The organism is Streptomyces sp. NPDC055254 (assembly GCF_053606025.1).
Genome location: NZ_JBSGQV010000020.1, coordinates 55,808 through 111,380, shown reverse-complemented (window position 1 = coordinate 111,380; position 55,573 = coordinate 55,808). Strand labels below are relative to the sequence as shown.

Annotated in this window: 48 protein-coding genes (2 of these 48 cut by a window edge); 22 read left to right on the top strand and 26 right to left on the bottom strand. The window is 74.1% G+C overall.

What is annotated here, in order from left to right; genetic code table 11:
• Together ACWFQ8_RS20395 and ACWFQ8_RS20390 are read right to left on the bottom strand one after the other, a co-directional pair.
• A protein-coding gene (locus tag ACWFQ8_RS20395) for an MFS transporter (protein ID WP_453787651.1) crosses the window boundary here: on the bottom strand, positions 1-368 show its 5' end (the start). Its footprint begins 1,156 nt before the window's first position; the window shows 368 of its 1,524 coding nt (coding positions 1-368); the start codon lies at positions 366-368; its stop codon lies beyond the left edge, outside the window.
• A gap of 36 nt (positions 369-404) precedes the next feature.
• Positions 405-974, bottom strand: a complete 570-nt coding sequence (locus ACWFQ8_RS20390) for a TetR/AcrR family transcriptional regulator (protein WP_453787650.1) — start codon at positions 972-974, stop codon at positions 405-407.
• A 196-nt stretch (positions 975-1,170) separates the two neighbouring features.
• Here ACWFQ8_RS20390 and ACWFQ8_RS20385 point away from each other — a divergent pair, with 196 nt between their 5' ends.
• Complete coding sequence (locus tag ACWFQ8_RS20385) at positions 1,171-1,692, top strand: DUF6328 family protein (RefSeq protein WP_453787649.1); 522 nt, start codon at positions 1,171-1,173, stop codon at positions 1,690-1,692.
• A gap of 19 nt (positions 1,693-1,711) precedes the next feature.
• On the opposite strand, the gene ACWFQ8_RS20380 is transcribed toward ACWFQ8_RS20385, so the two are convergent.
• Both ACWFQ8_RS20380 and ACWFQ8_RS20375 read right to left on the bottom strand, forming a co-directional pair.
• Positions 1,712-1,972 (bottom strand): DUF6158 family protein, encoded by a 261-nt coding sequence (locus ACWFQ8_RS20380; protein ID WP_453787648.1) that lies wholly within the window; start codon positions 1,970-1,972, stop codon positions 1,712-1,714.
• Between the two features lie 125 nt (positions 1,973-2,097).
• A complete protein-coding gene (locus ACWFQ8_RS20375; protein WP_453787647.1) occupies positions 2,098-2,529 on the bottom strand; it encodes a nuclear transport factor 2 family protein in 432 nt (143 codons plus the stop codon).
• An 86-nt stretch (positions 2,530-2,615) separates the two neighbouring features.
• On the opposite strand from ACWFQ8_RS20375, the gene ACWFQ8_RS20370 reads away from it, so the two are divergent.
• On the top strand, positions 2,616-3,185 hold the full coding sequence (locus ACWFQ8_RS20370) for a PadR family transcriptional regulator (protein ID WP_453787646.1): 570 nt from the start codon (positions 2,616-2,618) through the stop codon (positions 3,183-3,185).
• On the top strand, positions 3,172-3,966 hold the full coding sequence (locus tag ACWFQ8_RS20365; protein ID WP_453787645.1) for an SGNH/GDSL hydrolase family protein: 795 nt from the start codon (positions 3,172-3,174) through the stop codon (positions 3,964-3,966). Before ACWFQ8_RS20370 ends, ACWFQ8_RS20365 begins: the two co-directional genes overlap by 14 nt.
• Before the next feature lie 31 nt (positions 3,967-3,997).
• Here ACWFQ8_RS20365 and ACWFQ8_RS20360 read toward each other — a convergent pair whose 3' ends face one another.
• Positions 3,998-4,906, bottom strand: a complete 909-nt coding sequence (locus ACWFQ8_RS20360) for a LysR family transcriptional regulator (protein WP_453787644.1) — start codon at positions 4,904-4,906, stop codon at positions 3,998-4,000.
• Positions 4,907-5,230: 324 nt separating this feature from the next.
• On the opposite strand from ACWFQ8_RS20360, the gene ligA reads away from it, so the two are divergent.
• Positions 5,231-7,339 carry an NAD-dependent DNA ligase LigA gene (gene ligA, locus ACWFQ8_RS20355; RefSeq protein ID WP_453787643.1) on the top strand — a complete coding sequence of 703 codons (2,109 nt, stop codon included), beginning with the start codon at positions 5,231-5,233 and terminating at the stop codon, positions 7,337-7,339.
• A gap of 35 nt (positions 7,340-7,374) precedes the next feature.
• Here the strand turns inward: ligA and ACWFQ8_RS20350 are convergent, their stop codons facing one another.
• The 3 genes from ACWFQ8_RS20350 to ACWFQ8_RS20340 form a co-directional block, all read right to left on the bottom strand.
• Complete coding sequence (locus ACWFQ8_RS20350) at positions 7,375-7,608, bottom strand: hypothetical protein (protein WP_453787642.1); 234 nt, start codon at positions 7,606-7,608, stop codon at positions 7,375-7,377.
• Between the two features lie 126 nt (positions 7,609-7,734).
• Positions 7,735-7,923 (bottom strand): hypothetical protein, encoded by a 189-nt coding sequence (locus ACWFQ8_RS20345; protein ID WP_453787641.1) that lies wholly within the window; start codon positions 7,921-7,923, stop codon positions 7,735-7,737.
• Between the two features lie 124 nt (positions 7,924-8,047).
• The gene (locus tag ACWFQ8_RS20340; RefSeq protein ID WP_453787640.1) at positions 8,048-9,046 is read right to left on the bottom strand and encodes an RNA polymerase sigma factor SigF; all 999 of its coding nucleotides are present in this window, start codon (positions 9,044-9,046) and stop codon (positions 8,048-8,050) included.
• 142 nt (positions 9,047-9,188) lie between these two features.
• On the opposite strand from ACWFQ8_RS20340, the gene ACWFQ8_RS20335 reads away from it, so the two are divergent.
• Positions 9,189-9,653 (top strand): MarR family transcriptional regulator, encoded by a 465-nt coding sequence (locus ACWFQ8_RS20335; RefSeq protein ID WP_453787639.1) that lies wholly within the window; start codon positions 9,189-9,191, stop codon positions 9,651-9,653.
• A 70-nt stretch (positions 9,654-9,723) separates the two neighbouring features.
• On the opposite strand, the gene ACWFQ8_RS20330 is transcribed toward ACWFQ8_RS20335, so the two are convergent.
• A complete protein-coding gene (locus ACWFQ8_RS20330; protein ID WP_453787638.1) occupies positions 9,724-11,199 on the bottom strand; it encodes a cellulose binding domain-containing protein in 1,476 nt (491 codons plus the stop codon).
• Between the two features lie 25 nt (positions 11,200-11,224).
• Positions 11,225-12,784: a beta-N-acetylhexosaminidase gene (locus tag ACWFQ8_RS20325; protein ID WP_453787637.1), complete on the bottom strand. Its 1,560-nt coding sequence runs from the start codon at positions 12,782-12,784 to the stop codon at positions 11,225-11,227.
• Positions 12,785-13,034: 250 nt separating this feature from the next.
• Between ACWFQ8_RS20325 and ACWFQ8_RS20320 the strand changes: the two genes are divergently transcribed.
• Entirely contained in the window at positions 13,035-13,844 is an 810-nt protein-coding gene (locus tag ACWFQ8_RS20320; RefSeq protein WP_453787658.1) for a GntR family transcriptional regulator, read from the top strand.
• 54 nt (positions 13,845-13,898) lie between these two features.
• Here ACWFQ8_RS20320 and ACWFQ8_RS20315 read toward each other — a convergent pair whose 3' ends face one another.
• Together ACWFQ8_RS20315 and ACWFQ8_RS20310 are read right to left on the bottom strand one after the other, a co-directional pair.
• Positions 13,899-14,744, bottom strand: a complete 846-nt coding sequence (locus ACWFQ8_RS20315) for a GntR family transcriptional regulator (RefSeq protein ID WP_453787636.1) — start codon at positions 14,742-14,744, stop codon at positions 13,899-13,901.
• Between the two features lie 170 nt (positions 14,745-14,914).
• Positions 14,915-16,438 carry an IucA/IucC family protein gene (locus ACWFQ8_RS20310; RefSeq protein WP_453787635.1) on the bottom strand — a complete coding sequence of 508 codons (1,524 nt, stop codon included), beginning with the start codon at positions 16,436-16,438 and terminating at the stop codon, positions 14,915-14,917.
• Positions 16,439-16,574: 136 nt separating this feature from the next.
• Between ACWFQ8_RS20310 and ACWFQ8_RS20305 the strand changes: the two genes are divergently transcribed.
• Both ACWFQ8_RS20305 and ACWFQ8_RS20300 read left to right on the top strand, forming a co-directional pair.
• A complete protein-coding gene (locus ACWFQ8_RS20305; RefSeq protein WP_453787634.1) occupies positions 16,575-18,140 on the top strand; it encodes an IucA/IucC family protein in 1,566 nt (521 codons plus the stop codon).
• Between the two features lie 56 nt (positions 18,141-18,196).
• The gene (locus ACWFQ8_RS20300) at positions 18,197-18,841 is read left to right on the top strand and encodes a class I SAM-dependent DNA methyltransferase (protein ID WP_453787633.1); all 645 of its coding nucleotides are present in this window, start codon (positions 18,197-18,199) and stop codon (positions 18,839-18,841) included.
• Between the two features lie 226 nt (positions 18,842-19,067).
• On the opposite strand, the gene ACWFQ8_RS20295 is transcribed toward ACWFQ8_RS20300, so the two are convergent.
• Positions 19,068-20,255 carry a cytochrome P450 family protein gene (locus tag ACWFQ8_RS20295; RefSeq protein ID WP_453787632.1) on the bottom strand — a complete coding sequence of 396 codons (1,188 nt, stop codon included), beginning with the start codon at positions 20,253-20,255 and terminating at the stop codon, positions 19,068-19,070.
• Positions 20,256-20,636: 381 nt separating this feature from the next.
• On the opposite strand from ACWFQ8_RS20295, the gene ACWFQ8_RS20290 reads away from it, so the two are divergent.
• On the top strand, positions 20,637-21,737 hold the full coding sequence (locus ACWFQ8_RS20290) for a trypsin-like peptidase domain-containing protein (RefSeq protein ID WP_453787631.1): 1,101 nt from the start codon (positions 20,637-20,639) through the stop codon (positions 21,735-21,737).
• Here ACWFQ8_RS20290 and ACWFQ8_RS20285 read toward each other — a convergent pair.
• Entirely contained in the window at positions 21,691-22,137 is a 447-nt protein-coding gene (locus tag ACWFQ8_RS20285) for a hypothetical protein (RefSeq protein ID WP_453787630.1), read from the bottom strand. The two genes, ACWFQ8_RS20290 and ACWFQ8_RS20285, sit on opposite strands and share 47 nt — an antisense overlap.
• Positions 22,138-22,254: 117 nt before the next feature.
• On the opposite strand from ACWFQ8_RS20285, the gene ACWFQ8_RS20280 reads away from it, so the two are divergent.
• The 4 genes from ACWFQ8_RS20280 (at position 22,255) to ACWFQ8_RS20265 (ending at position 26,841) form a co-directional block, all read left to right on the top strand.
• Positions 22,255-23,610, top strand: coding sequence for a sensor histidine kinase (locus tag ACWFQ8_RS20280; RefSeq protein ID WP_453787629.1), 1,356 nt, complete (start codon positions 22,255-22,257; stop codon positions 23,608-23,610).
• Complete coding sequence (locus ACWFQ8_RS20275; protein WP_453787628.1) at positions 23,607-24,287, top strand: response regulator; 681 nt, start codon at positions 23,607-23,609, stop codon at positions 24,285-24,287. Before ACWFQ8_RS20280 ends, ACWFQ8_RS20275 begins: the two co-directional genes overlap by 4 nt.
• A gap of 299 nt (positions 24,288-24,586) precedes the next feature.
• A complete protein-coding gene (locus ACWFQ8_RS20270; protein WP_453787627.1) occupies positions 24,587-25,630 on the top strand; it encodes an alpha/beta hydrolase in 1,044 nt (347 codons plus the stop codon).
• On the top strand, positions 25,627-26,841 hold the full coding sequence (locus ACWFQ8_RS20265) for an acyltransferase family protein (protein WP_453787626.1): 1,215 nt from the start codon (positions 25,627-25,629) through the stop codon (positions 26,839-26,841). Before ACWFQ8_RS20270 ends, ACWFQ8_RS20265 begins: the two co-directional genes overlap by 4 nt.
• Before the next feature lie 134 nt (positions 26,842-26,975).
• Here the strand turns inward: ACWFQ8_RS20265 and ACWFQ8_RS20260 are convergent, their stop codons facing one another.
• Positions 26,976-27,398, bottom strand: coding sequence for a DUF350 domain-containing protein (locus ACWFQ8_RS20260; protein WP_453787625.1), 423 nt, complete (start codon positions 27,396-27,398; stop codon positions 26,976-26,978).
• Positions 27,399-27,495: 97 nt separating this feature from the next.
• Between ACWFQ8_RS20260 and ACWFQ8_RS20255 the strand changes: the two genes are divergently transcribed.
• Complete coding sequence (locus ACWFQ8_RS20255) at positions 27,496-29,364, top strand: GNAT family N-acetyltransferase (protein WP_453787624.1); 1,869 nt, start codon at positions 27,496-27,498, stop codon at positions 29,362-29,364.
• Here ACWFQ8_RS20255 and ACWFQ8_RS20250 read toward each other — a convergent pair.
• Positions 29,316-31,358: an AMP-binding protein gene (locus ACWFQ8_RS20250; RefSeq protein WP_453787623.1), complete on the bottom strand. Its 2,043-nt coding sequence runs from the start codon at positions 31,356-31,358 to the stop codon at positions 29,316-29,318. The genes ACWFQ8_RS20255 and ACWFQ8_RS20250 overlap by 49 nt on opposite strands.
• 170 nt (positions 31,359-31,528) lie before the next feature.
• On the opposite strand from ACWFQ8_RS20250, the gene ACWFQ8_RS20245 reads away from it, so the two are divergent.
• The 4 genes from ACWFQ8_RS20245 to ACWFQ8_RS20230 all read left to right on the top strand — a co-directional run bounded on the left by ACWFQ8_RS20245 (position 31,529) and on the right by ACWFQ8_RS20230 (position 35,513).
• A complete protein-coding gene (locus ACWFQ8_RS20245) occupies positions 31,529-33,496 on the top strand; it encodes an ABC transporter ATP-binding protein (RefSeq protein ID WP_453787622.1) in 1,968 nt (655 codons plus the stop codon).
• A 48-nt stretch (positions 33,497-33,544) separates the two neighbouring features.
• Complete coding sequence (locus ACWFQ8_RS20240) at positions 33,545-33,940, top strand: VOC family protein (RefSeq protein ID WP_453787621.1); 396 nt, start codon at positions 33,545-33,547, stop codon at positions 33,938-33,940.
• 313 nt (positions 33,941-34,253) lie between these two features.
• Positions 34,254-34,403: a hypothetical protein gene (locus ACWFQ8_RS20235; protein WP_453787620.1), complete on the top strand. Its 150-nt coding sequence runs from the start codon at positions 34,254-34,256 to the stop codon at positions 34,401-34,403.
• A gap of 345 nt (positions 34,404-34,748) precedes the next feature.
• Positions 34,749-35,513 carry a class E sortase gene (locus tag ACWFQ8_RS20230; protein ID WP_453787619.1) on the top strand — a complete coding sequence of 255 codons (765 nt, stop codon included), beginning with the start codon at positions 34,749-34,751 and terminating at the stop codon, positions 35,511-35,513.
• A gap of 101 nt (positions 35,514-35,614) precedes the next feature.
• Here ACWFQ8_RS20230 and ACWFQ8_RS20225 read toward each other — a convergent pair whose 3' ends face one another.
• Both ACWFQ8_RS20225 and ACWFQ8_RS20220 read right to left on the bottom strand, forming a co-directional pair.
• A complete protein-coding gene (locus ACWFQ8_RS20225) occupies positions 35,615-38,383 on the bottom strand; it encodes a glycosyl hydrolase (protein WP_453787618.1) in 2,769 nt (922 codons plus the stop codon).
• A 270-nt stretch (positions 38,384-38,653) separates the two neighbouring features.
• A complete protein-coding gene (locus ACWFQ8_RS20220; RefSeq protein ID WP_453787617.1) occupies positions 38,654-39,004 on the bottom strand; it encodes a hypothetical protein in 351 nt (116 codons plus the stop codon).
• Positions 39,005-39,254: 250 nt separating this feature from the next.
• Here ACWFQ8_RS20220 and ACWFQ8_RS20215 point away from each other — a divergent pair, with 250 nt between their 5' ends.
• A complete protein-coding gene (locus tag ACWFQ8_RS20215) occupies positions 39,255-39,767 on the top strand; it encodes a gluconokinase (RefSeq protein WP_453787657.1) in 513 nt (170 codons plus the stop codon).
• A 79-nt stretch (positions 39,768-39,846) separates the two neighbouring features.
• Here ACWFQ8_RS20215 and ACWFQ8_RS20210 read toward each other — a convergent pair whose 3' ends face one another.
• From ACWFQ8_RS20210 to ACWFQ8_RS20200, 3 genes are all read right to left on the bottom strand, one after another.
• Entirely contained in the window at positions 39,847-40,821 is a 975-nt protein-coding gene (locus tag ACWFQ8_RS20210) for a hypothetical protein (protein WP_453787616.1), read from the bottom strand.
• Positions 40,822-41,587: 766 nt separating this feature from the next.
• Entirely contained in the window at positions 41,588-42,361 is a 774-nt protein-coding gene (locus ACWFQ8_RS20205; protein ID WP_453787615.1) for a hypothetical protein, read from the bottom strand.
• Between the two features lie 124 nt (positions 42,362-42,485).
• Positions 42,486-46,043, bottom strand: coding sequence for a S8 family serine peptidase (locus tag ACWFQ8_RS20200; protein ID WP_453787614.1), 3,558 nt, complete (start codon positions 46,041-46,043; stop codon positions 42,486-42,488).
• A gap of 191 nt (positions 46,044-46,234) precedes the next feature.
• On the opposite strand from ACWFQ8_RS20200, the gene ACWFQ8_RS20195 reads away from it, so the two are divergent.
• Both ACWFQ8_RS20195 and ACWFQ8_RS20190 read left to right on the top strand, forming a co-directional pair.
• Positions 46,235-47,815 carry an MFS transporter gene (locus tag ACWFQ8_RS20195; RefSeq protein ID WP_453787613.1) on the top strand — a complete coding sequence of 527 codons (1,581 nt, stop codon included), beginning with the start codon at positions 46,235-46,237 and terminating at the stop codon, positions 47,813-47,815.
• A 173-nt stretch (positions 47,816-47,988) separates the two neighbouring features.
• Positions 47,989-49,635 carry a GMC oxidoreductase gene (locus tag ACWFQ8_RS20190; protein WP_453787612.1) on the top strand — a complete coding sequence of 549 codons (1,647 nt, stop codon included), beginning with the start codon at positions 47,989-47,991 and terminating at the stop codon, positions 49,633-49,635.
• Positions 49,636-49,696: 61 nt separating this feature from the next.
• On the opposite strand, the gene ACWFQ8_RS20185 is transcribed toward ACWFQ8_RS20190, so the two are convergent.
• From ACWFQ8_RS20185 to ACWFQ8_RS20165, 5 genes are all read right to left on the bottom strand, one after another.
• On the bottom strand, positions 49,697-50,176 hold the full coding sequence (locus ACWFQ8_RS20185; protein WP_453787611.1) for a carboxymuconolactone decarboxylase family protein: 480 nt from the start codon (positions 50,174-50,176) through the stop codon (positions 49,697-49,699).
• On the bottom strand, positions 50,173-51,255 hold the full coding sequence (locus ACWFQ8_RS20180; RefSeq protein ID WP_453787610.1) for an NAD(P)H-dependent amine dehydrogenase family protein: 1,083 nt from the start codon (positions 51,253-51,255) through the stop codon (positions 50,173-50,175). Before ACWFQ8_RS20180 ends, ACWFQ8_RS20185 begins: the two co-directional genes overlap by 4 nt.
• Before the next feature lie 78 nt (positions 51,256-51,333).
• Positions 51,334-51,564, bottom strand: coding sequence for a DUF6126 family protein (locus ACWFQ8_RS20175; protein ID WP_453787609.1), 231 nt, complete (start codon positions 51,562-51,564; stop codon positions 51,334-51,336).
• Positions 51,565-51,580: 16 nt separating this feature from the next.
• Complete coding sequence (locus ACWFQ8_RS20170; RefSeq protein ID WP_453787608.1) at positions 51,581-52,228, bottom strand: helix-turn-helix domain-containing protein; 648 nt, start codon at positions 52,226-52,228, stop codon at positions 51,581-51,583.
• Between the two features lie 57 nt (positions 52,229-52,285).
• A complete protein-coding gene (locus ACWFQ8_RS20165) occupies positions 52,286-53,845 on the bottom strand; it encodes an ATP-dependent DNA ligase (RefSeq protein WP_453787607.1) in 1,560 nt (519 codons plus the stop codon).
• A gap of 255 nt (positions 53,846-54,100) precedes the next feature.
• Between ACWFQ8_RS20165 and ACWFQ8_RS20160 the strand changes: the two genes are divergently transcribed.
• Positions 54,101-55,573 carry the 5' portion of an alpha/beta fold hydrolase gene (locus ACWFQ8_RS20160; protein WP_453787606.1) on the top strand. 1,293 nt of this gene lie beyond the right edge of the window, so only the first 1,473 of its 2,766 coding nucleotides appear in the window; it begins with the start codon at positions 54,101-54,103; the stop codon falls past the right edge of the window.

The following is a 55,573-nucleotide window of genomic DNA, read 5'->3' as shown; positions in this document are numbered from 1 at the left end:
GACAGGGTGGACGGCATGATCGCCGCGCCGCCGATGCCGAGCAGGGCGCGGGCCGCGATCACGTGCCAGGCCTCGGTGGAGAACACGGCGATGAGCGAGGCCAGCGAGAAGATGCCGAAGCCCGCCATGAGGAGGCGCTTGCGGCCCCAGCGGTCACCGAGCGCGCCTGCGGTGACCAGGAGGCCGGACAGGGCGAGCGCGTAGATGTCGATGATCCACAGCTGCTGGACCGCCCCGGGCCGGAGGTCGCCCACCAGGGAGGGGAAGGCCACGTTGAGGATGGTGGTGTCCATGGAGATGAGCAGGAGGCTGCCGGAGAGGATCGCCAGGACGATCCATCGACGGGAGTCCTGCGCGGGGGTGTGCATGAAGTTCCGTTCAGAGGTGTGCACGGGGTGGAGCGGTCAGGGTGCGGGCGGCGGGGCGAGGGGCCGGGTGCCGCCGAGGAAGGACGTCAGGACGAGGTGGCCGATCTGGCGGGGGGCGAGATGGCCGTCCCGTACGCCTTCGGCCGCGGCGTCGAGCAGGCCCCAGAGCGAGTACCAGATCCAGTAGGGCGGCAGGTCGGCGCGCAGCCGGCCCAGCCGCTGCCCGCGCGCCAGGAAGGCCAGGGCCCGCTGGTCCTGGCGGTCCACACCGGCCCGGAACTCCGGGTCGGCGAGCACGGTGGCGTCGCGCGAGGTGAATCCGTAGAGGTGCGCGGCGGGCATGAGGGCGACGACCAGCTCTTCCAGTGCGGCGTCGAACTCCGCTCCGTCGGCGGTCTCCGCCAGGTCCAGGGGGGCCAGGCAGCCGTCGACCACTTGGATGGCCCGGACGGCAACGGCCTTGAGCAGGGCCTCGCGGGTGGCGTAGCGCCGGCTCAGCGTGGCGCGGCTGGTGCCGATGCCGGTGGCGATCTGCACCATCGAGGCGCTGTGGTCCCCGGCCAGGACACGGGCCGCGCCGTCCAGCAATACGTTTTCATGCACCATGGTGAGCCTCCTTCGCCTCGAACGATACAAAATTGTCTCACTCGAAGCAAAACCGCTTCACCACTGACACACCGGCCCGCCACCGGAAGGACGGGCGGTCGACCGCCGCGATCGCCCGGGGGGCACCCGCTCCGGGCATGGGCGGGCGGAGTCCGGGTAGACGCCCAGGCGCGAACACACCGGCTCAGGAGGCGACATGCGGGATGACGACAACAACTACGACCGGAACGGAGAGGCCGGCCCGAAGGACGGACGGAACGAGACGCAGGTGGAGCGCGCGGACCGGCAGTGGCAGGAGCTGGTGCAGGAGATCCGCGTCGCGCAGACCGGTGTGCAGATCCTTTTCGGCTTCCTCCTGACCGTCGTCTTCACCCCGCACTTCCACGGGCTCCCGCAGACGGAAAAGACGCTCTACATCGTGACCGTCATCCTCGGGTCCCTGGCCACCGGCGCCCTCATAGGCCCGGTCGCCTTCCACCGCATCGTGTCCGGCCGCCGGATCAAACCGCAGGCGGTGGCCTGGGCCTCGCGGCTGACGTTCGCCGGGATCGTCCTGCTGCTGGCCACGCTCACGTCGGCCCTGTCCCTGATCCTGCGGGTGGCCACGCACAACGCCCTGGTCCCGTGGCTGGTGGGCGGGGTGCTGGCCTGGTACCTGGTCTGCTGGTTCATCCTCCCGCTGTGGGCGCGGATGCGGTACACCACCGAGGAGGAGTAGCGCGGACCCCCCGGGCCCGCTATGCGGTCACGTCGTCGTCCCCGCTCCGGGCGCGTGCGCCCGAGCGGGTGCGTCCTGGGGTCTTGGCGCGCTGGGGGTGACGGGTCACGTACTCGTGCTCCAGCTCGTTCATCCGCTTCGTGTGGGTGATGAGGGCGTCGTCCGAGCCGTGCAGCAGGGTCTCGTGCCGGGTGCGGTGGATGGCCTCCAGCTCCTTGAGCAGCCGGCCCTCCTCCAGCTTGCGGGCCGACGGGCCGCCGTCGTCGTGCTCCTCCGTCATGGCGGGCACACCTCCTCCGCGTTCTCGTCCTCGTCCTCATCATCCTCCGCTCGGCCCGCTTCGGCCCGGGCGGACATCCGCCCGGGCCGTCGGCGGCCGCTCGCAGCGCCCGCTCGGGCCCCCGCTCAGGCCCCCGCGGTACCGGGGACGAGGCCGTCGGCGACCAGGCCGGCGAGCACCGCCTGCCCCAGGGCCTGGACGGCGGACTGCGGGCGGACCATCACGGTGAACTCCTTGACCCGGCCCGCCTCGTCGAACTGCAGCAGGTCGATGCCGTGTATCCGCTTGCCGTCGACGGTGGCACGGAACGGCAGGATCGCCCCCGGGAGCTGCGCCCCGTCGGCACTCGTCTCGGCCGCTCCCTCGAAGTAGCCCACGTAGCGCAGGTCCTCGAAGACGCGCAGCAGGACACCGAAGAGCCCCAGGACGGCCGGCTTGCCCTCGAAGGGGGTGAACTTGACCGGGCTGTAGAGGCGGATGTCCTCGGTGAACAGCTCGTCCAGCGCGGTGAGATCGCGCTTCTCCACGGCGGCGCGGAAGCGTTCGGCAGTCTCCATGACCCCTCCTGATACTCATGAATATGACTAATCAGTTTCTTGAGTATCATGCGGCTACGGACGAGCGAAGGGAAGGGGCTGCCGCGATGGCTTTGCGCCATGCCGTACTGACCGCACTGCTGGACGACGAGTACAGCGGATACCAACTGGCGAAGGCGTTCCACATCGGCGTCGCCAATTTCTGGCCCGCCCGGCCCCAGCAGCTGTACGCGGAGCTGACGAAGCTGGAGAAGGAGGGGCTGGTCGCGGGGCGCGAGGTGGTCCAGGAGGGGCGGCCCAACAAGCGCCTCTTCCGGGTCACCGACGCCGGCCGGGCCGAGCTGGAGGCCTTCGCAGCCGCCGCGGCGAAGCCCTCCGTCATCCGGGACGACCTGCTCGTGAAGGTCCAGGCCGGCGACCGCGTCGGCACCGCTTCCGTGATCGTGCAGCTGGAGGAACGGGCGCGGGCGGCCGAGGCCAAGCTCGAACTCCTGCGGAAACTCCTGCGCGGCATGCGCGGCGACGCGGACGAGGAGGAGTTCCTGCGCCGGGGCGAGCGGATCGGCGGCTATCTGACGTGTCTGCGCGGCGTGGCCTTCGAGGAGGGCCACCGGGACTGGTGCCTGCGGGCCGCGGCCGTACTCAAGGAGAGAGGTGCACCCCGTGACGAACACTGAGTACCTGCGCTACGTCGCCCTCGGCGACAGCCAGACCGAAGGCATGGGCGACGGGGACGACACCGTCGGCCTGCGCGGTTTCGCCGACCGGCTCGCGGAACACCTCGCGGCCTCGAACCCCGGACTCCTGTACGCCAATCTGGCCGTACGGGGGCGCGTCGCCGGGCAGGTGCGCGCCGAGCAGCTGGAGCCGGCCCTGGCCCTGCGGCCCGACCTGGCCACGGTCGTCGCGGGGGTCAACGACCTGCTGCGGCCCCGCTTCGACGCGGCGGCGGTGGCCGGTCAGCTGGAGGAGATGTTCGCCGCGCTGACGGCGGCCGGGGCTCACGTGGTGACGGTGACCTTCCCCGACATCGCGAAGATCGCGCCCGTCGCCCGGCCCGTCAGCTCCCGCGTGTCCGACCTCAACGACCGGGTCAGGGCCGCGGCCGCCCGCCACGGCGTCACGGTCGCCGACGTGGGCGGCCGGGAGATATCCGCCGACCCGCGCCTGTGGAGCGCCGACCGGCTCCACGCCAGCCCGCTCGGCCACGAGCGGATCGCGGCGGCGCTCGCCCACACCCTGCGGTTGCCCGGGAGCGACGACTCCTGGGACCTGCCCCTCGCGCCCCTTGCGAGGTCCGGCGGCTTGCGGGCCGCCGGGGCCGAACTGCGCTGGGCGGCCGGGTTCCTGGGCCCCTGGATCGGCCGCCGGCTGCGCGGCCGCTCGTCGGGGGACGGCCGCAGCGCCAAGCGCCCCGGGCTCCTGCCGCTGACCGCGGCGACCGCCGACCCCGCGTAGGGACGGGACGCCGGCCGGACCGGCGCCCGCGTCACTGCCCGCCGGCGGCGCGCGCGGTGCAGCTGCGGGCGACCTCGTCGGCGAAGACGCGGGCCGGCGGGGCCAGGGCGCTCCAGCGCCGGACCGCCCAGCCCACGGTCAGCGGCGGTAGGGCCGGAACGGGGACCAGGCGGAGCGGGCCGTCGGTGCCCGGGACCCGCCAGCCCGGCAGGGCGGGAACGACGGCGTGCCCCAGGCCCAGCTCGGCGAGCAGCAGGGCCGTGTCCCAGTCGGCCGCGCCGGTGTCGGAGCGGACCCTGATGCCGGACTCGTCCAGCGCGGCGTCGAGGTGGGCGCGGGAGGCGGAGTTCTCCGGGAGCCGGATGTGCCGGATGTCCGCGAGGTCGGCGGGTTCGATGCGGGCGCGGGCGGCGAGCGGCGCCCCGGCGCCGACGGCCAGGACCCACGGCAGCCTCATGACGGGGCGCTGCTCGATGCCGCGGACCGGGGCGCCGATGGTGATCCAGGCGAGGTCGAGGTCGTCCGCGGCGAGGGCCTCGACGCAGCCGCGGCTGGAGTTCTCGGTCCGGAACTCCAGGCTCACCCCGGGGTGGGTGCGGCGGAAAGCGACCACGGCGTCGGACATGAAGTGCCGTACGGTCGTGGCCCCGGTGGTGACGCGCACCGAGCCTCCGTCGCCGCGTACGAGGTCGTCCAGGCGGCGCAGCGCGCCGTCGAGCCCGGCGATGCCGTCGGCGGCGGCCGCGCGCAGGATGCGGCCCGCCTCGGTGGGGACGACGCCACGGGCGTGCCGTTCCAGCAGGCCGGTCCCGGTCTCCTTCTCCAGCCGGCGCACGTGCTGGCTGACGGCCGACTGGGTCCGCCCGAGGTCGCGGGCGACGGCGCTGAGGCTTCCGGCACGGCAGACGGCCACGAACACACGCAGATCGTCGAGGGTCACGCGCTCCAAGGTATCCCTTGGAGGGCGGCAGCAAATCGGCGGATTGACTTGGGTGTTGGGCTGCCTCAGGATCGGTGCAGGGCCCGGGCGGCAACCCGTTCCCGTCCTCACCCCGGTCCGGACGCGGGCGAGGGCGGACGGGTGCCGACCCCCGCCCGGCCGCGGGCGCCGAGGTCGATCCGGATCTCGTGCGGGAGCGGGGCCGGGGTAGCGGAGGAGGCGGTGCGCCAGAGGGTTTCCGGGTTCCGGCACCTCTCCCCACCTCCCGCCTCCCCCGCACCGTGCCCACGGCCCGTTGTCAGACCCCTGCGCCATGATCACGGCATGACGACGACGACCTCCTCCGCCCTGACCACCCGTGACGAGTACGCCGACGCGATCGGCGCCGCGCTCCGGGCGTCCGCCGCCTACTACGGCTCGGGCGAATCCGCGCTGGACGACGCCTCGTTCGACCTGCTGCTGGGGCTGATACACGCCTACGAGCAGCAGTACCCGCAGCACATCGATCCCGCGTCGCCGACCGGAAGGGTGGCCGGCGGCGCCGTACCGGCCGGAGAGGTCGCGCACACGGCGGCGATGCTGTCGCTGGCCAATGTCTTCGGCCCGCAGGAACTGCTCGACTGGGAGGCCTCACTGGTCCGTCGCCTCGGCGGCCCGGTCACCGGCGGGTACGTGGTCGAACCCAAGCTCGACGGGGCCTCGCTGGCCGCACGGTACCGGGACGGACGCCTGGTCCAGCTGGTCACCCGGGGCGACGGAACGGCCGGTGAGGACGTCTCGCACGCGATCGGAACGATCGTCGGCCTGCCGCTGGAGCTCACCACGGACGCCTCCTTCGAGGTGCGCGGCGAGGTACTGCTCACGGCGGAGCAGTTCGAGCGGGCCAACGCCACGCGCGCCGAGCACGGGGCGGGCCCGTTCTCCAACCCCCGCAACGGCGCCGCCGGCACCCTGCGGGCCAAGGGGCGCCCGTACACCGTGGAGATGAGCTTCTGGGCCTTCGGCGCCGTCGAGCTCGCGCCCGGTGGCGCCGAGGGCCCGGTCCGGAGCGGGAGCGGGGCCGGTGGCGGGCGGCTGCCGCGCACCACGCACGCCGAGGTCATGGCGTACGTGGCACGGTCGGGCGTCCGGACGGCCGCCGCGACCGCCGCCGGGCTCACGGTGGTGGAGACCGCCGCCGAGGCACAGGCGCACGTCGACCGGATCGCCGCGCTCCGTGCCGTTCTGCCCTTCGGGATCGACGGTGTGGTCGTCAAGCTGAACGCCCTCGGCGAGCAGGACGCGGCCGGCACCGGCTCGCGGCATCCGCACTGGGCCACCGCGTACAAGCTGGCGGCCGTGGAACGGCGGACCCGGCTGCTGGACGTGACCTGGTCCGTGGGCCGTACCGGGGTGCTCGCGCCCACCGCCGTACTGGAACCGGTGGAGATCGACGGCTCGGTGGTGCGGCACGCCACGCTGCACAATCCGGCCGACATCGAACGGCGCGGCCTGCGCATCGGTGACACCGTCACCGTCTACAAGGCGGGCGATGTCATTCCCCGCGTCGAGGCTCCCGTGGTCGAGCTGCGCACGGGCGAGGAGCGTCCGGTCGAACCGCCGGCCGTGTGCCCGGGCTGCCAGGGGGAGATCGACCGGTCCCAGGAGCGGTGGCGCTGCGAGCGGCCCGTCGACTGCGGGCGGATCGCCGCGATCCTGTACGCCGCCGGACGCGATCAGCTCGACATCGACGGCCTGGGCGAACGGTACGTCCGGGAGCTGGTCGAAGCCGGGCGGGTCCGCGACGTGGCGGACCTGTTCACGCTGGACCATGCGGCGCTCACGGCGGCGGCGGGCAGCGAGAAGCGGGCGGCGAAGCTGGTGGAGCAGATCGCGGCGGCGAAGGACAGGCCCCTGTCCCGGGTGTTCTGCGCGCTCGGGGTGGTCGGCACCGGCCGCGGCATGTCCCGGCGGATCGCCCGGTACTTCGGGACCATGGAGGCCATCCGGGCCGCCGACGCCGTCGCGATGACCGCAGTGGAGCTGGTCGGCGACACCAAGGCGGCGGGGATCGTCGCCCAGGTCGCGGAGCTCGGCCCGGTCATCGACAAGCTGGCGGCCGCCGGGGTCAACCTCGTCGAGCCGCAGGCCGCCGCGGGCGCGGGCGGGGCGGCGGGGGCGGACGCGGCGCAGGCCGGTCCGCTGGCCGGTCAGACCGTGGTGGTCACGGGACGGATGGCGGGCGCGCTCGCCGCGTACGACACCCGGGACAAGGTGCGCGAGCTGATCGAGCGGGCGGGCGGGAAGTCCGCGAGCGGGGTATCCGGGCGGACCACGCTCCTCGTGGCCGGCGAGAAGGCGGGCGGCAAGGTCGCCAAGGCGGAGGAGGCCGGCATCGAGATCCTCGGGGAGGCGGCTTTCGCCGAGCGGATCGCCCTGTTCCTCACGGCCTGACGCCTCGGGCCTTCACCACTTGACCCTGCGGGCCTTCACCACTCGACGCCTCCGGGGCCGGCCGCCGGGGTGACCGCCAGGACCGGTGCCGCCGGGGAGGACCACGGGTGTCCGCAGGGGGCGAAGAGCAGCAGCACGGGCTCCCCCGGGCGCTGGCGCCAGGAGATGCGCTCCGGCACGGCGTCGCACACCGGACAGCGGGGCAGCGGACCGGGCTCCGGCGCGCACTCGGGGGCGGCCGCGAGGGACGTGCGGTGCGGATCTCGCATGGAGGCTCCCTGGTCGTGCGGTCGGGCTGAAGGCACTGTGCCATGCCGAGGGCCTTGTCCGCACGGGCGAATCGTCCAGGGTTTTGGCTGGTCAGGGGTGTGGCCCGCCGGAGTATTACGGTCCTCTTACGGGCACTTGGTGACCAATGGGCCGCGCGCGCCGCCTCCACGGGTGGGCGACCAACGCCGTACGTTCGTCGCCCAGCTGATGCCGCTGGTCCAGGCGCACACCGGGCACACGTCCTGCGCGACGCCGACGCCTACGTCGGGTTCCTCACGGCCCAGCGCGAGGTCGGCGCGGGGGCCGGTCGCCACGATCGGCTACTGCCCGGGCGCCGCCGGCTACTGCCTGGGCGCCGCCCTGGCGATGCGCACCGCGACGGCCCACCCCGACCGGGCGGCCGCCGTCGCCGGGTTCCACCCCGGCCGCCGGTGGGTGTCAGGAGCGGCCGGTGGCGCCGACGGCGGTCGCCGACCGGGCGCCGCGGGCCGTGTCCGCGTCCGTGCCCGGATCGTCCAGCATCGAGGCGCGCAGGTGGCCCAGGAGCCGGGTCAGCAGCCGGGACACCTGCATCTGCGAGATGCCGAGCACGGCGCCGATCTGCGCCTGGGTCAGCTCCTCGCCGAACCGCATCTGGAGCATCCGGCGCTCGCGGTCGGTCAGCCGCTCCAGCAGCGGCGCCAGGCTCTGGATGTCCTCGACCAGCTCCATGGCCGGCTCCTCCTCGCCCATGACGTCGGCGAGGGTGTGGCCCTCGGCCGGGCCGTCACCGTGCTCGGCGTGCGGCGCGTCCAGGGACCCACTGGTGTGGCCGTTGGCGGCGACGAGCCCCTCGACGACCTCCTCCTCCGAGAGGGAGAGGTGGGCGGCGAGGTCGGCGACGGTGGGCGACCGGTCCAGGGTGGTGGTCAGCTCCTCCTTCGCCTTGGCGATGTCGATGCGCAGCTCCTGGAGCCGGCGCGGGACCCGCACGGCCCAGGAGGTGTCGCGGAAGTGCCGCTTGATCTCACCGGTGATGTACGGCATGGCCAGGGTGGAGAACTCGTTCTCGCGGGCCGGGTCGAAGCGGTCGATGGCCTTGATCAGACCGATGGTGCCGACCTGGACGATGTCTTCCATGTCGAACCCGTCACCGCGGTTGCGGAAGCGGCGCACGGCGTACTGGACGAGGGAGGCGTTCATCTCGATGAGCGTGTTGCGGACGTACTGGTACTCGGGCGTGCCCTCGGTCAGCTCGCGCAGTCGGCGGAAGAAGACCTTCGACAGCTCCCTCGCGTCCGCCGGGGCCACCTCACGGGGCTCGTCGATCCGGGGCAGACCCGCGATGCGGGCCGCGTCGGCGCCTCGGCGCGGCCCGGGGACGGCGGCCGTAGGGGTGCCCGGGTGGACGGCGGGGACAGTGGCGGCGGTAGGGGAGGACGGGGCAGGGACCGGCATGGTCGCTCCTTGGGCTGGTCGGCTTGCGGCGCGTGACCTTGACTGCCGTAGATGGTGGCCTTCTTCTGCTCGTACGTCAAGAATTACCGGAAATACATTTCACGTCTTGCATCACATGAATCCCGTAACGCATCATGAACGCATGGGCACCCCGTCTCAGCGACAGAACTGGACATTCCTCACCAACCACGCCCGCGTCCTGGTGGCCATCGCCCGGGACCCGGCCGTGCGGCTCAGGGATGTCGCCACGGTGTGCGGTCTGACCGAGCGCACCGTGCAGACGATCGTCACGGACCTGGAGTCGGACGGCTACCTGCGGCGCGTGCGCGACGGCCGGCGCAACCGGTACGAGATCTCCCCGGGGGCCGTCTTCCGCCACCCCGCCGAGGCCGGAGTCCAGGTGGCCGGCCTGCTGACCCTGCTCACCGGCGCCGCCGCGGCCCCGGACGCCCCGCCCCCGACTCCGGACCTGACGCCTTCCGAGGAGAGCGACCTCATCGGCATGACGTCCGTCCCGGACACCGGCCGGCCGGTGCGTCCCGCGGCGGACTCGAAAGGAGGCGCGCCCGGTACCGGGGCGTCCCGTTCCCGAGGTGCGACCTGGTAGCAGACCTCCGCCCGCCTCCCCGCCCCCGCGTCGGCAGAGGAGGCGGGGAGAAGGCGTGCGGCCGGCGGGGTCAGCCCGCCGGGACGGTGTCCTCGAAGGCGGTTCCGGCGGCCCGGTAGGCGTTGACCTTCGCCGCCACCTGTGCCGGTGTCAGGACCCGGTCCTTGACGTGCAGGACGTAGTCCACCTTCTGGTCGTAGGCCCGCGGTGTCGAGCCCGGCTGCCCGTTCAGGTCGATCAGCCACTGGTTGAAGTTGATCGACATCGGGCGCTCCGGCAGGTACCGCGCGTCGTGGGTGCCGAAGTGGCGGCCGTCGACGTAGTAGGTGATCGTGCTGTCGTCGATGGTGAGGACCAGGTCGTGCCAGCCCGCGTAGCTGGTACGAACCTCCGAATGCTGGTTGACGGCCTCCCACGGGTCGGGCCGGTAGGTCTCCCAGGATGTGGTGTAGAGGATGTTGGCCGGCTCCCCCCAGCCGCCGTTGGGCAGGTACTCGAAGTCGTACTCGGCGTAGTCGTCCGCCATCGGGGCCTTGAGGTCGTTGATGGTGAAGAAGGTCTGGACGAGGTGGTCGCCGTCCGGCCCGTACTTCGGGGCGTCGGAGAACTTCACGCGGGCCGCGTAGGTGCCGTTCTTGAACTTCGTCGCCCGGGTGAGCACCTCGGTGTGCTTCGTGCTCGCGCCCGTGCCCGCCGTGGAGGTCTCCAGGTTCATCAGGGAGTTCCCTCCCTCGACGGGGAAGGTGACGTTCTCCGGGGCCCAGGTCGCGCCCCCGACGCCCGGCCCGCCCGCGTTGGAGCGGATGCTCCAGCCGTGCGCGGAGACGGCCGGGTCGGTGTGGGACGCGTAGGTGAAGTCGTCGAACAGGGTCGCTCCGCCGGGCCCCGGATCGGTGGGTGTCGGGGTGGGCGTGGGGGTGGGGTCGGGCGAGTTGCCGCCGGGCGCGGTGCCCCACACGGTGGCGGAGCCCAGCCGGGCCGTCACCTTGTCCCAGTCCCCGTACGCGGTGCGCGAGCCGCCGAAGGAGTAGTCGTCGGCCTGGTTGAGGGTCTGCCAGTCGGCACGGTGGAAGCGCAGTTGCATGTCGCCGGTGTCGGCGCCGGGCGCGAGCGATCCGGCCCCCGGCGTGAAGGAGACCTCCAGGTAGCGGTCGGCGGTGGCGGTCGGGTGCGTCAAGGTGCCGAAGGTGCCGGTGATGTTCGAGCAGCCCTTGACGGCCCAGGAACAGGCGAAGCGGTACTGGGTGTCCGGGCCGTCCGCCTTGAAGTAGTAGCGGAGCTTGACCTGGTTGAGCGCGACGGCGGCGGTGCCGTTGTTGACCACCTTGAACCAGGGCTCGACCTGATCGGCGGTGGCCCCGTTCGCGCTGGTGCGGTACTGGACCTTCACGGCGGCCGCCGCGGCGCCCGCGGGCACCTGGCTCAGCGCGGCCGAGCCGAGTCCCGCGACCAGGGCGAGGGCCAGGGCCGTAGCCGTACGGCGCTTGCCGGACCGTGCCGTCGATCGCCGGGCCGGGCCTTCGGGTCGTGCTGTCGCAGTGCGCATCGTGCGTTCCTCTCGGGTGGGGGGATCACGAGGTGGACGAGGTGTGCGGGATGCCGCGCCCGAACCGGCCGCCCACGCCCAGCGCGGCGAGCCGGTCGCGGTGGGGGCCGAGCCGGCGCAGGAAGTCCGGCCAGTCCCGGTGCGCCGACCAGGCGGTGTCGGCCAGGGCGCACAGGCGCGGAAAGGCCAGGTACTCAAGCTGCGCGGGGGTCCGCGCGTACTCGGTCCACAGCTGGGCCTGGGTGCCGAGGACGCGGCGGGCGGCCTCCGGTTCCCAGTGGGCGGGCGCCGGGTCGTTGTCGTAGACGCCCCGCAGGTCGACCACGCCGTCCTGGCCGCGGGGCTCGGCCGGGTCGGCGGACTGCGGGTAGTCCAGGTAGGTGGAGCGGAACGGCGCCATGATCACGTCGTGGCCGCGGCGGGCTGCGGCGCGGCCGTGCTCCGGGTCGAGCCAGGCCATGGCGGTGAAGGAACCGGGCAGGTCCGCCCCGGACTCGGTCCAGCCGAGGGGGCGGCGGCCGAGCGAGGCGAGGTGGTCGGCCACGGTGCGCAGGAACCAGCCGTGCAGGGCGTCCGGTCCCCCGAGGCCCTCCGCCGCGGCTCGGGCCCGGGCGGCCGGCGAGCCGTGCCATTCGGTGCCGGGGCACTCGTCACCGCCGAGGTGCACGTACGGGGCGGGGAACACGTCCGCCACCTCGTCCAGGACCGCGCGGCAGAAGTCGAGCACCTCGTCGTGGACACCGAGCACGGTGTCGCAGACGCCCCAGCGGGTCCACGGCTCCAGGCGCGCCCCTGGCCGGTTGCCGAGCTCCGGGTAGGCGGCGAGGGCGGCGCGCGCGTGGCCCGGCATCTCGACCTCGGGGACGACCGTGACCCCGCGCCGGGCCGCGTACGCGACGAGCCCGGTCAGCTCGCTCCTGCTGTACGCGCCCTCGTGGGGGACGCCGTCGCCCTCGGTCTCGGCCCGCCTGCCCCCGATCTCGGTGAGCCGGGGGTAGGCGGTCACGGGCATCCGCCAGCCCTGGTCGTCCGTCAGGTGCAGGTGCAGCACGTTCAGCTTGTGCAGGGCGAGCAGGTCCACGAAGCGGCGTACGTACGAGACCGGCTGGAAGTGGCGCGCGACGTCGAGCATGGCTCCGCGCCAGGCGAACCGCGGCCGGTCGGTGATGCGTACGCAGGGCAGGGACCATTGCTCGCGCCGCTCCGGGCGCTCGGCGAGGGCTTCGGGGGGCAGGAGTTGGCGCAGGGTCTGGACCCCGCGCAACAGGCCGTCGGGGTGCGCGGCGCGCAGGAGAACGGCCCCGGTGGAGACGGTGAGGGCGTAGCCCTCGTCACCGGGGCCGGGGCTGCCCGCGGCGTCGGAACGGGGGCCGGGATCGAGGCGCAGGCGGACGCGTCCGTCGGGGCGCGGGGGCAGGGGCAGTCCGGTGGCGGGGGCCAGCAGTTCCCGGAGCAGGTCGGCGGCTTCAGCCGCGCCGGGACCGGCGTGCAGGGCGGTGTCCCGGTCGAGGGTGAACCGGCCCGGTCGGGCGACGACGGAGTCGGGGCGGGGGACGAGCGCGATGTCGGCGTGACGGGCGGGCATGCCTCGGGTTCCTCCCCGGTACGGCGGCGGCCGGACGACCAACTTTCGCACTTACCAGTTCACCAATTGGTGAGGTGACGGCTCGAAGGTGGCATGTCCCGTACAGCGCGTCAACCCCTGCCACTCCAGCGGATGTTCACGGATCACTCCCCGCGAACGCCACCGAGTGCTTGAATGCGTATGACCAATTGGACATGACCAGCGGCGAAAGGGGACGGGCATGCACGGCGAACAGGGCCCCTCCGGCTCGATGCTCAAGCGGGAACGGGTCCGCGAGCACCTGCTGGGGCTGATCGACGTCCGGCGGCCGGGGGACGCGATCCCCTCCGAGCGCACGCTGTGCGCCGCGCTGGAGGTCTCCCGGCCCACACTGCGCGCGGCCGTGGACGAGCTCGTGGCCACGGGAGCGCTGGTCCGGGAGCACGGGCGCGGCATGTTCGTCGCACCCGCCAAGATCACCCAGGAACTCTCGTCGGACGAGGCGCCGTTCGCCGTCCGCCAGGCGTCGGGGCACTGGTCGAGCCGGGTCCTGGAGCACTCCACGGTGCAGGCGGGTGCCCGTATCGGGCGGCGGCTGCGGATCTCGCCGGGGGCCGGGCTGCGCTACATCGCCCGGCTGCGGCTGGTGGACGGGGCGCCGATGGCCATCGAGCACCTGCACATCCCGGCGGACCTCGTGCCGGCGTTGACGCCCGCGGAGCTGGAGGCCGGCGACCTCTACGAGCACCTGCGCGACCATCACGGCGTATACGTGCACGAGGCCCGGCAGTCCATCGAGCCGACCGTGGTCAACGAGGCCGAGGCGGACCTGCTGGACGTCCCGCTGCTCTCCCCGGCCCTGCTGATCGAGCGGCTCACCACCGACACCACCGGCCGGCCGGTGGAGTACGTGCACTCCGTCTACCGGGGCGACCGCTACCGGATCGTCTCCACCCTCGCCCTGGGGGTCGCCCCCGGCACCGGGCGGCCGGGCCACCACCCGGGCATCCCCCCGGGCGACCTCGGCCGCCGCGGCATCATCACCTCCACCACCAGCGGAGACATCCACACGAGCACATGACTCCCCCGGCCCGTCTCGTTCCCGGCCCGGCCCGCGCCCACCCCGCACCCGCGGCTACGTGACGCGGAATCCGCCCGTCACGGGGTCGCGGAAGTCGCGGTGGAAGGTGAGCCGGTCCCAGGTGGGGAACGCCAGGTCGGTGACGGCGAGCAGCCGCCCGGCGCAGTCGTGGAGAGTGCGGCGGACGGTCAGGCCGCACACCGGGGAGGCGGTGGGCGAGCGGGTGGCGCGGGTCATGGTGATGGTCTCGGCGATCCGGCCCTCCCGCTCCGCCCGGTCGAACCAGCGGTGCAGAGGGGTCAGGTCCACGTCCCGGACGGCACCCGGCCGGTCGCGGTAGCCGGCCAGCTCCGGATGCTCCGCGACGACGGCCGGATTGAGGTAGGTGACGGCGTCGCGGACCGTCTCCCCCTCCCTGCCGCGCTCGCGGCGGTGGTGGACCAGGGTGCGCTCCCCGCCGGCCATCCCGAGCAGCGCCGCGAGCGAGGGCGCCACGGTGACGTGGGTGAGCCAGCTCCGGGTGAGCACCGGAACCGGGTACGCCGGGCGGGCGTCGGCCGGCCCCGCCGGTTCGCCCGGCGCCGCGGTGGGCACCGCGCCCGGCCTCGCGACCGGCGCGGACCCCGGCATCGCGCCCGGGGCGGCGGCGCCGGTGTCGGCCACCGCCACCGGCCGGGAACCGCGCCGGCCGGTCACGACGAGCCCGTCGTCGCGCAGGTGCTGGAGCGCGGCCCGGACGGTCTGACGGTTGACCTGGTAGCGGGCGGCCAGGCTGCGCTCGGAGGGCAGGCGGGCGCCGGGGGTGTTCGCGGTGCGGGCGAGTTCGTGCCGCAGCGCTGCGGCGATCCGCTGGTACTTGGGCATGGCGGCCGGGCCGCCGTCCCGCGAAGCGGAGGACATGGCTTCTCCTCTGACGGGTGGTCAAGGACTGCGCGGTCTGCCCGAACAACCTAGCATTGGTCTATACCTCTGATGGAGGGGGAGGTCGGGCCGGGGGACGCCTTTGGCCAATTCCCTACCCCGGCTCCCACCCTGTTCAGATCTGGTTGCGTACCCCGCCCGGGCCCCCGCTATGCCCGCAGCGGGTTCGGCAGGGGCAGGTAGCGGGCGTCCGCGCCGTCCGCCCGCGTCCAGCGCAGCAGCAGGTTGGTCTTGCCCGGCAGGCTCGGCGCGGTGAGCAGCTCCGCGATCTCGGGCAGGCCGCGCAGGGCGTCGTAGCGCCGGAACTCCTCCCGCACCGCGGGCCAGACGAGCGGGGAGATGTCCGGATACCGCTCGGCGAGGGCGCCCGCGATCTCCATGAGGTGATTGACCACCAGGCAGTAGACCAACCGCTGCCACGCGGCCGCGCGCTCCGGATCGGGCAGCAGCTTGACCCCCTCCGCGTCGCGGAACAGGGCCTGGACCGGGGTGCCCGCCGCGTCGACCGCGACCACCGTGTTCTGCAGGTGCGCCTCCAGGACCACGCCGTGCCGGGCGAACAGCTCCAGCACGGGCGGCACGACCTGGCGCAGGTACGCCCGCCACCAACCGGCCGGGTCGGTGGTGCGCTCCAGCGGGCTGCCGTCCCACCCCTCGGCCAGAGCGGCGGCGAGCAGCGGTGTGGCCCCCGGCAGTACGTGCGCCCGCAGTCCGTCGCGGACCAGCACGGCGAGCTCCTCGAAGGCGAACTTGGCGGTGCGGTAGCCCCGGTCGGCCAGCCAGGCAGCAGGGGAACCCGTCCGGCGCAGCGCGGCGAACCCGGCCTCGACGGCCGCGTCGGTGCGGCGCAGTTTCAGCAGGTCGTGCCGCCACAGCCGGCGCACGTCATTGGTGATCCGCACGTCGAGGCTGAACTTCACGAACAGGTCGCGGTCCCCGTCCGGCACGTGCACGGTACGCAGGGACGCGGTGGGCCAGACCGGCAGGCGCCCCTCCCCCAGCAGCAGCAACCGCCCGTCGGCGAAGGCCTCGCGCACGGCGGGCCGGTCGCCCACGAGGTCGAGCTGCCAGGGGTGCGCGGGCAGCAGCCGGTAGCCGGCGGGAGCGGTCGGGCCGTCGAGGAGCCCGGCGAGGGAGTCGACCGCGTCGGCGGCGGCCGCCCCGCCCTCCTCCGCCACCTGGTCCTCGCGCAGCCCCAGCAGGACCAGCGGAAAGCGTCCGTGCGCTTCGGGCGCGTAGGTCAGCCAGCTGCCTGCGGGCGCCCCGCCGCGCGCCTTGGGGGCGGGGTGGTACGGGTGACCCGTCACCAGGGACTGCTCGGAGAGGAGGTACGGGTCCGCGGGGGGCTCGGCCGATTCCCGCGCGGCCAGGAGCGCGGCGACGGCGGCACGGCTGTCGGCGATCTCCACCGGCAGTTCGTCGTTCGCGAGTCCCGTGTACCGTCCGAGTTCGTCCGAGGTGAGTTTGACCAGCTCGCTGTGGCTGAGCCGGTGCCAGCCGTCCGCCGTGCGCAGTTCGGGGTGCGCCGGCCGGCGCCCCCCGCGCACCCGCAGCAACCGCCCGCTGCCGCGCAGCCGGTGGACTCCCGCCCCCTGGGGGTCGGCCACCTCGCGCAGGAGGCAGTTCAGGAGCGGTGCGGCGGCGTACGCGTCCGCGGCGGCGTTGAGGTCCACTGGTTCCCTTGGCTCGGTCAGGCGTGCCCGGGGTGGCTAGCGCCGGTCATGATCTCCAGTATCCGCGATGATGTGGTGATCATCCTGTGGGTCGACCTTCCGACGGGAGCGACCTTCCGACGTGCGGAGCAGCAGCATGCGTTTTCCCGCCACCGCGGCCGAAGAAGCCGTGGCCGCCGAGCTGGCCGGGGTACGTCCTGGGCTCGGGCCCGCGTACGCCGGAGCGCTGGACGGCGCACGGGCCGCCGTACTGACCCGGCTGTGGCGGGCCCTGGCCCACGAACCGCTGCCGTGGGTGGTGGGCCGCGACCGGGGTCCCGGCTCGCTGTGCTTGACGTTGGCCGGGGGCGCCCGGCTGGAGGGCCCGGCGGCCGATCCGTACGCGACGGCGCCGTACGTGGAGGAGCTGCTGCTCGACGGCGTGCCCTACCGGCAGGCCGCCCGGCTGGTGGCGGCGCTGGAGGTGCCCTACGGGAAGGAGTTCGCCGCCGAGCTGGACGACAGCACGGCCTCCCTCGCGCTCTCTCGGGCCGGCCGGCCGCCGGCCGGAGAGGACGCCGGAGCGCTGACCACGTGGGAGTGGGAGCAGCGCGTCGTCGACGGCCACCCCTACCACCCGAACTGCCGCTCCCGGCCCGGCTTCTCGGTGGCCGAGCAGTTGGCGTACGCCCCTGAGCACCGCCCGGTCGTGGACCTGGGGCTGATCCCCGTACCGGCCGGGGAGTGCCTGGTCACCGGTGACTGGCCGGTGGAACTGCGGGACGCGGGGCGGATCCTGATCCCGGTGCATCCCTGGCAGGCCGCGCACACGCTGGGGCGGGATCGGGTCCGGTCCGGTTTCGCGGCGCACCCGCTGATGGCCCTGCGCACCCTGGCACCGGTCGTGAGCGGGAGCGGCGGCGGGGCCGCGGACTGGGGCGCGGCCACCGGCGCCCATGTGAAGACCGCGCTGAGCACCCGGCTGACCTCTTCCGTGCGGGACATCTCCGCCTACTCCATCGAGACGGCCGCGGCGGTGTCCGCCTTCGCCCGGACGCTGGCCGAACGGCTCGACGGCCGGCTGCACGTCACACGCACCCTGGGCGCCGCCACGGCGCACGGCCCGGACCTGGCGGCGGTCCTGCGCGAACCGCCCGAGGTGTACGCGGACGCCGGGGCCGGCGAGCGGGTCCTCCCGGTGGCGGCGCTGTCCGGCTTCCCGCCCGCGCGCTCGGGCGCCTGGCAGGCGGAGTTCGCCCGGCTCGCCCTATCGGTCTGCCTGCGGGTCCTGGAGCTCGGTGTGGCGCTGGAGGCCCACGGGCAGAACCTCCTCGTCGTCCTCTCCGCCTCCGGCGCCCCGCTCCGGCTGGTCTACCGGGACCTCGCCGACATCCGGATCAGCCCGGCCCGCCTGGCGCGGCACGGACTGGCCGTCCCGCCGCTGTCCGGCCGTCTGATCACCGACGACGTCACTGCCCTGCGGCGCAAGCTGTTCGGCTCGCTCGTGACGGGAACGCTGGGCGCCACGGCGGGTTCGTCCGGGGCCCTCGCCGAGGCCCTCGGTCCGGTCCTCGCCGGTACGGACGGACTGCCCGCCACCACCGACCGCGCGGCCCTGCTGACCGGTCCGCTGCCCACCAAGGCGCTCACCCTGATGCGGTTGAGCCCTGACGTCCCGGGCGACCAGTGGGCGGAGCTGCCGCCACTCGCGGCGATCGGCTGAGCGGGACGGGCGGGGGGTGGGCCCGGGCGGCGCCGGGCGGGCTACTGTTCAGGGGCATGACAGACCTGCATGCCGTACGGGCGGCCTACGACGCCGTCGCCGTCGACTACGCCCGGCTCCTCGGCCCGGATCTGGCCCGCAAACCCCTGGACCGGGCCGTACTGGCCGCGTTCGCGGAGTACGTGCGGGCCGGGGAGGGCGGTCGCGGCCGGGCGGTGGCCGACCTGGGCTGCGGCCCGGGGCGGCTGACGGCGCACCTCGACGGTCTCGGGGTACGGACCTTCGGCGTCGACCTGTCCCCCGCGATGGTGGCGGTGGCCCGCCGGACCTATCCGGGCCTGCGCTTCGAGGTCGGCTCCATGGCGGCGCTGGACGTCGCGGACGGGGTGCTGGGCGGGGTCCTGGCCTGGTACTCCACGGTGCACACGCCGCCCGCCGGACTGGCGCCGGTGTGCGCGGAGTTCGCCCGGGTCCTGGCACCGGGCGGCCACGCCCTGATCGCCTTCGAGGCGGGCGACGAGCGGATCCGGCTGGACCACGCGTACGGGCATCCGGTCGACCTCGACGTGTACCGGACCCCGCCGGAGCGGATCGCCGCCGTGCTGGCCGGGGCCGGGCTGGCGGAGGTGGCCCGCCTGGTCCGTGCCCCGGACGCCCTCGAACAGTCCCCGCAGGGATTCCTGCTGACCCGCAAGGCGTGAGCGCCGGCATCGGAGCCCGGAGCACCGCGGACGCTCGCCCCCCCGGCCTCGGCCCCCCGTAGCCCCCGGTCGGGCAGGACCGCCGACACCGCGCCGGGCGCGCGGCTCGGTGCGCCACTCCCGCACCTGGACGTTGTCGTGGAGCCCCTGCTCGTCCGGCCCGGGCCGCTCCTCGTCCGTCACGAGCCGACCGTACCCGCCGTACCCGGCGGAGCGGCCGTCGGCCTCACCAGCGCAACGGCAGCCGGGTCACTCCGCGCATCAAGATGCCCGGAAGCCACTCGCGCGGTCCGGCGTCCGGGTCCTCGGCCAGCTCCGGGAACCGCTCCAGCAGGGCCCGCACCGCGATGCGGCCCTCCATCCGGGCGAGCGGCGCGCCGAGGCAGAAGTGGATGCCGTGCCCGAAGGCGAGGTGGCTCCGGCCCCTGCGGCGGATGTCGAAGACGTCGGGCTCGGGGAAGCGGGCGGGGTCCCGGTCCGCGCCCGCCAGGCAGACGAGGACGGAGGTGCCGGCCCCGATGCGGGTGCCGCCGATCTCCAGGTCCTCGCGGGCGAAGCGGTAGGTGGCGTGCTGCACCGGGCCGTCGTAGCGGAGCATCTCCTCGACCGCGCCGCCGATCAGGGCCTCCGGGTCGGCACGCAGCGCGGCCAACTGGTCGGGATGCGCGAGCAGGGCCCGTACCCCGTTGCCGATCAGGTTCACGGTGGTCTCGTGACCGGCGACGAGCAGCAGGAAGGCCATGCCGATCAGTTCGTCCGGGGAGAGCTGGTCGCCGTCCTCGTCGCGGGTCCGGATGAGGGCGCTCAGCAGATCGTCGCCCGGTTCGGCGGCCTTGGCCGCGACGAGTTCGAAGAGGTACGCGGTCATCTCCCGCAGCACCTCGGCGGACGCGCCTTCCGGGTCCGCGGGCGCGACGATCTCCCCGGACCAGGCGCGGAAGCGCCGCTGGTCGAGATCGGGGACGCCGAGGAGTTCGCAGATGACGGTCATCGGCAGGGGCGCCGCGAAGTCCTGGACGAGGTCGCCCCGACGGTCCGGACGGGCCTCCATGGCGTCGAGCAGCTCTTCGGTGACCTGCTGGACCCGGGGGCGCAGGGCCTCGACGCGGCGCGCGGTGAACTCACGGGCCACCAGGCGCCTCAGCCGGGTGTGGTGGGGCGGGTCCGTCTCCAGCATGTTGCTGGAGACGGCGGTGTCCGGGGTGGTGCCGAACAGCTCGGTGCCGCGCCAGTTCTTGGACAGGGCCGGATGGGTCAGGGCCTGGCGGGCCTCCTCGTGGCCGACGATCAGCCACGAGCGGGCGGCGCCGACCACCAGCTGGTGGACGGGACCGGTCTCGCGCAGCGCCGCGTAGAAGGGGTAGGGGTCGGCGTCGAACTCCTCGGCGCGCGCGGTGATGTCCAGGACCGTCATGGAGGCAGCCTACGGCGGCCCTTCGTACGGTGCGGGCCGAATGGTCCGCCGCGAACGCTCCCCGCCGGACCGGAAATATGAGAAGCCGGATCGTTTCCGCTGTGCGCCGTTCGAGGGGCAGCGCGGTGTGTGTGGACCCGCCTTCACGCCGATCGGCCCGGGCGGTGGGAGGAAGGAGGCATGACCCTCCATGGGCGCCTGCTCCTGGCGAGCACGCCGCCGCCGTGCCCGCCGGCGTCGGGGCGGCGGCCCGGGGCCCGGCCCGGGGCCCGGACTAAGCCGCGTTCGCCCGCGGCATCGACGGGCGCCTCGTGCTCCCGGTCACCGGTCACCGGTCACCGCACTGGACCCTCGCGGCCCGTACAGGTACAGGAGCTCCGCATGCGACGAACACTGACCACGGCCGCGGTGGCGGCCGCGCTGCTGGTGCCGGCAGGTCCGCTGCCCGCCGCCGAGGCCGGCGGCGCCGCGGCACCGGCCGCCGGGCGGTGGTCCGCCCGGGAGGCCCAGTCGTTCTGGACCCCGGAGCGGATGGCCGCGGCCGTCCCGCTGCCCTCGGCGACCCCGGGAACGCCCGCGCCGTCGGTCCTGTCGGCGCCGTCGGTTCTGCCCACGCCGGCGGTTCTGCCCGCGCCGGCACCCTCGGTCCTGCCCGCGCCGGCGCCGTCGGTCCTGCCCGCGCCGGCGTCGTCGGTCCTGCCCGCGCCGGCGCCCCCGCCCGCGTCCCCTGCCCCCGTTCGGGGGGCCGCCGCCCGGGCCCCCGGCACCGGCCGGGACTTCGCGGGTGTCCCGGTCGTCGGCCGGATGTTCGTCGTCAAGGGCGGCTCGGGGTACTTCTGCACCGCGAGCGTGGTCTCCTCGCCCGGACGGGACCTGGTCCTCAGCGCCGCCCACTGCCTGCTCGGCACCGACGCCCGGCAGGTGGCCTTCGTACCGCTGTACACCCGCGCCCGGCCGCAGCCGTACGGAATGTTCCCGGTCCTGCGGGACAAGGCCGGGCGCTCCAAGGTGTGGATCGACCCCCGCTACCGCTCCCGGGGCCCCCACCGGGCCGCGACCCTCGACGTGGCCTTCGCGCGCGTCGGGCCGAACGCGAAGGGCCGCCGGGTGGAGGACGTGGTCGGGGGCAACCGGCTCGTCACCGGCTCCGGTTACGCGCACGCCCGGGTCTCCCTGATCGGCTACCCGTCGGCCGCGGCCCGGCCCCGGCTGTGCGTCAACCGGACCACGAAGTTCACCAGCACGGACGTGCGCATCCCGGGATCCTTCCTGCGCATCGACTGCACCGGGTACCCGGGCGGGACGAGCGGCGGCCCCTTCCTGACCCGCTTCGACGCGCGCACCCGGACCGGTGACGTGGTGGGGATCATCGGCGGCTGGAAGATGGGCGGGGACAAGCCGGACACCTCGTACAGCTCCTACTTCGGCACGGACGTCAGGAAGTTGTACGCGAAGGCGGTTGCCTCGGCGAAGGCGCGGTGAGCACCCGCGTCCGGCGCGGATTGCCGACCGTGCGCGGGGTCGCCGGGAGCCCGTCGGCGGTGAGGGCGTCGGCGGGTGCCAGACCGAGCCGGCGGCGCAGTTCGGCGAGTGCGGTGTGGACGGGCGCCAGCACCACCTCGGCGTCGGGCTCGACGGACGCGAGGGCGTGTGCGAGGGTCTCGATCGCCTCCGCCGCGTCCTCGACCGAGCCCCGGCTCCAGCCGCCGAGGGCGCCCAGTGGGTCCGTTGCGGCCGTTGCGGCCGTTGGGGCCGTTGGGGCCGTTGGGGCCGTTGCGGCCGTACGCCAGGGGGCGACGGTGTCGTAGAGGTGGCAGGCGGCATCGGCCGCGGCGTCGGCCCGTTCCATGACGCCCGGCGCCGCGATCGTCGGCAGTTCCATGCCCGGTCAACGAGCGGGGCCCGCCGGGGGAACGAGCACGGTGGGAGCCACGGTGATCGGCCGGTGCGGCCTACCCGTACCCCGGTTCCGAACCCCGGCCGCATAGGCTGGCCGGTCATGAGTGACACATCCCGCGCGCGGCGGCCCGGCCCGGCCCGCGCGACGTCCCGTCCCGCCACCGGCGCCACCCGGGTGCCGGGTGCGCTGACGCAGCTCGCCGTGCTGCTGCGTACGCCGGCGCGGGAGGCCGAGCCGCTGTTCGCGCAGGCGCCCAGGGCCTGGCAGCGGGCGCTGCCGTACGTCGTGGTCGGCATCTTCGTCGTGACGCTGCTGCCCGTGACCATCACGGTGCTGACCAACGACTACAAGGCCGGCGGGGGCTGGTCGGGGGCGCTGGGCGTGGCGCAGACCGTACCGCTGCTCCTGGCGGTGACCCGGCCGCTGCCCGCCTGGGCGCTGATCCTCTTCGCCGACACGTTCGGCGCGGTCCTGCTGCTCAGCTCCGACGCGACGGCCGGGCGTGCGTGGCCGTGGACACCGATGGTCGTCGTCGGCTACCTGGCGCTGATGGCGTGCCTGGGACTGCGCGAGGCTCCGCGGACCCTGGCGGGGGTGTGGCTGGCGACCGGCGCGGCCGGGGCGGTGCTCGGCTTCTTCCAGCCGGCGGGTGCCACGAACACCGCCGCGCTGCTCTTCGTCCTGTCCGGGGTCGTGCTGGTGCTGTCCTGGGCGCTGCGCGGTCTGGGCGACGCGCGGCAGCGGATCGCCGAGCAGGAGAGCATCAGCGAGGCGGAGCGGTCCCGGCGGACGCTGCTGGAGGAACGGGCCAGGATCGCGAGGGAGTTGCACGACGTGGTGGCCCACCACATGTCGGTGATCACCGTGCAGGCCGATTCGGCGCCGTACCGGCTGCCCGGCATGCCGGAGCCGGTGCGCGGGGAGTTCGAGGCGATCGCGGCCAGTGCGCGGGAGTCGCTGGGCGAGATGCGGCGGCTGCTTACCGTTCTGCGCGGCGACGGGGCGAACGGCGGGACCGGCGCCGACGGCGAACGGGCGCCGCAGCCCGGGATCGGCCGGCTCCAGCAGCTGGTGGAGGCGACGGTACGGGCGGGGCAGCCGGTGGAGCTGTCCCTCGCGGCGGGCGCGGAGCGGGTGGCGCCGCCCGCCGTGGACCTGTCGGCGTACCGGATCGTGCAGGAAGCCCTCGCCAATGTGGTGCGGCACGCCCCGGGGGCGCGGACGCGGGTGTCGGTGACCGTCGACGAGGACGAGGTCCTCGTCCTGGTGGTCAACGGACCGGCCCAGGACGCCGTGGTGGTGCTGGAGGACACGGGTACGGGGCACGGGCTGGTGGGGATGCGTGAGCGCGTACGGTTGACGGGCGGGACACTGGACACCGGTCCGCTGCCCGACGGCGGTTTCCGGGTGGCCGCCCGCCTTCCCCTGAACGCCGCGAGCGAGGACGCCAGTTGACCATCCGTGTGATCATCGTCGACGACCAGGCCATGGTGCGGGCGGGGTTCGCCGCGCTGCTGTCGGCGCAGGCCGACATCGACGTGGTGGGCGAGGCGCCCGACGGTCGGCAGGGGGTGCGGGTCTCGCGCTCCACGCACCCCGACGTGGTGCTGATGGACGTGCGGATGCCGGAGATGGACGGGCTGACGGCGGCCCGGGAGATCCTCGACCCGCCGCCCGGGGTGGTGCACCGGCCGAAGGTGCTGATGCTGACGACCTTCGACATCGACGACTACGTGTACGAGGCGCTGCGGGCCGGCGCCTCCGGGTTCCTGCTCAAGGACGCGCCGCCGGCGGACCTGATCTCGGCGGTACGGGTGGTCGCCTCGGGCGAGGCACTGCTGGCGCCCTCGGTGACCCGGCGGCTGATCGCCGACTTCGTGCAGCAGCGGCCGGCGCCGCGCAAGGATCCGGCGCTGCGGCTGAACGGCCTGACCCCGCGCGAGACCGAGGTGCTGGAGCTGATCGCGCGCGGTCTGTCGAACCAGGAGATCGCAGGTCACCTGGTGGTGGCGGAGCAGACGGTCAAGACGCACATCGGGCGGGTGCTGGCCAAGCTCGGCCTGCGGGACCGGGCCCAGGCGGTGGTCTTCGCCTACGAGGCGGGCCTCGTCCGCCCGGGCGACAGCGCCTGAGGCCGCGGTACCGGTCTCCACCCCGGCGGTCAGAGGGGTGGTGCGGACGGCGCCCCTGCGGCGTTGACAGAGACGGTCTCCCCGCCCCGCACCGCCCACGACGCGCCCCGCCGCAGGGCGCGTCGCGGACATCCGGCCGGAAGCCGGGGACATTCGGCCGGGAGCCGGAGCGGCTCTCTCCTCCACCCCCTACCGGGGTATGACATCCGAATTGGCTCCCCGGTCCGACGTACGCGCCGGTACCCGCTTCCTACCTTCCTCCTCGTCACAAGGTTCGCGACGAGGAGGGGGGAAGTGGCATGCGCCGCTTCGGAAGGACGCTGGTCACGGCAGCGGTGGCGGTCACCGTCGTCGTGGGGAGCGCGGGGTGGGCCTCCGGCGACAGCCAGCGGGCTGTCACCGGACCGCCGCCGGGCACCGCCGACTGGCGGTCCGAGACGCTGTCCGGCCTCCCGCTGCCCGATCCGGCGAGCGCCGCGCCGCAGGAGGTGGCCCACTTCTTCGCGGGACTGGACGACTCCGGGCGGCGCGAACTCCTGCGCCGGCACCCGCTGGTGCTGGGCAATCTGGACGGCGCGCCGCTCCCCCTGCGGTACGAGGCGAACCGGATCGCCGTCACCGCGACGGGCGAGGCGCGGTACGCCTCGCTCGCCGCTCCGGGCCGGCAGATCCTCGCCTTCGACCCGCGCGGCCGGGGCCAGGTCGCCGAGGTGTTCGGGGATCTGGAGCGCGCGGAGCACGTCTCGGTGATCGTGCCGGGATCGGACAACGACGCCACCGGCCACGACCGCCGACGCGCGCCGGACACCGGCCCGGCGGGGATGGCCACCGCCCTGCGCACCGCGGCCGGGGGGTCCACGGCCGTGATCGCGTGGATCGGCTACACCACTCCCGTCGGGGTCGGTCTGGACGCGGCCGACGGCCGGTTGGCGCAGGCGGGGGCGGCCCGGCTCGTCCGGTTCACCCAGGGGCTCGACACGGTCGGCGCGCCCGATCCGGCGCTGTTCTGCCACAGCTACGGCTCGGTGGTCTGCGGGCTCGCGGCCCGGCACACGGACGCCACCGACATCGTCGCCCTGGGCTCCCCCGGCATGCGCGCCGGCACCGCGGCCGGTCTGCGGACGCGGGCCCGCGTCTGGGCGGCCCGGGGGCCCTCGGACTGGATCGCCGACGTACCGAACGTCGAGCTCGGCGGGATCGGGCACGGCGCCGACCCGACGTCCCCGGCCTTCGGCGCCCGGCGGGTGCCCGCCGGCGACGTGCGGGGCCACACCGGCTACTTCGCCCCCGGGACCCGCTCACTGGCGGCCTTCGCCGCCATCGCGCGAGGAGAGGCCCGATGAGCGCGCTGGTCGAGCTGAGGGCGACCGCGGCGCGGATCGACCGCCGGACCCCCGCCCATCGAGACCGGGCCGTCGACGGACTGCGGGCCCTGGCCCTGCTCGCGGTGCCGACGGGCCACTGGCTGCTGGGCGGCTTCACCCTCGACCCCGGGGGCGGGCTGCACAACGCGAGCCCGCTCTCCCACTTCGGTGGGCTCGCCCCGGCCGGCTGGGTGCTCCAGATGCTCGGCATCTTCTTCCTGGTCGGCGGCTACGCCTCGGCGCTGTCCTACCGGCGCCGCGCGGGGTCGGCGGGGGCGTGGCTCAAGGGCAGGATCGTCCGGCTGGGCCGCCCGGTGCTGGGGGTCACCGCGGTGTGGGCGCTGGCGGCGCCGGTGCTGTACGCGGTCGGCGTGCCGGAGGCGACGCTGCGGACCGCGGCGACGCTGGTGATCCAACCCCTGTGGTTCGTGGGGGTGTACGCGGTGGTCACCGCGCTGACGCCGTACTGCGTACGGGCGGCGGGCCGGCTCGGCGGATGGGCGGCGGCGCCGCTGTTCGCCACCGTCGCGGTCGTGGACCTCCTGCGGTACGGGCCGCTCGCGGACTCCGTGCCCTCGTGGCTGTCCCTCGTGAACATCCTGCCGGGCTGGCTGTTCGCGTACCAGCTCGGGGTGTCCTGGGGCGAGCGGCGGATCGGGCGGTACGGGGCCCGGCTGCTGCTGGCCGGCGGGGTGGTGCTGTTCGCGGCGCTGCTGGTGGTCTTCCACTACCCGGCGTCGATGGTGGGGGTGCCGGGCGAGGCGCGGACCAACTCGCACCCGCCGTCGCTGCTGGTGCTGGCCCTGGCCTCGGCTCAGTCGGGGGCCGCGATCCTGCTGCGCGACCGGATCGCGCGGCTGCTGGCCCGGCCGGCGCTGTGGGCACCGGTGGTGGTGATCAACCTGTGTGCGATGACCATCCTGTGCTGGCACCAGACGGCCATGCTGGCCGCGGCCGTTCCCGGTTCCCTCCTGAGCGGCGGGCTGGCGGGGCTGACGACCGCGCCGGACAGCGTGGGGTGGATCGCGGCGAGGCTGGCGTGGATGCCGGTCTTCGCGGCGCTGCTGGTGGGCATCGCCCGGTACGCCCGCCGGTTCGAGGAGCCCTGGCGCGGGACGACAGGGGTGCGGCGGGCCGCGGCGGGGGTGCTGGCGGCGGGATACGCGGTGTTCGCGCTGGGGCTGGCGTAGCGCGCGTGTGAGATACGGCGAGAGCGCCGCTCCCGGGAAGGAGCGGCGCTCTCGCGGCGTGTGGCGCGCAGCGTGTGGCGCGTGGCGCACAGCGCATGCCGTGTCCCGCGCGGCGTATGCCGTGTGCTGCGGCGTCAGGCGATCGAGGCCGCGACGACGGCGGCCACGGCGAGGTTGCAGGAAGCCGTGACCCAGACGGCCGGGTGGGGCTCCGGGTCGACCACGATGGCGCCGAGCTTGCCCGGGGTCACCAGGTCGAGCACCAGGAAGGCCACCGCCATCAGGATCAGGCCGAGGACGCCGAAGGCCGCCGTCGACAGCAGGCCCTTGCCGAAGTCGTCGTAGGTCGTCCAGATCGAGGTGAAGACGATGCCGCCGATACCGAGCAGCGCCGAGCTGAGCAGGAGGGCCGCGTTGCGGTTGCGCTCCTCCCAGATCTGCTTCGGGAGCTTCCCGGGCGTCAGCACGTCGACGAGGACGATACCGAGGATCAGCAGGACCAGGCCGAGGGCACCGTAGGCGGTGGTGCGGCCAAGTCCGTTGATGATGTCGCTCATTGAGAAGCCTGTCTCCGCGTGGTTGGGAAAGGATGTGCCGTGAGGGCTGGCCGAATCTATCGCACGGCCTGCCACCGGACCATGGGGAGGCCGGGGAATGGTGGAGGTCAGGGCCGCACGGACCGCTGAGGCGGCCGCGCTGACCGGGCTCGTGATGCGGTCCAAGGCGCACTGGGGGTACGACGCGGCCTTCCTCGCCGCGTGCGCCGAGGAACTGCGGATCCGCGCCGACGACGTGACGGCCAGGCGCATCGTGGTGGCGCAGGACGGGCACGGGACCGTGCTCGGGCTCGCCTCGCTGGAGGGGACTCCCCCGCGGGCGGAGCTGGGGCTGCTGTTCGTGGAACCGTCGGCGATCGGGCGGGGCGTGGGGCGGCTGCTGTACCGCGACGCCCTGCGCAGGGCCGCGGAGCTCGGGTTCCGGGAGCTGGTGATCGACGCCGACCCGCACGCGGCCGGCTTCTACCGGGCCATGGGCGCGGCCGGGGCCGACGGAGCGGGCGGCGCCCTGGTGCGGTTCACGGCGGCGCCCGCCGCGCTCGCGGACTGGGCCCGGGCCTGGACGGGCGGCGGGCGGGCCGTCCATGTGGGCAACGTCGCCGAGTTCAACGCGCAGTTCGCCGACGCCTCCCTCGACCGGGAGCAGGGGGCCGCGCACCACTACGCCTGCCTGGCCGCCTTCTACAGCCCCTGTCCGGCGGCGCTGGTGCTGCCGCGCACGGTGCCCCGGGGCTGGACCGGGCTGGTCTGCCGCCAGCTGGGCTGGGAGGGGGTCGAGGTGTACGACGGGCTCGTGGAGCGGGGTTGCGGCCTGTCGGCCGCGGTACGGGCCCGGCCGCCGCTGGCGGCGCTGCTCACGGGGGCCGGGCTGCCCCTCGTACCGTGGGGGCCGACCGAGCCGTTCGCGGCGCTGGCGGGCCGGCCGTGGCGGGCCCGGGACCTGCGGTACGAGTCGAAGTCGGCGGCGCACGGGCTGTTCGCCCGCATCCTGGCGGGCGGCGGGCACCCCCTGATCACGCTCCCCGCGCAGTGGCGGGTGAACACCCGGCGGGCGGCCGTCCGGCGGGTCGCGTCACGGGCGGCGGCCGGCGGGAGCACCGTTTTGAAATCGGAGCACGGGGTGGGGGGTTCGGGCACCACCGTGCTCACCCCGGGCCGGGTCCGGGCCGCCGGCGGAGCACGCGCCGCGCTGCGCGGCCTGCCGCGCGGCCCGCTGCTGGTGGAGGAGTACGTCGGCGGTCCCGCGGCGCAGGACGGGGACGGCCCGCGCGACCTGACGTACGACGGCTTCGTGGACGCCGGCGGCCGGGTGCACGAGGTCGGCGGCGCGGTGATGGACGTGGAGGGCGCCGGTTACCGGGGCGCCACGGTGGGCCCCGGCGTGGTGCCCGCCTGGGCGGAGCAGCCGCTGCTGTCCTTCGGCGGGGCGGTGGGCCGGGAGCTGGCGGCCGCCGGCTACCGGGGCTGGTTCGACGTGGACTTCGTCGCCGACGGTGCGGGGCGGCTCGCGCCCACCGAGACGAACCTGCGGCTGACCGGTCCCTCGATCGCCTTCATGGTCGCGGCCCGGCTGGACGTGCTGCGGGGCGCGGGACACCTCGTACGGATCGCCGACCGGGTGGAGCTGGGCGCGCGGCTTCCCGAGGCGCAGCTGGACGAGCTGTGTACGGCCCTGGCCGGGGAGTGCGCGGAGCTCGGGGCGGTGTTCGTCCCCACGATCCCGACCGGTGCCTTCGATCCGGCGCCCTGGCTCGGCGTGCTGGTGGCGGCGCGGGCCCCTGAGGTCCTGGACGCGGCCGAGGCGCTGGTCCGGGCGCGGGCTCTGGCGGTCGGCGCCGGGTTCGGGCCGGAGTTCGAGCCCGTCCCCGGCCGCGGCCCCGACCCGGGCCCCCGCTCCGGCCTTCACCGCGACCCCGCTCAGTCCTCGAAATCGAAGAGGTGGGCGCGCCTGCGGGTCGCGAAGTAGGCCACGACCGCCGCCGCGATCATCAGCGGGACGTTGAAGACGTAGACCAGGGCGGCCTGGTGCGGCCAGTCCTGTTTGGCGGCCAGCCGGTAGAAGTTGTCCTGGGGCCACCAGGCCGCCAGCAGGTAGACGATCGCCAGGTGGGCGGCGGCGGTGAGCTTCCGGCCGTGGCCGAGGGCCCGCATCCGGGGCCGTCCGCCGACGAGGAAGGCCACGCCGAGACCGAAGGCGACGCACTCGAAGACGTAGAGGACCTGGAAGAGGAACGCCCAGGGCTGCGGCACCCCCGTCACGTCGGTCGCGCCCGGCCAGATGACGTCGGTCAGGATCCGGGCGGCGAAACCCAGCCAGAGCACCCCGCAGCCGATCGCGCAGGAGGCCGAGCCCTCGCCGGTGGACGCGCTCGCGTACTTGCCGGTGTGCCGCGGCGGGGTGTGGGCGGGTGCCCGCGCCGGTTGCGGCAGGGCGTCGCGGTCCTCCTGGCCCGCCTCGTTGCGGGGCAGGGTCCGCAGCCGCACCACGGCTCGCGGCCGGTCCTCGGCGGGCAGCCGGCCGGCGAGGTGCTCGCGCAGCCCGTCGGTGTCGGGCAGGCCTGCTCCCGGCGGCCGGGCGGGGTCCTCCATCGGCGGGGCGACGTAGGCGACGAGGCGGCGCGCGCCCCCGAATCCGGCCACCGCGGCCACCAGCACGGATCCGACGCCCTCGTGGGCCCGGATCACGGACTCCACCTGGTGCGGGTCCAGCGAGCGGCCGTCGAGGGTGATCCGGTCGCGGAGCCGGCCGCCGAACTCCAGCAGCCCGTCGTCACGGAGCCGGGCGAGGTCCCCGGTGGGGACGGCGTCACCGCCTTCGGGCGGGGTGAGGTACAGCTGCCCGTCACGCAGCTCCGCGCGGCAGCCCGGGAAGGGAGTGCCGATGAGGCAGACGCGTGCGGGGTCGTCGACCGGGCCTGGCAGCTGGGGCAGTTCGAACCAGGTGCCGGTTCCGGCGGTCTCCGTGGGCCCGTAGACGTTGAGCAGCCGTACCCCGGTCCGCAGCCGGCGTTGCAGGGCGGCCTGTTCGTCCACGTAGAGCCGGTCGCCGGTGACGGTGACCAGGCGCAGTGCGCGCAGCCCCGCACCGTCCTCGGTCCGGGCGCCGGGGACGGCGGTCGTCGCGGCGCGTGCCGCCGCGACGCCGGTACCCGGCGCCCACAGGAACTGCCGGGACGCTCCGGCCGGGTCGGTGTGCAGGACGGTGACCTGCTCGGACTCGACCGCGTGCCGGATCTCGTCGGGCTTCCACGCCCCGTTCCGCGGCACGACGAGGGCGCCGCCCGTGCACAGGGGGCGCGTCCAGCCCGCCGCGAAGGCGGTGACGGCGGAGCCGGCGGTGATCAGGTGGCGGTCCGCCGGCAGCGGCCGGACGACCTCAGTCCAGCGGTCGAGGGCGGCGAGCAGCCGGGTGTGGCCGACGGCCACGGCGCGCGGTGCCGCTCCCCCGGTGAACAGGTACGCCGCGGTCAGCCCGCCCCCGGTGCTGCGGGCGGGCGGGCCGGTGGGGCGCTCCGCGATGGCGGCGGCCTCGGCGCCGAGGCGGACCACCCGCAGGCCCCGGCCGTGGTCGAGGCGGGCCTGGTGCGCGGCGTGCGTGAGCAGGGCGAAGGGCTCGACGGCGGCGAGCTGGCGCTGCCCGGTACGCGGTTGCTCGACGTCGAGGACGGTGTAGGCCCCGCCGGCCTTGAGGACGGCGAGCAGGGCGACGAGGAGTTCGGGCCGGCGGTCCGTCCCGACGGCGACCACCGCACCGGCCGGCAGGCCCGCGGCAAGCAGGTGGTGCGCCAACTGGTTGGAGCGTAGGTCGAGTTGCCCGTAGGTGAGGCTGTCCGGGCCGGCGATGACCGCGCGGGCGTCCGGGGTGTCCCGCGCCCATCGCTCGAAGCGGCGCGGCACGGTGTCGGTGGTGGTGGTGATGGGCGGCCGGTCTGAAGGAGTGGACTCGGATCCCTGCGTCATGGACCGATGATGCCACCGGACGCCGACGCGGACGGGAGGATACGAAAACGCCTCCCCCGCAAAGGAGTTGGCGGCGTTCGAGCCCGGTGCGAACGACGGGGCCCGACATCGGCGCGGCATCGGCCAGGCGCCTTGACCTCGACCTTGGTCGAGGTCCTAGCGTTCCTGCCATGGACATGGAAGTCACCGCCTGGCACTCGCTGCACAGCGCGATCAACGCCCAGCAGGACCGGCGCCCGTTCTCCCGGGCGAGCCTGCGGCGGGTCGCCGCCTTCGCCCGCCCGCACCGCCGCGGGCTCACCCTCTTCCTCCTGCTCAGCGTGGTGACCGCGCTGCTCGCGGTGGCCACTCCGGTACTCGCCAGCCAGGTGGTCGACGCGATCGTGAACGGCCGGGAGAGCGGCACGGTCACCCGGCTCGCCCTCCTCATCGCGCTGATCGCGGTCGTCGAGGCGGCGCTGGGGCTGCTGACCCGCCGACTGTCCGCCACCCTCGGCGAGGGACTGATCCTCGACCTGCGGACGGCCGTCTTCGACCACGTGCAGCGGATGCCGGTCGCCTTCTTCACCCGGACCCGGACCGGGGCCCTGGTCAGCCGCCTGAACAACGATGTGATCGGCGCCCAGCGGGCTTTCAGCAACACCCTGTCCGGGGTGGTCGCCAACACGGTGACGCTGCTCCTGACCCTCGCCGTGATGCTGAGCATCTCCTGGCAGATCACACTGCTGGCGCTGGTACTGCTGCCGGTCTTCGTGCTGCCGGCCCGCCGGATGGGCGTGCGGATGGCGGCCATGCAGCGCGAGGCCTCGGAACTCAACGCCTCGATGGGCACCCGGATGACCGAGCGGTTCTCCGCCCCGGGCGCCACGCTGGTCAAGCTCTTCGGCCGGCCCGCGGACGAGTCGGCGGAGTTCGCGGCCCGCGCCGCACGGGTACGGGACATCGGCATCCGCACGGCCATGGCCCAGTCCGCCTTCATCACCGCCCTCACCCTGGTCTCGGCGCTGGCCCTCGCGCTCGTGTACGGGCTCGGCGGGTACTACGCCCTGCGCGGGACCCTGGACGCGGGGTCGGTCGTCGCGCTGGCCCTGCTCCTCACCAGGCTGTACGCCCCGTTGACCGCGCTCGCCGGCGCCCGCGTCGAGGTGATGAGCGCGCTGGTGAGCTTCGAGCGGGTCTTCGAGATCCTCGACCTGGAGCCGCTCATCGTCCAGAAGCCGGACGCCCGCGCGGTGCCGGACGGGCCGGTGGCCGTGGAGTTCGAGGGGGTCTCGTTCGGCTACCCCTCCGCCGACAAGGTCTCGCTCGCCTCCCTTGAGGAAGTCGCGGCCCTCGACGCCCGGGGCGGGGCGAAGGTACTGCACGACGTGTCCTTCCGGGCGGAGCCCGGCCGGATGATCGCCCTGGTGGGGTCCTCCGGCGCCGGCAAGTCCACCATCGCCCAACTCCTGCCCCGGCTCTACGACGCGGACGCGGGCACGGTCCGGGTGGGCGGCGTCGACGTACGGGACCTCACCCACGATTCGATCCGCGACACCGTCGGCATGGTCACCCAGGACGGGCACCTCTTCCACGAGTCGGTACGCGCGAACCTGCTGCTGGCCCGCCCCGGCGCCGCGGAGTCCGAGATCTGGGAGGCCCTGCGCCGGTCCCGGCTCGACGGGCTGGTCGCCTCGCTGCCGGACGGCCTGGACACGGTCGTCGGGGAGCGCGGCTACCGGCTCTCGGGCGGGGAGCGGCAGCGCTTGACCATCGCGCGGCTGCTGCTGGCCCGGCAGCGGGTGGTGATCCTGGACGAGGCCACCGCCCACCTCGACTCCACCTCGGAGGCGGCGGTGCGGGAGGCGTTGGGCGAGGCGCTGGCCGGGCGGACGGCGGTGGTGATCGCGCACCGGCTGTCGACCGTACAGGCGGCGGACCTGATCCTGGTCGTCGAGGACGGCAGGATCGTGGAGCGCGGCACGCACACCGAGTTGCTTGCGCTCGGCGGTCGGTACGAGGAGCTGTACCTCACCCAGTTCGCCGCGGCCGACGTCGCGCCGGAGCCCGAAGACGCGGACGCGGTCCCCGCGGACACGGCCACGGCCGACACGGCGGGCGTGGTGTCGGGCGGTGCGGGACCGGCCCCGCGAGCATGATGGCCGTCAGGCCCCGATCCGGGGCCGCAGCCGAATCTGGAGCACCTGATGGACATCAAACTGGAACTGGTCGCCGTCCCCGTCACCGATGTCGACCGGGCCAAGGCCTTCTACGAGAAGATCGGCTTCAACGCCGACCACGACATCACCGTCAGCGAGGACATCCGCTTCGTCCAGCTGACTCCGCCGGGATCCGCCTGCTCGATCGCCGTGGGCAAGGGCCTGACCCGGATGACCCCGGGGTCGCTGGACAACATGCAGGTCGTGGTGGGCGACATCGAGGAGGCCTACGCCGACCTCCGGGGCCGGGGCATCGAGGTGACCGAGATCCAGGACATGCCCTGGGGGTCCTTCGTCTACTTCTCCGATCCGGACGGCAACGGCTGGGCGGTCCAGCAGACCGCTCCCCGTACGACGGGGGACCCGGAGGCCGCCGCCGGTTGAGGACGCGGGCCCGGGCCGCCCGGGCGCCCGGTCGGCGCGGCCGGTAGGAGGGGACCGAGCACAACAGTGCGCCGCCGCTCCGCGGATCGGTGCGCTCCGGTCGCCCGCGCCCGCGGCTTCGGCTGCGGCTGCGGCTTCGGCTTCGGCTTCGGCTTCGGCTTCGGCTTCGGCCGGGACTGCGCTCGCTCACAGTCCGGTTCCGGGGGCTACCGGGGCAACGGGCCCGGTGGAAGGGCCCCGTGGCGCCGGTTCAAGACGCGGCGGCGGGGTATCCGCCCAGGGACGCAGCGCACGATGACGCTCTGGAGGAGCCATGCCCGGACTGTTCGCGAAGATCAAGGCGTTCAGCCGCACCCCGCAGGGGCAGCGGACCATCGCCTCGGCCCGCCGTGCCGCGGCCGACCCGGGGAAGCGGGCGGCGGCCCGCCGGATGCTCACCAAGCTGCGCGGCGGTCGGCGCTGAGGGCCGGGAGGACCGCCCTCGCGGTCACCGTCCGTCGCACGGAACCCGTGGGACGGTAGCGGCCGGAAGGCGGTCCTCGAACCCGCGCCGTCGGCGCGCCGTGTCGGCGGGTGGGCGATCGGAAAGCCCGGCTGCACGGGCTCCGGCGCGGGCGGGGGGCAGGCGTGACGGGGACGGCTCGTGGAGCAACCCGGGGCCCGGCCGCCGGGCAGCGCAGGTCGCAAGTCGCAGGTCGCAGGTCACAAGCCGGGGCCCTTATGTCGCCCTTGCTCCGTATGCCACTCTGTCGGGGCGATCCGGGTCCCTCCCCTGCCGCAGGACCCGGCCGACCCCACGGAATCCGCCATGCCCCTGCCGCTCCCGCCCCGCGCCGTGTCCGCCGCACTGGCCGGCGCCGTGACCGCCCTGCTGGCGGCGTGCGCCCCCGAGGCCACCGCGGGCGCGCCCGCCACTGCTCCCCCACCGCGTACGTCGGCCGCGGCGCCCGCGCCGCCTTTGGACCCGCCGCCGACGCGGTCGGTTCCGCCCGTGAGCGTTCCGGCATCCCCGGCCGCCACCGCGCCCCCGCCTCGCCCCGCCGGCTCGGGGCACACCCGGGTCTCCACGCTGTCGATCCCCTCGGCGGGTGTGAGCGGCCTGCGCGTCGTGCCGTACGAGGGGACCACCGACGATGTCGCGGGCACCCGCATCCAGGACCGGGGAGATGCGGCGAGCCCGTACGGCGAGGCCGGCGGGGTCGGTCCGGGCCGGATCGGCAATTTCCTGGTCACCGCACACCGCCTGTCGGCGGGCGGCCCGCTGCGCGACCTGCCCGCCGTGGACCCGGGCGACACCGTCCTGGTCACGGTGGACGGGACGACGTACACCTACGAGATCGTCGCGACCCGCTCCACGTCCTTCCGCTCGGAGCGTTCGCTGGACGAGCAGCGCGCCGCGGTGCCCGGCGCGCCCGGGACGGCGCCCACCCGGGCCATGATCACCATCTCGACCTGCGCCACTCCCGAGGACCACGCCGCGGGCAACTTCTGGAGTGACGCCCAGGGCAATCCCGAGCACCGCATCGACAAGATAGGCGTCCTGCGCGACCCGGCGGCCGCGACCACCGGATAGCCGGACAGCTCGACCGCCGGACAGCCGGATCCGGGGCTCGGCCCCGGATCCGGTGCGGGGCGTCCGGTGTCAGGTCCCGCCGGCCCCCGCCGTGCCCGCGGTCATCCGTACGGGATCACGAGGACGGAGCGGTCCGTCCCGGTCTGGAGCCGAGCCGTGCCGTTCCCGATGGCGTGCCACACCTCCAGTCGTACGGTGCCGTTGCGCAGGTCGCCCAGGGCGCCCGTCGCGGACCGCAGCCCGCGGGCCTGGCTGTACTCCTCCCAGCCCGCCACCGGGTCGGTGGCGAAGTAGTGGTAGGTCTCGGTCCGGTCGAAGGTGCCGTCACCGGTGAGGTCGTAGCTGATCCTGGCCTGCTGGCCGAGGCCGACCGCGGTGCCCGCGTCGAGCTGCAGCCGGAAGGCGCTCGCGGTGCCCGGTTTAAACGTCCCGTTGACCCCCTTCGCCTCGTAGACCAGCGGCTGGTGCGGGGTGCCGTCGTGGTTGGCGCCGCCCGCCGAAGCGATGGTGTCGCTGCCGGCCGTCCCGCCGGTGGCGGTGGTGAGGGTCCCCCCGGTACGCAGTTGGAAGGTGTTGCCCGTGGAGGGGCCCGGGTCGGTCGGGTCCGTGGGATCGGTGCCGGTGCCGGTGCCGGTCGCGGTGGAGCGGGCCGGGACCGTGAGCTTCGCGCCGTCGGAGAACGTGACGGTGCGGGCGGTCGAGCCGTGGTTGTGGGCCGCGTAGGTGCGGACGGTGCCCTTGCTGAAGACGGCCGAGGTCGGCAGGTCGCCGGTCACGGTCGCGTCGGGTGCGCCGAGCGTGTCGAGCGTGGTGATCCAGTGGTACGTGTGGGCCCGGGACTCGCCCTGCTCGGGGGTGTACGAGCCGCTGCCCGCGTCCCACTTGGCCTTGGCCGCCGCCGGATCGGCCAGCGACTGGAACTCCCAGAGGATGTCGCGCCATTCGACGGCGGGTCCGCCGTTCTCTCGCTCCAGCTCCGCGATGTTGCGCCGGATCGCCTCCTTGCGGCCGCCGAGGTGGATCGAACCGCCGGTCACGGGGAGGACATTGATGCCGTGGATCTCCTCCGGGTTGGCCGTCCACCAGGTCGCGTAGGCGACCCCGCTGCCCCAGACCATGCCCGCGGTGTCGTGCCCGAAGGACGACGGGAAGACCTGCTGGTCGGCGTCGAACCAGTACTGGGCTATGGCCTCGGACTCCGTGGTCAGCAGGAAGGTGCCCAGGTCGCGCAGCGAGGCGTCACCGGTGGCCGAACCCCACAGGACCAGGCCGGCGCTGAGGTTGGTGGACTCGGAGGAGGACTCCTGGTTGTTGCCGGCGGCGAAGCCCTGGTGGCCGGAGGCCCAGCTGTGCCCCGCGTACACGTCGAAGCCGCGCAGGAACGGGAAGGCGGTGTCGGTGCGGCTCGGGTTGGCGGAGTCCCGCACGAGGGTCTTCACCATGCCGCCCCAGGCCGAGTCCGCGGCCCAGGCCGGGTCGTACTGGGCGACGATCGCGGCTGCGTAGACGTAGTACGAGTAGTGGAAGTGGTGGTCGTTGAGCTCGGTGTCGCTGCCGTAGGAGGCGGGATAGCCGGTCAGGGTGCGCCAGTTGGAGTCGTAGGAGAACTCGCTCGGGCCGCCCGCCGTGAACCACTCCTGGAGACGGCCCTTCATCAGGTTGAGCAACTTGTCACGGGTGGCGGTCTCACCGATCTGCTCGGCGAGCGGGACCAGTTGGGCGAGGCGGCCCAGTGCCTTGCCGGTCCAGTAGGTGTCCGTGGCTCCCGAGAACGGGTCGGCGGCGTTCGCCGCCTCGTTCAGGTGGCTGCGCAGCCGGGCGGCGTCGGTGCCCGCCGCCTTCGGCAGGGCGGGCAGGACTCCGGACGCCTTCTGGCTCGTGGTGAAGGTGGCGGACTCGCGGACCTTCATGGTGCCGCGCGGGGAGACGTAGGTGTGGGAGGTCAGCGGATCGGCCGTGTGCAGCCACTGGTGCCGGTAGAGGGCCTGGAGGGTACCGGTCTCCGTGCCCTCCTGGGGCTGGGTGGTGAGGCTGTACGTGGCGCGCACGGTGCCGGACGCGGAGCTCCAGGAGACGCGGGAGCCGGTGACGAAGCTGTACGCGTACTTCTGGAAGGTGGCGAGGGCGCTGGTCGAGGGCAGCACCGCCAGTGAGAAGTAGTCCTTGGCCCCCAGGTCGGCGGTGAGGGTGGAGCCGGAGACCGTCCAGTCGCTGCCGGTGGGGGCGAACAGCGCGTAGTGGTGTCCGGCGACGGTGATGCCCACGACGTTGCCCTGGTCGGCGAAGACCTGGGGGGCGGTGGCGGTCGTGATGCGCGCGCTGCCGCCCGTGCCCTTGGCGTAGACGAAGGGCATGCCGTGGCCGATGGTGGTGCGCAGGGTGCGCGCGCCGTCGGACCAGTAGGGCGTGACGGTCCAGTCCGACCAGGCGTCGGCCTTGGTGTCGGGGGAGTTGAGTCCGGTGAGGCCGAGGGTCAGGTCGCGCCGATGGGCGTACTCGTACTGACGGCCCTCGCCGACGATCGCGGGGGTCGTGGGGTATCCGATGTCGAGGCCCGCCGCGGTGGCCTGGTAGGTCAGAGGGTGCCCGTACATGGGGGTGGAGTACGGGTTGTCGCCGTAGCGCTGGAAGGCCAGGGAGGACCACCAGTCGTTGGTGGGGACCGGCTTGCCCTGGGCGGCGGGGGTCACCTTGGGGGTGACCGGCGCACCGGTGTTGGTGGTGGGGCCGGAGGTTCCGGCGGGCCGGGTGTCCGAGTAGCTGCCGGCGCCGACGGGGACGGTGGCCGCGGGTGCCGCGGAGGCGCCGGTGCCGGTGCCGGTGAGGCAGAGAGCGGCGAGCAGGGTGGCCAGGGCGGTGCTCCCGGACATCGCGGCGAGGGACCGCAATCGGGAGGGCGGTCGGTCTGTGCGGGGGGCTGACATGTGCGCACCTCGTGGGGATGGCGGCGGAGAGAGCGTGATTGAGAGCGCTCTCAAGTGCCTGGAACGTAAAACTCTTGAAACGTTCCTGTCAATACACCCGGCAGGGAACGGGGTTGGGACGCGTGCGGCGCCGCCGTGCGTTCGAGTCCTGACGACAGCGCCCCGGCCCGGCGCGCGAACGCGTCGGGCCGGGGCGCTGCCCCGTCTCGCGAGAAGTCAGGACGACGCGTCGGCGGTGACGACCCCGTCGAGCTCCCACGCGTGGCGCTTGAACTCCCGCCGGAAGTCCGCGTGGTCCTCCCACTGGCGGGCGATGCCGCGCAGCACGTCCCAGTGGTGCTCCACCGACTGGTCGATGACCCGGCGCACGGCGGGATCGGCCGACTCCCGCGTCTCGATGAGGCCCTTGACGGCCGAGGCCTCCAGAACGGAGTTGCGCAACGCGCGCAGGGCGCGGGAGGTGTCGTCCATCCCGAAGCCGTACTCGCTGCCGGTCCCGGCGTCGAACAGCGGGGTGAGCCGCGCTTCGATGAACGCGGTGATCCGCTCGAAGTGCTGCACGTCCATCGGGTGCTCCATTCTCCTGCCGGAGCACCGGATGTGTCGGGGCCCCGGCCGTTTCGACCGATTCGCCTGAGCCGGTTCTTCCATCTGCCGGCGCGCCGCCATTATTCCGCACCTAGCCTGGGGTCGCCGATTCCGAGCGCCGGCTCCGGGCCCGTGAGCCGGCCCGTCAACCGGAATCTGGGGACAGCGAGAAGAGCGAGGTGCGGCGTTGAGCACGCAGCAGTGGACCACCCCCCGCGTGATCGTGGTGATGGGAGTGGCCGGCACCGGCAAGACGACCGTGGGCCGGCTGCTCGCGGAGGCACTCTCCCTTCCCTACGCCGAGGGCGACGCGTTCCATCCGCCGGCGAACGTCGCCAAGATGTCGGCGGGCACCCCGTTGGACGACGAGGACCGCCGGCCGTGGCTCGACGCCATCGGGCAATGGATCCGCGACAGCGCCTGCCGGCGCGGCGGCGTGGTCGCCGCCTCCTCCCTCAAGCGCGCCTACCGCGACCGCCTGCGCGCCGCGGCGCCGCGAGCGGTCTTCGTCCACCTCGCGGGCGAACGCCCGCTGATCGAGGAGCGGATGGCAGCCCGCACGGGCCACTTCATGCCCACCACCCTGCTCGACTCGCAGTTCGCCACGCTGGAGCCGCTCCAGCGCGACGAGCCCGGCGTCGTCGTCGACGTGTCCGGATCCCCGGCAGACACCACGGCGCGGGCGCTGGCCGCCCTGCGCCGCCTGTCCGTCCACAAGGACCACGAGAACCACGAGAACTGAAGGAATCGTCACCGTGACCAGTGGCAGCGTCGAGACTCGGGCGGCGGCCGGGCACCGGACCGATCACCTCGGCGGCTGCTCAGTGCGGCCGCCCGGACCCCCCGTCGAGCTGTACGGCGGCCAGCGCGAAACCGTTCGCGGCCGTCGCGCAGCGCTCGGCGAGGACGGTGACCTCGGCGTGGAGTGCGGTGGCCCGCGGGCTCCGGCCGGCCGCTCCCCGCGGGGACCCGGCCACGGCCCGGCGCAGCCGCCGGGCGTGTGAACGCAGCGCGGCGGCGTGCGTGCGCAGGTCGCCCGCGGCCGGGCGGCGGCGCGGGAGCGGACGCGGCCGCGGAAGCGCCCGCAGGGCCCGGGAAGACGGGTGCGGTGCCCGCCGCGGCGGAGCGGAGGGCGGGGCGGCAGCGGGCCCGCGGTCGCAGAAGGCGAGCACGGCGGCGCCCAGCCCCAGGAGCGGCTCGGCGGTGACGGCGCGGCCGGTGGCGACCTGCCATCCCGCGTGGTCGTTGAACGGGTTCGCGTCCGTCAGCGCGTGCCAGGCCAGGACGTCGGCGAAGGCCGGGGCCAGGAGCGGGAAGGCGTGCTCGGCGCCGCGGTCCCGCACGATGCGCCGGAACAGCCGGACGGCTTCCGCCTGGCGGTCCTCCCCCACCGCCCTGAGCACGGCTGCGGCGCCCGGATCGTCGAGGAGTTCGGGGTGGTGCGCGGCGGCCGCGCCGATCCTGGCCCGGAGACCGCAGACGGCCATGCTGACCGCGAGGTTCTCGCGGCCGGTCAGGATGCCGGCGAGCCGGCCCGCCCGGGCCACGCCCCGGCCGCGCGGGGCCCAGCCGAGGCCCGCCGGGTCGGTCAGGGTCCGCAGCAAGGTGCGCCAGCCGAGCCTGCGCCGGCCTCCCCGGGCGAGGGCGGCCGCGGGCAGGCGGACGCCGAGGGCCAGACCGGAGGCATCACGGGCGGCTTCGCCGACCGCGTCCGCGGCCTCGGCCAGTTCTCGGCACAGTGCGTCCAGCAGACCGGTGTCCGGGAAGGAAGTCGCGGAGGTCGCGGCGTCGGGCATGTTTTCCTCGCGGGTTCGACAGGGATCGGGGGGCGGGGGGTCGACAAGGCACCGGGAGTACGAGGGCGTGGGGGCGTCGGGGCGCGGCGGGTCCGGGGAGCGGCCGTCGGGCCGTGGCGTACGCGTCGTACGTCGGCGGGGGCCTGCGCTCGGGGTCGGCGGCGGCGGACGGCAAGCGGCGGGCAGGCGGGCGGCGGGCGTACGGTCACCGGCGGGCGGGAGGCGGCCCCGGGCGGGCGCTTCGCAACCGGGTGTACCGGGGGCGCCGCGGCGCCGGCGTCACCCGGAGGCCGAGGAGGTCGTCGCCGTCGGGGGCGGCCCCTGGGAGCATGCGCATCCGTGTACCTCCGCGCGGGAATCGACGGTCGGTGACTTCGGCATCACCGTACGTCGCCCACCGGAGGTGCGCGCTCCGAGCGCCACGGGCGCTACGGGCGGGGGTCCAGGTCGACGAGCGGCGCGGCCGCGTCCGGCCCCGGCGCGAGGGAGGAGGTGAAGGTGTCGCTGTTCAGCGCCCGAGCGGGGATCGCGACCGCCGTCGCCGCCGTACGAGGTCGACGGCGCGCTACGGCTCCGTCCCCCGGTGCACGAGGCACCGGGCCGCGACGAGACCGGAACGGGTGAGCCCGAGTGGCCGCCCGGCCCCAGGCCCGGCACCACCTCGTCCCACGGGTGGTCGGGCCGGGTACCTCGCGGTCGCGTCAGCGGGTACGCGGCATCCGGTCGCACCTCCTGGGGCGCATTCCGGATCGTGCACAGCGGCCGCTCAGCTCAGCGGCGTCGGCGCGAAAGCCGCCTCGCGGAAGGCCGTCCGGAGCGAGTCCTGGCCGCGATCCGGGACGAGCACCGCCCAGCGGCCGCGCCGCGGTGAGAGCCACATGCCCGGACCGCCCTCCCGGGCGTGGTGGCCCCACACTCCGTGCGGGGCCGGGTGCCAGAGGAGGCCGCGGGCGGGGGTGAGCTCGCCGGTACGGATGCGCAGGGACTCGGCGGTCCAGGAACGGGTGATGCCGGGCGGATCCGCGTCCACCGGGGATAGGAGGTGGCGCGGGAAGCGCGTGAGGTCGGCGAGGGGCGCGCACAGGGTGCCGTCCGCGAACCGGGTGCGGTCCATACCGAGCGGCCCCCAGACGCGGGTGGCGGCGAGCTCCGCGAGGGGCGCCTGGCCGAGGTGCTCGGCGAGACGGGTGAGCGCGAGGACGGCGGGGCCCTCCGCGTGCGTGAGGAGGTGGTGGGCGGTGGTGGCGGCGGGGAGCCCGTCGGCGGCCTCGGGGCCGTAGGAGGCGAGGGGGGTGTGCAGGCGGAGCGAGCCCTCGTCCACGAGGGCGCCGATGACCGGCCACACGGCGAGGACGGCGGCGAGCCCGCCGACGTCGAGGTCGCGATCCGCCGCCCCGGACTCGCTGCCGGACCCCCCGCCTGATCCGCCGGCTGATCCGCCGTCGGTCCCTTCGGGTCCGCCGACGGCCCACACCGCCCCGGGGTCGGCGGGGTCCAGGAGGGTGCGGAGGTCATCGGCCCGGCCGCTCAGGAGCGTCATGGTCGTCCACGCTAACGAGCCGGTCAGCCCGCCCCGGCGCGTCGCGGCGACGTCGCGGCGCCCGCCACCCGAATGCCGCCCCGCGGCGGCGCCGGGTCGCTTGTGGCCCCGCCGGAGCGAACGGTCAGCCCTTGTCGGGGCGGTCGGTCACCCGCAGCGTGTTCAGCAGCGGCTTGCCGAATCCGCTGTGCGTGACGAAGCGGACGTTGAGGACCCCGTCCGTGACCGTCACCGTGTACGTACGGGTCAGGGCCGTGTACGTACCCGCCTCCAGGGAGATGTCCAGGGAGGGCAGCACCTGCGTGCCCTCGGCGAGGACGTCGAAGACGCGCTTGTTCGGCCGCGTGGAGGACAGCTCCGCGAAACCGAGCTCCACCGTGTAGGTGCCGTTCGGGACGTTGTCGAAGCGGTACTCGTACATGCCCTCACGGGCGTTGCGGAAGAGCCGCTGGTCCTCCGTTCCGGCGATGGCGCGGCCGGTGGCCTGTACCGAGGCGTTCCCCTGGTAGCCGTAGGAGCCGGCGGTGTACTTGCGGTCCGGGGACCAGCTGTCACCGAGCGCGTCGGTGCCCGCGTAGGCGGAGCCGGCGTCCAGGGCGACCTGGTAGCGCGGGACGACGAGCTTGACCGGGACCGTCAGCACCGGGGTACGGCCGCTGGCCGAGGTGATCTTCAGGTCCGCGGTCAGGACCGACCCCGGGGTCAGCCCTGCCGTGTCGACGTCCAGGCCGATCACGGCCTTGCCGCCGGTCGGGAGGTTCCCGGCGCCCGGAGCGGCCGTGAGCCAGGCGGCGTCCTCGGCCACCGTGAAGTCCGTACCGAGGCCCGGGTTGGTGAGGTCGAGCGTGCGGGTCCGCTTCTGGCCCGGCCCCAGCACGACCTCCACGGCCGCCGCGGACGCCGTCACCCTGCCGGTGCGCAGCGACTGCGTGACCCCCGTGACCTCGGCCGCCTTGACCTCCACCGTCCTCTGCACGGGCTCGTACCGGGCCGCGGCGAGGGAGACCGTCCGGGCGCCGGACGGGCTCTGCACGACGTAGCCGCCGTCCGCGGCCGTGGTCGCGGACACGGCCGTGTCGCCCGTGCCCACGGTGACCGTGGCTCCGGCGACGCCGTTGCCGTCGTTGGCGTCGAGCACCCGGCCCGCCACCACGCCACTCCTGGTGGTCCGGAAGGCGATGGAGAGGCCGTCCGAGATGACCGCGGTGTTGAAGGAGTACGTGAACGCGTCGGTGCCGGTCGCGTTCTCCACGCCGACCGTTGCCGTGGAGCCGCCCTTGATCCCGGTGCCGCCGGTGCCCTGGTAGGAGTAGGAGACGGTTCCGTCCTCGCCGATGGCGGCCGAGAAGGAGAACGTGTCCGCCTGCGCCGACCAGTGGGAGACCGCACGCCACTCGATCACGTAACTGCGGTGCGGGGCGGTGCCGGTGACGGCGGTGAAGACACCGGAGCCGGTGCCGGGGGCGCCCACGACCAGATCGTCCCAGAAGGGGTACAGGGCCGCGTTGGGCGTGGCCGTGCTCGGGATGTTCCCGTTGATGTCACCGGTGTTGTTGCCGCCGAAGCTCACCGTCCCGTTCGTCCCGATCCACGCCTGGCCGTACGTCTTTCCGTACAGCGGGAGCGGGAAGGGGAGGTCGACGCGCTCGGTGGTGTTGTCACCGGTCAGCGCGAGCCGGCTGCTGCCGGGCGCGTACGGGCGGTCGTTCGCGGCGGCGCAGGCGTAGCCGTAGCCGTCGGTGCGCTCGGGCAGGTTGACGGCGACGCCGGTGTCCCCCGCGACGGTGACCTTCGCCGTGCCGCCGGTGAGGCACCGGCTGGAGTGGGTCGCGTTCACGTCGTACGTGCCGTGCGGAAGGGTGACCTCGAAGCGGCCCTGCGCGTCGGTGGTCGCGCTCAGCGGGGTGTCCGCGATGGTGACGGAGGCGCCGGGGGCGGGTCCGGCGGCGGAGGACACCGTGCCGGTGAGCTTGCCGGAGGGGGCCTGGGTGAGCGTGAAGTCACCGGTGGCGGTGCCGTTCTCGGTGACCGTCGCCGTCCCGCTCTGTTGGCCGTAGCCGAACTTCGCCGCGGTCAGCGCGTACTCGCCCACCGAGAGGGCGGCGAAGCTGTAGGTGCCGTCGGCGGCGGTGGTCGTCGTGCGGTCGATCGGACCGTCGGCGGTGACCTTCACGCCCGCGAGCGGCTCGCCGCCGGAGCGGACGGTGCCGCCGAGTGCGCCGATCGCACCGCGCGGGGCGGCGTTCACGGCGGCGAGGGCGTCGAGCTTGCCCTCACCGAAGACGTTGTTGTCGGCGGGCGTGCCGCCGCACTGGCTGCTCTCGGTGTCCTGCGCCGTGCCGTCGAGCAGTGACTCGGTCTGCGCGACGTCGCCTTCGAGGGACGGCGCGGCGGACCAGAGCAGCGCCACGGTGGCGGCGGTGTGCGGGGAGGCCATCGAGGTGCCCGAGAAGGCGTCGTAGCCGCCGCCGGGGACGGAGGAGCGCACGTTCACGCCGGGGGCCGCGATGTTCGGCTTGATGATGCCGCCGGGACCCGCGCCCCGCGAGGAGAACGGGGCGATCGTGTTGTTGATGTCGAAGGCGCCGGAACTGTAGGAGTTCGCGTAGTCGCCGGGTGAGCCGCTGGTGGTGCAGCCGGGGCCGGCGTTCCCGTTGGAGAAGGCCGGGAAGATGCCGGCGGCGCGCCAGGTGTTGACGACCTCCTGGTACCAGGTGTCGCCGCCCGATCCGCCCCAGGAGTTGTTGACCACGTGCGGGGCCAGGTCGGGGCGCGGGTTCTGGCCGCTCGCGTCGGTCGGGGCGACGATCCACTGGCCGGAGGCGAGCAGGGAGGCCTCGGAGCAGGAGTTGCTCTCGCAGCCCTTGGCGGCGATCCAGGTGGCGCCCGGGGCCACGCCGATCCTGTTGGCGCCGCCGTCGTCGCCGACCATGGTGCCCATCGTGTGGGTGCCGTGGTCGTTGTTGTCGCACGGGGCCGCCGAGGCGCAGACGCCCGCCGGGTCGAACCAGTTGTACGCGTGGCTGTAGGTGCCGTCCGCGTTCCGGCCCCGGTACTTGCCGTTCACGGCCGGGTGGGTGTAGTCGACACCGCTGTCGATGTTGGCGACGACGATCCCCTCGCCGCGCACACCGAGCTGGTCCCACACCTGCGGGGCCTTGATCCGGTCGATGTTCCATTCGACGGCGTCGGCGGCGGCCTCGCGCGTGCCGTCGGCCGGCTTCGGGAGATCGACCTTGTCGTCGGCGGTGATCCGGGAGACCTCGGGCCGCTGCGCCAGGGTGCCGGCGAGCTTGTCGCCGCCCACGACCCGGACCGCGTTCACGATCCAGTACGAGGTGTACTCGGCGTCGGCGCCCTTGAGCGCCTTGACGACCTCCGCCTGGCTGCGCGCCGCGTGGTCCTTCTTGGTCCTCAGGACGGTTTCGGCCTTGGCGGCGCGGGTCGGCTGCTCCGCCGCCGCCGTCAGGTCGGCGGCGCTGTCGAGGTACACCCAGAAGACGGCCTTGGCCGCACCGTCGAGCTGGGCGCGGAGCTCGGGTTCGATCTTGCGCTCGGCCGCGCTCGGAGTGGGACCGGGCTCCGGTGCGGCGGCGGCGACTCCCGCGCCGACCGGAAGGAGCAGGACCGAGGTCAGGGCGGCGAGCGCCGCGCGTAAGGGTCGTCTGTTGCGTTGAGCCACGTGTTGTCTCCTCGGACGCCGTGTGCAGGTTGTGCGGAAAGGGCGTGCGTGACGTGCGCGGGTCATGCTGAATCAGGGGTCATGCTCATTACAAGAGGGCCTATTGAGCCGTGTCACCCCCACCGGCCTTCGCGGAAGGGGCGGCCGGGCCCCGGGTGGCCCCCGGGCCTTCCGGAGGCCAGCCTGAAACCATGACCGCCACCCCGGGCGAGCCCTCGTCCACTCCCGGCGTACCGCCGACGCCCGGCCCCGCGCCGGTGCCGCCTCCCGGCCTCCCTCCGGGGCTCCGCCCGGCGCCGCCGGCAGACGGCGGTCCGGACGTCCGGCTCGGCACCGCGCGGGGCCGGTGGATCGTGTTCACGACGGTCCTCGGGTCGAGCATGGTGCTGTTGGACTCGACGGTCGTCAATGTGGCGCTGCCCCGTATCGGCCGGGACCTCGACGCCGACCTGGCGGTGCTCCAGTGGACGGTCAACGCCTATCTGTTGACCCTGGCCGGGCTGATCCTGGTCGGCGGCGCGCTCGGCGACCGCTTCGGGCGGCGCCGGATCTTCGTGCTGGGCGTGGTGTGGTTCGCGCTGGGCTCGCTGCTGTGCGGCATCGCACCGAACGCGGGCGTACTGATCGCCGCGCGGGCCCTGCAGGGCGTCGGCGGCGCCCTGCTGACGCCCGGGTCCCTCGCGCTGATCCAGGGGTCGATCCACCCGGAGGACCGCGCCCGCGCGGTGGGTCTGTGGTCGGGCCTGGGCGGGGTGGGGGCGGCCGCGGGGCCCTTCCTCGGGGGCTGGCTGGTGGACGGGCCGGGCTGGCGCTGGGTGTTCCTGCTGAACGTGCCGCTCGCCGCGCTGTGCGTCCCCGTGGCCCTGAGGCACGTACCGGAGTCGCGGGATCCGAAGGCGCACGGGCGGTTCGACGTCGCCGGGGCGGTGCTGGGCGCGGGCGCGCTGGCGCTGATGACGTACGCGCTGATCGAGGCCCGGACCGGTTCGGTGACGGTGGTCGTGGCGGCGGTGGGCGGGGTGGCGCTGGCGGCGGCGTTCGTGTACGTCGAGCACAAGCGGGCGGACCCGATGGTGCCGCCCTCGATCTTCGCGTCCCGGCAGTTCACCGCGGTCAATCTGGTCACCTTGTGCGTGTACGCCGCCTTCGGGGGCTTCTTCTTCCTCGTGGTGCTCCAGCTCCAGGTGGTGGCCGGGTACTCCGCGCTGGCCGCGGGGGCCGCCCTGATGCCCACGACCGCCCTGATGCTGCTGCTGTCGGCCCGGTCGGGGGAGATCGGCGAGCGGATCGGCCCGCGCATTCCGCTCACGGTGGGGCCGTTGCTGTGCGCGGCCGGGACGATGCTGATGCTCCGGGTGGGGCCGCAGGCCTCGTACGCCCGGGACGTGCTGCCCGCGCTCGTGGTGATGGGCATGGGCATGGTGACTCTGGTGGCCCCGCTGACGGCGACCGTCCTGGCCTCGGTGGACCCCGGCCGGGCGGGTCTGGCCAGCGGCATCAACAACGCCGCGGCTCGGGCGGCCGGGCTGCTCGCGGTGGCGGCGCTGCCGCTGCTGTCCGGGATGGCCCCGGACGCGTACCTCTCCGCCGACCTGTTCGACGCCTCGTTCCGGCGGGCCATGCCCTGGTGCGCGGGGGCGCTGGTGCTGGGCGCCGCCGTGGCCTGGGCCGGCGTACGGACCCCCGCGGCCGGTGCGCCCCAACCCCAGTGCCGGACGCAGTGCGCGGTCGGCGCTCCGCCGCTCGAACCTCCGGGAGCGGTGAAGCGCTGAGGGCCACCGGGGGCCTCGACCCGCGCGCGTGGTGGGCCCGCGCGGCGTCACGGCGGCCGGAATGCGTTATCCGATCGGCTTGAAGTGAAGAAGTTACCAAGAGGTATCTAGTGACTTCACACGCACGTCGCAGTAGAACTCGTTCTCATTCAGCCAAGAGTGAGGAACGTCACATGAGTGACAACGGCGTGCCCAAAACCGGTTCCCATGGATTCTCACGACGTGGATTCATCGCTGGAACAGGTTCCATTCTGGGGGCCGTGGCCCTCTCCGCCCAGGCCTCCCCGGCATACGCGGCCCGTGCTGTCGCCACCACTGCCTCGATCGACAACGGCGCCCGCGTGCCGGTCCTGGTGATCGGCACCGGGTACGGCGGCTCCGTGGCCGCCCTGCGCCTGGCCCGGGCCGGTGTCGACGTACACATGATCGAGATGGGGATGGCCTGGGACGCCCCGGGCACCGACGGCAAGATCTTCGCCCACACCACCAGGCCGGACTACCGCTCCTACTGGCTGCGGACCAGGACGAAAGCGCCGCTCAGCAACTTCCTCGGGTTCCCGATCGACAAGGACGTGCCGAAGTACACCGGCATCCTGGACGCCGAGGAGATGGGCGGGATCACCGTCTACCAGGGTCGCGGCGTCGGCGGCGGCTCGCTGGTCAACGGCGGTATGGCCGTCACGCCCAAGCGGCAGAACTTCAGCGCCGTCCTGCCCTCCGTGAACGCCGACGAGATGTACGACACCTACTACCCGCGCGCCAACGCCGGCCTCGGCGTCGGCCTCATCGACCCGGCCTGGTTCGACAGCGTCGACTGCTACCAGTACGCCCGCGTCGGCCGCAAGCACGCCCAGCGCTCGGGCTTCCCCTTCGTCTTCGTCCCCGACGTGTACGACTGGGACTACATGAAGAAGGAGGCCGCCGGCACCGCACCGAAGTCGGCGGTGGACGGGGAGATCCTCTACGGCAACAACTACGGGAAGAAGTCGCTCCAGCAGACCTACATCGCGGCCGCCAAGGCCACCGGCAAGGTCACCATCTCGCCCCTGCACAAGGTCACTTCGGTGGCTCCCGCCTCCGGCGGCGGCTACGCGGTCACCATCGAGCAGCTCGCGACCAACGGCGACGTCACGGCGACCAAGACCGTCACGAGCGACCGGGTGTTCTTCGCCGCCGGCAGCGTCGGCACGAGCAAGCTGCTCGTCAAGCTGAAGGCCACCGGCGTCCTGCCCCTGCTGAACGACGCGATCGGCAAGGAGTGGGGCGAGAACGGCAACGTCATGTGCGGCCGCGCCAACCACATGTGGGACCCGACCGGCAAGGTCCAGTCCGCCATCCCCTGCGGTGGCATCGACAACTGGGACGCGGGCGGGGCCTTCGCCGAGGTGGCGCCGCTGCCGACCGGGATCGAGACGTACGCCTCGTTCTACCTGTCCATCACCAAGAACCCGCACCGGGCCCGGTTCACCTGGAACGCGGCGGCCGGCAAGGTCGACCTCGACTGGCAGACGGCGTGGAAGCAGCCGTCCATCGACATGGCCAAGAGCATCTTCGACAAGATCAACAAGAGGGAGGGGACGATCTACCGCACCGACCTCTTCGGCACCAGCAAGATCTGGGGCGACCACCTCACCTACCACCCCCTCGGCGGCGCGGTCCTGGACAAGGCCACCGACAACTACGGCCGGCTCCACGGGTACTCCGGCCTGTACGTGATCGACGGCGCGCTCATCCCCGGCAACGTGAGCGTCAACCCGTTCGTCACCATCACGGCACTCGCCGAACGGAACATCGAGAAGATCATCGCCACGGACCTCTGACCCCGCCCGTGCGGACGGAACCGGGGCCGGACGGGATCCACCGACCGGCCCCGCACCCGTGTCAGCGGCCGGGCAGGACGCAGACACCGTCCAGGCCGAGCACGTGGTTGAGGCGACCGAAAGCCAGCCAGGACCCGATGCTCATCGTCAGCTCGACGATCTCCAACTGGGTGTAGTGCGCGTTCATCCGGTCCCAGAACTCGTCGTCGAGACCGTGGTGGTCGAGGGTGTAGCGCTCGGCGTACTCCGCCGCCAGGCGGGTGCGGTCGTCGAACGCGTCGGTGGTGCGCCACTCGGTGACCGCGTCGGAGAACGCCTCCTCGACCTTCTCCCCCTCCCGCTCGGTGCGCCAGTCGAGGCAGAAGACGCACCCGTTGATCTGCGCGACGCGCAGCCGGGCCGCCTCGAACTCGCGCAGGCCCAGGGTGGTGTGGGCGTACACCGACAGGGAGAAGTTCGCCGCGGCCATGCCGATGCCGGGAACCATGTCACCCCACACGTACTCGATGGGGTGCTGCCCTTCAGGTATGTCGATCCTCATGCGTGTTTCCTTCCGAGTCTGCCGATGGCGGGGCGCAAGGGGATGTCGAGGGCGTCGTAGAGTCCGGGTTCCGCCTCGGTGAGCCAGTCGATGGCCCCCACCAGGCGGCCTACGGCGGTGGCGTTGCCGCCCGCGGAGCGGTTCTCGCCCTCGTCGGTGGCCTCGATGGTGACCTCGATGCGCGGGCGTCCCTCGATGACCACCCGGTGGGCGCCGTCGCCCCCGTCGGGCGGCGACGGCCAGTCCGGTGCGCAGGAGGCGTGGATACGGGTGACGTGCTCGATGACGATGCGGGGCTCGCCCTCGACGATGCCCTGTACCTCGAAACGGACGGCGCCCTGGGTCCCGGCCTCGAACTCCCCCATCGTGCGCGTCACCACGGAGGTGTCCAGGGCTCTGCGGTCCGAGGTCTCGCGGATCTCGTCCAGTTCGACCCCCAGGGCCCGGGCCATCATCCGTATCTGCCCGCCCCAGACCATGGTCGGGACGGAGGGCAGCAGCATCATCGGCTCGTAGTCCATGGGCTGGCCCATACCGACGAGGTACCGCACGGAGTCGGGCTGGTCGTAGGTGGAGTAGTCGAAGATCTCCTGGCAGCGGATGGCGTCGATGGTCGTGCCGAGCCCGCTGAGCAGCAGCGGGAGGACGTCGTTGCCCCAGCCGGGGTCGACGCCGGAGGCGAAGAAGGAGCCGCCGCCCTCCGCGACGGCCGCCGCCACGGGGTCACGGAACTCGGGCGGGGCGTTGCGGTGGTCGTAGAGCGGGTACAGCGCGGGGCTGACGACGACCGCGCCGGAGCGGATCGCCCGGGTGATGTCGGCGAGCGCGTCGTCGGGCCGGACGTCCCCGGAGGCCGCGTAGACCACCGCCCGGGGCCGGGCTGCGAGCACGGCTTCGACGTCGTCGGTGGCCGTCACCCCCGACGGGCGGTCGAGCCCGCCGAGTTCGCCGGCGTCGCGGCCGACCTTGGCGGGATCATGGACGATGACTGCGGAGAGCCGCAGCGCGGGATGGGCCTCGACGGCACGGATGGCCAAACGGCCGACGTTGCCGGTACCCCAGACAACCGTGGAAATCATGCGCGGAGGGTAGCGACAGGACCTGCAGGTTTCCAGAGAAGCGGGACCCGGAATCGCGGCCGGGACCGGGCTTCGCCGTCACTGGTTCTCGGCGCCCAGGACGAAGAGGAGATAGACGAAGAAGGCGAAGAGGTGACCGACGAACAGGTAGGCGATCAGCCGGATCACCAGGCCGCGCGGGAACTTGGATTCGATGCGGGCGCGGATGGCCGCCCTCCCCGTCCCGTCGGCGTCGGCCGTCTCGCCCCTCTCGCCCCTCTCGCCCTCTGCTGCCGGTGCGTGCTGTGCCTGGTGCTCGGTCCGGGACATGGGTACGTCTCCTCGGCTATCGGTGGGGCGTGCTGGCGCCGCCGAGGCAGAGCCCGGCGAGACTGCTCTGCAGCAGCGTGTGGACGAAGAGCAGGTCGGCCCCGCCCGGGTCGGCGGACCCGATCCGGTGCGGGGTCAGCGAGTCGAAGTGCGCGCTGTCCCCCGGCTCCAGCAGGTGTTCGGCTTCCGCAAGGTGCAACCGCAGCCGCCCCTTGAGCACGTAAAGCCATTCCTCGCCGGGGTGGACGCGGACCAGCTCGCCCTGGCTGCGGCCGTGGGGGACGTGCACGCGCAGCGCCTGCATGCCGCGCCCGGGGCCGCCCGCCCGCCAGTACGTCCACCCGTCGGCCTCCAGGGCCCCCGGCCCGCCGGCCCGTACGACGGGGTCGGCGGCGGCGGGGGTCTCCCCGAGCAGCTCGGAGACCGTCGTACCGTAGGTGCGGGCGAGCCCGAGCAGGAGCGGCAGCGAGGGCTGGCGCCGGCCGGTCTCCAGACGGGACAGGTGGGCGGGTGAGAGCCTGGCCCGCGCGGCGGCCGCCTCCAGGGTCAGTCCGGCGCGACGGCGCAGGTCGCGCAGTTGCGGAGCCACCGTGGGAAGCTCGGCGATGCCGCTGTCGGCGGCATCGGTGACGGTATCGGCGTCTGGCGCGGGGCCGGGGTTCATGCTCCGATTGAGCCAGATCCTTGCCTGCCTGGCAATTGCCCTTGCCTCTGAGGCAAATCAGCCCGACGCGTCCCCGGTTTCCCCTCCCCGTTCCGCCTGGCCGAGCACGGTCTCCACCGTATCGGCCTCCTCGGCGCTCTTGTCCGGGCGGTGCCTCAGGACCCGGGCGAAGCGCAGGGCGACCCCGGCCGGGTAGCGCGTGGAGCGCTGGAGCCCGTCGTAGGCGATCTCCACGACCAGTTCGGGGCGCACCCGTACGGTGAACCCGTCGTCCGAGGTGGCCAGCGCCCGGAGGGCCCCGGTCTGCCAGCGCAGCATCTCGTCGGTGAGCCCCTTGAAGGTCTTGCCGAGCATCGCGTGGCCCCCGTCGGCGGCCCGCGCGCCCAGGTGCAGATTCGACAGGAGGCCGGTCCGCCGTCCGTGACCCCACTCGGCGGCCAGCACCACCAGGTCAAGGGTGTGCACCGGTTTCACCTTGAGCCAGTGCCTGCCGCGCCGCCCCGCCGCGTAGAGCGAGTCGAGGGACTTGACCATCACGCCCTCGTGGCCCCGGCGCAGCGTCTGCGCCCAGAACTCCTCGGCCTCGACCGCCTGCGCCCCCGGGTCCTCGACGACCAGCCGGCGGACCCGGGCGCTCTGCGGCACGAGCGCGGCGAGGGCCGCGTACCTCTCGTGGACGGGCAGGTCGAGCAGCACGTCCTCCCCCACCGCGAGGACGTCGAAGAAGTAGGGGGCCACCGGCAGCACCCGTCGGGCGGCCTCGACGTCGGTCCGGGAGCCGACCCGGCTCGCGACCTCCTGGAAGGGGACCGGGCGGCCGTCCGCCGTCGTTCCGATGACCTCGCCGTCCAGGATGAAGCGCTCCCCGGGCAGGGAGCGGGCCAGCTCGGCCACCTCCGGCAGCCGGTCGGTGATCTCGTCCAGGGAGCGGGTGTACACGCGTACGTCGTCGCCGTCGCGGTGGACCTGGACGCGGATCCCGTCGAGCTTCTCCTCCACGACGCAGGGCCCGAGCGCCGCCAGGGCCTCGCCCACGGATTTCGCGGTGTTGGCCAGCATGGGGTGTACGGGCTGCCCCACGCGGAGGGTGAAGGCGCCCAGCGCCTCCGCCCCGGAGGCCAGGACCGCCGACGCCACCCGGGGCAGCGAACCGTCCAGCATCACGGCCCGGCGCAGGTCCGCCGCCGGCACCGCGGCGGCGGCGGCCACGCCGTCCAGGGCGATCGCGTCGAGCGCGCCCTGGCGCACTTCGCCGGACAGCAGACTGCGCAGGAACACCTGCTCGGGGCCGGTGGCCGCGCCCAGCAGGGCGCCGACGATCCGGCGCCGCTCGGCCTGCGAGCCGGGGCCCGCCACGGAGGCCAGTTCGGTCACCGCCGCGTCGACGGCGCGGACGGTCAAGGTGGGCTCCGGCGCCGGTTCGCTCTCCTGGGCGAGGGCGCTCCAGCCGATACCGGGGCGGCCCTGCGGCAGGCGCCCCGCGAGGTAGGAGATCACCAGCCCGGCCTCCTCGGGCGGCGCCGCGGCGAACAGCTCCGCCAGCAGGGCCGTCTTCCGGGACCGGGCGGAGGTCTCGGAGACCTCACGGGACACGCGCGCGACCTCTGCCAGCAGCATGCGCCCATCCTCCCGTCAGCAGCATGTGCCCATCCTCCCGTCCGACGCCGCGTCCCGCATTCCGCGCTCTGCGCGCCGCTACCCCGTTCCGCTTCCCGTATCCCGCGGGAGCGGGATACGGCTGTCCGCGCGTCTCGTGCCCGTCCGGTGTACCGCAGGCGCGGTATGCCGGGTGGTCCGGGTAGTCCTCACGAAGGTCGGGACATCCCCCTGCGGGCGCTCGGGCACGGGGCAGCGGGCGTTTAGGGTTTCCGTATGAAGCTCCGACTGCCCCGGCGCCGCCGAGACCGCCTGCTCGCCGGCGCCGCCGCGCTCGCCGTCGTCGCGGGAGGCGGTACGTGGACGGCCGCCGCCGTCGCCGCCGACGCACCGGTTGTACGCCGCCAGGACCAGGTGGTGACCATGCCCGGCCCCGACGGCGCCGGTACGGGCATCGACACCTCGTACTTCACCGCGGACGGCCGCAGCGGCGGCACGGAGAAGCGCCCCGCCGTGCTCCTCGGCCACGGCTTCGGCGGCAGCAAGGACGACGTCCGCGCCCAGGCCGAACGGCTGGCCGGCGACGGCTACGCGGTCCTGACCTGGTCGGCGCGCGGCTTCGGCCGGTCCGGCGGCCGGATCGGGCTGAACGATCCCGAGCACGAGGTCAAGGACGTCTCCCGGCTCGTCGACTGGCTCGCGACCCGGCCCGAGGTACGGCTCGACGCGGACGGCGACCCGCGCGTCGGTGTGTCCGGCGCCTCCTACGGCGGCGCGGTCGCCCTGCTCGCCGCCGGACACGACCGCCGGGTCGACGCGATCGCGCCGCAGATCACCTACTGGAACCTCGCCGACGCCCTCTTCCCCGACGGGGTCTTCAAGAAGCTGTGGGCGGGCGTCTTCTTCACGACCGGCTCCGCCGGCGGCATGCGGCCCTCCGTCCCGCCGGAATCGGAAGCGGCCCGGCCGGACGCCGCGGGTCCGCAGGCCCCGGCCGCCGAGCCGGCGCCCGGCTGCGGGCGGTTCCAGCCCGAGCTGTGCGCCATGTACGAGCGCGTCGCGGTGGCCGGCAAGCCCGACGCCGAGGCCCGCGCCCTGCTGGAGCGGCGCAGCCCCTCGGCGGTGGGCGCCTCGATCAAGGTGCCGACCCTGATCGTGCAGGGGCAGGACGACTCCCTCTTCCCGCTCGGCCAGGCGGACGCCATGGCCCGCACCATCGAAGCGAACGGCGCCCCCGTCTCCGTCGACTGGGCGGCCGGCGGGCACGACGGCGGCATGCGCGAAGCCGCCCGGGTCGAAGCCCGGGTGGCGTCCTGGTTCGACCGCCACCTCAAGGACGACAAGGGCGCGGACCCCGGTCCGGTCTTCCGCGTCTCGCGTTCCGGCGGCATCGACTCCACCGACGGGCAGGTGCAGCTGCGCGGAGCGAGCGGCGAGCGCTACCCGGGGCTCACGTCCGGCCCGCGCGAGTTCGCTCTGACGGGCCGCGAGCAGACCTTCGCCAACCCGGCGGGTGGCGCGCCCCCCGCGCTCTCCTCGTTGCCCGGGATCGGCGGCCAACTCGCCGCGTTCGGCGCGGGGCTCTCCCTGGACTTCCCCGGGCAGAACGCCCGGTTCGAGTCGGTTCCGCTGGCCGAGGACGTACGGATCACCGGGACCCCGACCGTCACCCTCGACGTGAGGTCGACGGCCGCGGACGGCTCGGCCGTGCTGTTCGGCAAGGTCTACGACGTGGGCCCCGACGGCCGG

What these genes read in the sequence shown, in the direction of transcription:
- ACWFQ8_RS20390 (WP_453787650.1), bottom strand. Translation starts at nt 974, where the DNA reads ATGGTGCATGAAAACGTATTGCTGGACGGCGCGGCCCGTGTCCTGGCC.
- ACWFQ8_RS20385 (WP_453787649.1), top strand. Translation starts at nt 1,171, where the DNA reads ATGCGGGATGACGACAACAACTACGACCGGAACGGAGAGGCCGGCCCG.
- ACWFQ8_RS20380 (WP_453787648.1), bottom strand. Translation starts at nt 1,972, where the DNA reads ATGACGGAGGAGCACGACGACGGCGGCCCGTCGGCCCGCAAGCTGGAG.
- ACWFQ8_RS20375 (WP_453787647.1), bottom strand. Translation starts at nt 2,529, where the DNA reads ATGGAGACTGCCGAACGCTTCCGCGCCGCCGTGGAGAAGCGCGATCTC.
- ACWFQ8_RS20370 (WP_453787646.1), top strand. Translation starts at nt 2,616, where the DNA reads ATGGCTTTGCGCCATGCCGTACTGACCGCACTGCTGGACGACGAGTAC.
- ligA (WP_453787643.1), top strand. Translation starts at nt 5,231, where the DNA reads ATGACGACGACGACCTCCTCCGCCCTGACCACCCGTGACGAGTACGCC.
- ACWFQ8_RS20350 (WP_453787642.1), bottom strand. Translation starts at nt 7,608, where the DNA reads ATGCGAGATCCGCACCGCACGTCCCTCGCGGCCGCCCCCGAGTGCGCG.
- ACWFQ8_RS20340 (WP_453787640.1), bottom strand. Translation starts at nt 9,046, where the DNA reads ATGCCGGTCCCTGCCCCGTCCTCCCCTACCGCCGCCACTGTCCCCGCC.
- ACWFQ8_RS20335 (WP_453787639.1), top strand. Translation starts at nt 9,189, where the DNA reads ATGGGCACCCCGTCTCAGCGACAGAACTGGACATTCCTCACCAACCAC.
- ACWFQ8_RS20330 (WP_453787638.1), bottom strand. Translation starts at nt 11,199, where the DNA reads ATGCGCACTGCGACAGCACGACCCGAAGGCCCGGCCCGGCGATCGACG.
- ACWFQ8_RS20325 (WP_453787637.1), bottom strand. Translation starts at nt 12,784, where the DNA reads ATGCCCGCCCGTCACGCCGACATCGCGCTCGTCCCCCGCCCCGACTCC.
- ACWFQ8_RS20320 (WP_453787658.1), top strand. Translation starts at nt 13,035, where the DNA reads ATGCTCAAGCGGGAACGGGTCCGCGAGCACCTGCTGGGGCTGATCGAC.
- ACWFQ8_RS20315 (WP_453787636.1), bottom strand. Translation starts at nt 14,744, where the DNA reads ATGTCCTCCGCTTCGCGGGACGGCGGCCCGGCCGCCATGCCCAAGTAC.
- ACWFQ8_RS20305 (WP_453787634.1), top strand. Translation starts at nt 16,575, where the DNA reads ATGCGTTTTCCCGCCACCGCGGCCGAAGAAGCCGTGGCCGCCGAGCTG.
- ACWFQ8_RS20300 (WP_453787633.1), top strand. Translation starts at nt 18,197, where the DNA reads ATGACAGACCTGCATGCCGTACGGGCGGCCTACGACGCCGTCGCCGTC.
- ACWFQ8_RS20295 (WP_453787632.1), bottom strand. Translation starts at nt 20,255, where the DNA reads ATGACGGTCCTGGACATCACCGCGCGCGCCGAGGAGTTCGACGCCGAC.
- ACWFQ8_RS20290 (WP_453787631.1), top strand. Translation starts at nt 20,637, where the DNA reads ATGCGACGAACACTGACCACGGCCGCGGTGGCGGCCGCGCTGCTGGTG.
- ACWFQ8_RS20285 (WP_453787630.1), bottom strand. Translation starts at nt 22,137, where the DNA reads ATGGAACTGCCGACGATCGCGGCGCCGGGCGTCATGGAACGGGCCGAC.
- ACWFQ8_RS20280 (WP_453787629.1), top strand. Translation starts at nt 22,255, where the DNA reads ATGAGTGACACATCCCGCGCGCGGCGGCCCGGCCCGGCCCGCGCGACG.
- ACWFQ8_RS20270 (WP_453787627.1), top strand. Translation starts at nt 24,587, where the DNA reads ATGCGCCGCTTCGGAAGGACGCTGGTCACGGCAGCGGTGGCGGTCACC.
- ACWFQ8_RS20265 (WP_453787626.1), top strand. Translation starts at nt 25,627, where the DNA reads ATGAGCGCGCTGGTCGAGCTGAGGGCGACCGCGGCGCGGATCGACCGC.
- ACWFQ8_RS20260 (WP_453787625.1), bottom strand. Translation starts at nt 27,398, where the DNA reads ATGAGCGACATCATCAACGGACTTGGCCGCACCACCGCCTACGGTGCC.
- ACWFQ8_RS20255 (WP_453787624.1), top strand. Translation starts at nt 27,496, where the DNA reads ATGGTGGAGGTCAGGGCCGCACGGACCGCTGAGGCGGCCGCGCTGACC.
- ACWFQ8_RS20250 (WP_453787623.1), bottom strand. Translation starts at nt 31,358, where the DNA reads ATGACGCAGGGATCCGAGTCCACTCCTTCAGACCGGCCGCCCATCACC.
- ACWFQ8_RS20245 (WP_453787622.1), top strand. Translation starts at nt 31,529, where the DNA reads ATGGACATGGAAGTCACCGCCTGGCACTCGCTGCACAGCGCGATCAAC.
- ACWFQ8_RS20240 (WP_453787621.1), top strand. Translation starts at nt 33,545, where the DNA reads ATGGACATCAAACTGGAACTGGTCGCCGTCCCCGTCACCGATGTCGAC.
- ACWFQ8_RS20235 (WP_453787620.1), top strand. Translation starts at nt 34,254, where the DNA reads ATGCCCGGACTGTTCGCGAAGATCAAGGCGTTCAGCCGCACCCCGCAG.
- ACWFQ8_RS20230 (WP_453787619.1), top strand. Translation starts at nt 34,749, where the DNA reads ATGCCCCTGCCGCTCCCGCCCCGCGCCGTGTCCGCCGCACTGGCCGGC.
- ACWFQ8_RS20225 (WP_453787618.1), bottom strand. Translation starts at nt 38,383, where the DNA reads ATGTCCGGGAGCACCGCCCTGGCCACCCTGCTCGCCGCTCTCTGCCTC.
- ACWFQ8_RS20220 (WP_453787617.1), bottom strand. Translation starts at nt 39,004, where the DNA reads ATGGACGTGCAGCACTTCGAGCGGATCACCGCGTTCATCGAAGCGCGG.
- ACWFQ8_RS20215 (WP_453787657.1), top strand. Translation starts at nt 39,255, where the DNA reads ATGGGAGTGGCCGGCACCGGCAAGACGACCGTGGGCCGGCTGCTCGCG.
- ACWFQ8_RS20210 (WP_453787616.1), bottom strand. Translation starts at nt 40,821, where the DNA reads ATGCCCGACGCCGCGACCTCCGCGACTTCCTTCCCGGACACCGGTCTG.
- ACWFQ8_RS20205 (WP_453787615.1), bottom strand. Translation starts at nt 42,361, where the DNA reads ATGACGCTCCTGAGCGGCCGGGCCGATGACCTCCGCACCCTCCTGGAC.
- ACWFQ8_RS20195 (WP_453787613.1), top strand. Translation starts at nt 46,235, where the DNA reads ATGACCGCCACCCCGGGCGAGCCCTCGTCCACTCCCGGCGTACCGCCG.
- ACWFQ8_RS20190 (WP_453787612.1), top strand. Translation starts at nt 47,989, where the DNA reads ATGAGTGACAACGGCGTGCCCAAAACCGGTTCCCATGGATTCTCACGA.
- ACWFQ8_RS20185 (WP_453787611.1), bottom strand. Translation starts at nt 50,176, where the DNA reads ATGAGGATCGACATACCTGAAGGGCAGCACCCCATCGAGTACGTGTGG.
- ACWFQ8_RS20180 (WP_453787610.1), bottom strand. Translation starts at nt 51,255, where the DNA reads ATGATTTCCACGGTTGTCTGGGGTACCGGCAACGTCGGCCGTTTGGCC.
- ACWFQ8_RS20175 (WP_453787609.1), bottom strand. Translation starts at nt 51,564, where the DNA reads ATGTCCCGGACCGAGCACCAGGCACAGCACGCACCGGCAGCAGAGGGC.
- ACWFQ8_RS20170 (WP_453787608.1), bottom strand. Translation starts at nt 52,228, where the DNA reads ATGAACCCCGGCCCCGCGCCAGACGCCGATACCGTCACCGATGCCGCC.
- ACWFQ8_RS20165 (WP_453787607.1), bottom strand. Translation starts at nt 53,845, where the DNA reads ATGCTGCTGGCAGAGGTCGCGCGCGTGTCCCGTGAGGTCTCCGAGACC.